Annotated in this window: 58 protein-coding genes (2 of these 58 only partly in view); 16 read left to right on the top strand and 42 right to left on the bottom strand. The window is 73.8% G+C overall.

Annotated elements, in window-relative coordinates:
* From HGAM_RS17200 to HGAM_RS01585, 8 genes are all read right to left on the bottom strand, one after another.
* A partial coding sequence (locus HGAM_RS17200) for an NADH-quinone oxidoreductase subunit G (protein WP_019143708.1) occupies positions 1-1,609 on the bottom strand: 1,609 nt, incomplete at its 3' end.
* A complete protein-coding gene (gene nuoF, locus HGAM_RS01555) occupies positions 1,606-2,928 on the bottom strand; it encodes an NADH-quinone oxidoreductase subunit NuoF (protein ID WP_019143709.1) in 1,323 nt (440 codons plus the stop codon). The genes HGAM_RS17200 and nuoF, both read right to left, overlap by 4 nt.
* Positions 2,918-3,793 carry an NADH-quinone oxidoreductase subunit NuoE gene (nuoE, locus tag HGAM_RS01560; RefSeq protein WP_019143710.1) on the bottom strand — a complete coding sequence of 292 codons (876 nt, stop codon included), beginning with the start codon at positions 3,791-3,793 and terminating at the stop codon, positions 2,918-2,920. The genes nuoF and nuoE overlap by 11 nt, the downstream gene beginning before the upstream one ends.
* On the bottom strand, positions 3,790-5,118 hold the full coding sequence (locus tag HGAM_RS01565; protein ID WP_019143711.1) for an NADH-quinone oxidoreductase subunit D: 1,329 nt from the start codon (positions 5,116-5,118) through the stop codon (positions 3,790-3,792). The genes nuoE and HGAM_RS01565 overlap by 4 nt, the downstream gene beginning before the upstream one ends.
* Positions 5,115-5,834, bottom strand: a complete 720-nt coding sequence (locus HGAM_RS01570) for an NADH-quinone oxidoreductase subunit C (RefSeq protein ID WP_019143712.1) — start codon at positions 5,832-5,834, stop codon at positions 5,115-5,117. Before HGAM_RS01570 ends, HGAM_RS01565 begins: the two co-directional genes overlap by 4 nt.
* Positions 5,831-6,385, bottom strand: a complete 555-nt coding sequence (locus HGAM_RS01575; protein ID WP_019143713.1) for a NuoB/complex I 20 kDa subunit family protein — start codon at positions 6,383-6,385, stop codon at positions 5,831-5,833. Before HGAM_RS01575 ends, HGAM_RS01570 begins: the two co-directional genes overlap by 4 nt.
* Positions 6,376-6,735: an NADH-quinone oxidoreductase subunit A gene (locus HGAM_RS01580; protein WP_019143714.1), complete on the bottom strand. Its 360-nt coding sequence runs from the start codon at positions 6,733-6,735 to the stop codon at positions 6,376-6,378. Before HGAM_RS01580 ends, HGAM_RS01575 begins: the two co-directional genes overlap by 10 nt.
* 228 nt (positions 6,736-6,963) lie before the next feature.
* Positions 6,964-7,656 carry a demethylmenaquinone methyltransferase gene (locus HGAM_RS01585; RefSeq protein WP_019143715.1) on the bottom strand — a complete coding sequence of 231 codons (693 nt, stop codon included), beginning with the start codon at positions 7,654-7,656 and terminating at the stop codon, positions 6,964-6,966.
* A gap of 32 nt (positions 7,657-7,688) precedes the next feature.
* Between HGAM_RS01585 and HGAM_RS01590 the strand changes: the two genes are divergently transcribed.
* Positions 7,689-8,948 (top strand): isochorismate synthase, encoded by a 1,260-nt coding sequence (locus HGAM_RS01590; protein ID WP_019143716.1) that lies wholly within the window; start codon positions 7,689-7,691, stop codon positions 8,946-8,948.
* Positions 8,949-9,015: 67 nt separating this feature from the next.
* Here the strand turns inward: HGAM_RS01590 and HGAM_RS01595 are convergent, their stop codons facing one another.
* Both HGAM_RS01595 and HGAM_RS01600 read right to left on the bottom strand, forming a co-directional pair.
* Positions 9,016-9,576 (bottom strand): GNAT family N-acetyltransferase, encoded by a 561-nt coding sequence (locus tag HGAM_RS01595; RefSeq protein ID WP_019143717.1) that lies wholly within the window; start codon positions 9,574-9,576, stop codon positions 9,016-9,018.
* A gap of 36 nt (positions 9,577-9,612) precedes the next feature.
* Positions 9,613-10,806 carry a 4-hydroxybenzoate 3-monooxygenase gene (locus HGAM_RS01600; protein ID WP_019143718.1) on the bottom strand — a complete coding sequence of 398 codons (1,194 nt, stop codon included), beginning with the start codon at positions 10,804-10,806 and terminating at the stop codon, positions 9,613-9,615.
* A 92-nt stretch (positions 10,807-10,898) separates the two neighbouring features.
* On the opposite strand from HGAM_RS01600, the gene HGAM_RS01605 reads away from it, so the two are divergent.
* Both HGAM_RS01605 and HGAM_RS01610 read left to right on the top strand, forming a co-directional pair.
* Positions 10,899-11,312 (top strand): DMT family transporter, encoded by a 414-nt coding sequence (locus HGAM_RS01605; RefSeq protein WP_019143719.1) that lies wholly within the window; start codon positions 10,899-10,901, stop codon positions 11,310-11,312.
* On the top strand, positions 11,309-11,629 hold the full coding sequence (locus tag HGAM_RS01610) for a DMT family transporter (protein WP_019143720.1): 321 nt from the start codon (positions 11,309-11,311) through the stop codon (positions 11,627-11,629). Before HGAM_RS01605 ends, HGAM_RS01610 begins: the two co-directional genes overlap by 4 nt.
* Positions 11,630-11,639: 10 nt before the next feature.
* Here HGAM_RS01610 and HGAM_RS01615 read toward each other — a convergent pair whose 3' ends face one another.
* Genes HGAM_RS01615 through HGAM_RS01630 form a run of 4 tightly spaced genes read right to left on the bottom strand, consistent with a single transcriptional unit; the run spans position 11,640 to position 18,430 of the window.
* On the bottom strand, positions 11,640-12,401 hold the full coding sequence (locus tag HGAM_RS01615; RefSeq protein ID WP_019143721.1) for an SGNH/GDSL hydrolase family protein: 762 nt from the start codon (positions 12,399-12,401) through the stop codon (positions 11,640-11,642).
* Between the two features lie 42 nt (positions 12,402-12,443).
* Positions 12,444-15,287 carry a helix-turn-helix transcriptional regulator gene (locus tag HGAM_RS20960; RefSeq protein WP_019143722.1) on the bottom strand — a complete coding sequence of 948 codons (2,844 nt, stop codon included), beginning with the start codon at positions 15,285-15,287 and terminating at the stop codon, positions 12,444-12,446.
* Positions 15,288-15,320: 33 nt separating this feature from the next.
* On the bottom strand, positions 15,321-16,850 hold the full coding sequence (locus tag HGAM_RS01625) for an aldehyde dehydrogenase family protein (protein ID WP_019143723.1): 1,530 nt from the start codon (positions 16,848-16,850) through the stop codon (positions 15,321-15,323).
* Positions 16,847-18,430 carry a GMC family oxidoreductase gene (locus HGAM_RS01630; protein WP_019143724.1) on the bottom strand — a complete coding sequence of 528 codons (1,584 nt, stop codon included), beginning with the start codon at positions 18,428-18,430 and terminating at the stop codon, positions 16,847-16,849. The genes HGAM_RS01625 and HGAM_RS01630 overlap by 4 nt, the downstream gene beginning before the upstream one ends.
* A gap of 115 nt (positions 18,431-18,545) precedes the next feature.
* Between HGAM_RS01630 and HGAM_RS01635 the strand changes: the two genes are divergently transcribed.
* Positions 18,546-18,983, top strand: coding sequence for an SRPBCC family protein (locus HGAM_RS01635; RefSeq protein ID WP_019143725.1), 438 nt, complete (start codon positions 18,546-18,548; stop codon positions 18,981-18,983).
* 3 nt (positions 18,984-18,986) lie between these two features.
* Here HGAM_RS01635 and menD read toward each other — a convergent pair whose 3' ends face one another.
* On the bottom strand, positions 18,987-20,573 hold the full coding sequence (gene menD / locus HGAM_RS01640) for a 2-succinyl-5-enolpyruvyl-6-hydroxy-3-cyclohexene-1-carboxylate synthase (protein WP_019143726.1): 1,587 nt from the start codon (positions 20,571-20,573) through the stop codon (positions 18,987-18,989).
* A complete protein-coding gene (locus HGAM_RS01645) occupies positions 20,570-21,487 on the bottom strand; it encodes an o-succinylbenzoate synthase (RefSeq protein ID WP_049798161.1) in 918 nt (305 codons plus the stop codon). Before HGAM_RS01645 ends, menD begins: the two co-directional genes overlap by 4 nt.
* Before the next feature lie 109 nt (positions 21,488-21,596).
* Between HGAM_RS01645 and HGAM_RS01650 the strand changes: the two genes are divergently transcribed.
* On the top strand, positions 21,597-22,262 hold the full coding sequence (locus HGAM_RS01650) for an SDR family oxidoreductase (protein ID WP_019143728.1): 666 nt from the start codon (positions 21,597-21,599) through the stop codon (positions 22,260-22,262).
* Between the two features lie 85 nt (positions 22,263-22,347).
* Here the strand turns inward: HGAM_RS01650 and HGAM_RS17205 are convergent, their stop codons facing one another.
* Positions 22,348-23,394: an AMP-binding protein gene (locus tag HGAM_RS17205; protein WP_019143729.1), complete on the bottom strand. Its 1,047-nt coding sequence runs from the start codon at positions 23,392-23,394 to the stop codon at positions 22,348-22,350.
* Positions 23,395-23,471: 77 nt separating this feature from the next.
* On the opposite strand from HGAM_RS17205, the gene HGAM_RS01660 reads away from it, so the two are divergent.
* Complete coding sequence (locus HGAM_RS01660; protein ID WP_019143730.1) at positions 23,472-24,347, top strand: 1,4-dihydroxy-2-naphthoate polyprenyltransferase; 876 nt, start codon at positions 23,472-23,474, stop codon at positions 24,345-24,347.
* Here the strand turns inward: HGAM_RS01660 and HGAM_RS01665 are convergent, their stop codons facing one another.
* Genes HGAM_RS01665 through HGAM_RS01675 form a run of 3 tightly spaced genes read right to left on the bottom strand, consistent with a single transcriptional unit; the run spans position 24,348 to position 26,318 of the window.
* The gene (locus tag HGAM_RS01665; RefSeq protein WP_019143731.1) at positions 24,348-24,983 is read right to left on the bottom strand and encodes a YitT family protein; all 636 of its coding nucleotides are present in this window, start codon (positions 24,981-24,983) and stop codon (positions 24,348-24,350) included. It abuts the gene before it with no gap.
* Positions 24,983-26,071 carry an L-cysteine desulfhydrase Cds1 gene (gene cds1, locus HGAM_RS01670; RefSeq protein WP_019143732.1) on the bottom strand — a complete coding sequence of 363 codons (1,089 nt, stop codon included), beginning with the start codon at positions 26,069-26,071 and terminating at the stop codon, positions 24,983-24,985. The genes HGAM_RS01665 and cds1 overlap by 1 nt, the downstream gene beginning before the upstream one ends.
* Complete coding sequence (locus HGAM_RS01675; protein WP_019143733.1) at positions 26,052-26,318, bottom strand: DUF4229 domain-containing protein; 267 nt, start codon at positions 26,316-26,318, stop codon at positions 26,052-26,054. Before HGAM_RS01675 ends, cds1 begins: the two co-directional genes overlap by 20 nt.
* A 39-nt stretch (positions 26,319-26,357) precedes the next feature.
* Here HGAM_RS01675 and HGAM_RS01680 point away from each other — a divergent pair, with 39 nt between their 5' ends.
* Positions 26,358-26,621, top strand: a complete 264-nt coding sequence (locus tag HGAM_RS01680; RefSeq protein ID WP_019143734.1) for a PLD nuclease N-terminal domain-containing protein — start codon at positions 26,358-26,360, stop codon at positions 26,619-26,621.
* 104 nt (positions 26,622-26,725) lie between these two features.
* Here HGAM_RS01680 and HGAM_RS01685 read toward each other — a convergent pair whose 3' ends face one another.
* The 8 genes from HGAM_RS01685 to hemL all read right to left on the bottom strand — a co-directional run bounded on the left by HGAM_RS01685 (position 26,726) and on the right by hemL (position 34,808).
* Entirely contained in the window at positions 26,726-27,784 is a 1,059-nt protein-coding gene (locus HGAM_RS01685; protein ID WP_019143735.1) for an ABC transporter permease, read from the bottom strand.
* Positions 27,781-28,683 carry an ABC transporter ATP-binding protein gene (locus tag HGAM_RS01690; RefSeq protein WP_019143736.1) on the bottom strand — a complete coding sequence of 301 codons (903 nt, stop codon included), beginning with the start codon at positions 28,681-28,683 and terminating at the stop codon, positions 27,781-27,783. The genes HGAM_RS01685 and HGAM_RS01690 overlap by 4 nt, the downstream gene beginning before the upstream one ends.
* A 205-nt stretch (positions 28,684-28,888) precedes the next feature.
* Positions 28,889-29,839, bottom strand: a complete 951-nt coding sequence (gene ccsB, locus HGAM_RS01695; RefSeq protein WP_019143737.1) for a c-type cytochrome biogenesis protein CcsB — start codon at positions 29,837-29,839, stop codon at positions 28,889-28,891.
* Positions 29,836-31,413, bottom strand: a complete 1,578-nt coding sequence (gene resB, locus HGAM_RS01700) for a cytochrome c biogenesis protein ResB (protein WP_019143738.1) — start codon at positions 31,411-31,413, stop codon at positions 29,836-29,838. Before resB ends, ccsB begins: the two co-directional genes overlap by 4 nt.
* Positions 31,414-31,489: 76 nt before the next feature.
* Positions 31,490-32,242, bottom strand: a complete 753-nt coding sequence (locus HGAM_RS01705; protein ID WP_019143739.1) for a cytochrome c biogenesis CcdA family protein — start codon at positions 32,240-32,242, stop codon at positions 31,490-31,492.
* The gene (locus tag HGAM_RS01710) at positions 32,239-32,823 is read right to left on the bottom strand and encodes a TlpA family protein disulfide reductase (RefSeq protein WP_019143740.1); all 585 of its coding nucleotides are present in this window, start codon (positions 32,821-32,823) and stop codon (positions 32,239-32,241) included. The genes HGAM_RS01705 and HGAM_RS01710 overlap by 4 nt, the downstream gene beginning before the upstream one ends.
* Before the next feature lie 13 nt (positions 32,824-32,836).
* Positions 32,837-33,487: a histidine phosphatase family protein gene (locus HGAM_RS01715; protein ID WP_019143741.1), complete on the bottom strand. Its 651-nt coding sequence runs from the start codon at positions 33,485-33,487 to the stop codon at positions 32,837-32,839.
* A gap of 4 nt (positions 33,488-33,491) precedes the next feature.
* Positions 33,492-34,808 (bottom strand): glutamate-1-semialdehyde 2,1-aminomutase, encoded by a 1,317-nt coding sequence (hemL, locus tag HGAM_RS01720; RefSeq protein ID WP_019143742.1) that lies wholly within the window; start codon positions 34,806-34,808, stop codon positions 33,492-33,494.
* 159 nt (positions 34,809-34,967) lie between these two features.
* On the opposite strand from hemL, the gene HGAM_RS17210 reads away from it, so the two are divergent.
* Both HGAM_RS17210 and HGAM_RS17215 read left to right on the top strand, forming a co-directional pair.
* Positions 34,968-36,206 (top strand): lytic transglycosylase domain-containing protein, encoded by a 1,239-nt coding sequence (locus tag HGAM_RS17210; protein WP_147543468.1) that lies wholly within the window; start codon positions 34,968-34,970, stop codon positions 36,204-36,206.
* A 117-nt stretch (positions 36,207-36,323) separates the two neighbouring features.
* Positions 36,324-36,905 carry a VanZ family protein gene (locus HGAM_RS17215; protein ID WP_019143743.1) on the top strand — a complete coding sequence of 194 codons (582 nt, stop codon included), beginning with the start codon at positions 36,324-36,326 and terminating at the stop codon, positions 36,903-36,905.
* A 51-nt stretch (positions 36,906-36,956) separates the two neighbouring features.
* Here the strand turns inward: HGAM_RS17215 and hemB are convergent, their stop codons facing one another.
* From hemB to HGAM_RS01765, 7 genes are all read right to left on the bottom strand, one after another.
* A complete protein-coding gene (hemB, locus tag HGAM_RS01735; RefSeq protein WP_019143744.1) occupies positions 36,957-37,940 on the bottom strand; it encodes a porphobilinogen synthase in 984 nt (327 codons plus the stop codon).
* A gap of 1 nt (position 37,941) precedes the next feature.
* Positions 37,942-39,567 carry a bifunctional uroporphyrinogen-III C-methyltransferase/uroporphyrinogen-III synthase gene (locus tag HGAM_RS01740; RefSeq protein ID WP_019143745.1) on the bottom strand — a complete coding sequence of 542 codons (1,626 nt, stop codon included), beginning with the start codon at positions 39,565-39,567 and terminating at the stop codon, positions 37,942-37,944.
* Between the two features lie 27 nt (positions 39,568-39,594).
* Positions 39,595-40,515 (bottom strand): hydroxymethylbilane synthase, encoded by a 921-nt coding sequence (hemC, locus tag HGAM_RS01745; protein ID WP_019143746.1) that lies wholly within the window; start codon positions 40,513-40,515, stop codon positions 39,595-39,597.
* The gene (locus HGAM_RS01750) at positions 40,512-41,828 is read right to left on the bottom strand and encodes a glutamyl-tRNA reductase (RefSeq protein WP_019143747.1); all 1,317 of its coding nucleotides are present in this window, start codon (positions 41,826-41,828) and stop codon (positions 40,512-40,514) included. Before HGAM_RS01750 ends, hemC begins: the two co-directional genes overlap by 4 nt.
* Positions 41,829-41,904: 76 nt before the next feature.
* Positions 41,905-42,600, bottom strand: a complete 696-nt coding sequence (locus HGAM_RS01755) for a redox-sensing transcriptional repressor Rex (RefSeq protein ID WP_049798109.1) — start codon at positions 42,598-42,600, stop codon at positions 41,905-41,907.
* A 132-nt stretch (positions 42,601-42,732) separates the two neighbouring features.
* Positions 42,733-42,972 (bottom strand): glutaredoxin family protein, encoded by a 240-nt coding sequence (locus HGAM_RS01760; RefSeq protein ID WP_019143749.1) that lies wholly within the window; start codon positions 42,970-42,972, stop codon positions 42,733-42,735.
* Positions 42,969-44,522 (bottom strand): class I adenylate-forming enzyme family protein, encoded by a 1,554-nt coding sequence (locus HGAM_RS01765; RefSeq protein WP_019143750.1) that lies wholly within the window; start codon positions 44,520-44,522, stop codon positions 42,969-42,971. The genes HGAM_RS01760 and HGAM_RS01765 overlap by 4 nt, the downstream gene beginning before the upstream one ends.
* Positions 44,523-44,574: 52 nt before the next feature.
* On the opposite strand from HGAM_RS01765, the gene HGAM_RS01770 reads away from it, so the two are divergent.
* The 3 genes from HGAM_RS01770 to HGAM_RS01780 all read left to right on the top strand — a co-directional run bounded on the left by HGAM_RS01770 (position 44,575) and on the right by HGAM_RS01780 (position 47,564).
* Positions 44,575-45,465 carry an HAD family hydrolase gene (locus HGAM_RS01770; protein ID WP_019143751.1) on the top strand — a complete coding sequence of 297 codons (891 nt, stop codon included), beginning with the start codon at positions 44,575-44,577 and terminating at the stop codon, positions 45,463-45,465.
* Between the two features lie 40 nt (positions 45,466-45,505).
* Complete coding sequence (locus HGAM_RS01775) at positions 45,506-46,207, top strand: sigma-70 family RNA polymerase sigma factor (protein WP_019143752.1); 702 nt, start codon at positions 45,506-45,508, stop codon at positions 46,205-46,207.
* Positions 46,208-46,304: 97 nt separating this feature from the next.
* Positions 46,305-47,564, top strand: a complete 1,260-nt coding sequence (locus HGAM_RS01780; protein ID WP_019143753.1) for a DUF5667 domain-containing protein — start codon at positions 46,305-46,307, stop codon at positions 47,562-47,564.
* Positions 47,565-47,576: 12 nt separating this feature from the next.
* On the opposite strand, the gene HGAM_RS01785 is transcribed toward HGAM_RS01780, so the two are convergent.
* The 6 genes from HGAM_RS01785 to proC form a co-directional block, all read right to left on the bottom strand.
* Positions 47,577-48,716: a 1-acyl-sn-glycerol-3-phosphate acyltransferase gene (locus HGAM_RS01785; RefSeq protein ID WP_019143754.1), complete on the bottom strand. Its 1,140-nt coding sequence runs from the start codon at positions 48,714-48,716 to the stop codon at positions 47,577-47,579.
* Positions 48,713-49,684, bottom strand: a complete 972-nt coding sequence (locus tag HGAM_RS01790; RefSeq protein ID WP_019143755.1) for an NAD-dependent epimerase/dehydratase family protein — start codon at positions 49,682-49,684, stop codon at positions 48,713-48,715. The genes HGAM_RS01785 and HGAM_RS01790 overlap by 4 nt, the downstream gene beginning before the upstream one ends.
* Before the next feature lie 20 nt (positions 49,685-49,704).
* Positions 49,705-49,806, bottom strand: coding sequence for a 30S ribosomal protein bS22 (locus HGAM_RS20200; protein ID WP_019143756.1), 102 nt, complete (start codon positions 49,804-49,806; stop codon positions 49,705-49,707).
* Between the two features lie 88 nt (positions 49,807-49,894).
* Entirely contained in the window at positions 49,895-50,080 is a 186-nt protein-coding gene (locus tag HGAM_RS01800) for a helix-turn-helix domain-containing protein (RefSeq protein ID WP_019143757.1), read from the bottom strand.
* Between the two features lie 139 nt (positions 50,081-50,219).
* Entirely contained in the window at positions 50,220-51,425 is a 1,206-nt protein-coding gene (locus HGAM_RS01805; protein ID WP_019143758.1) for an acetoin utilization protein AcuC, read from the bottom strand.
* Positions 51,422-52,231, bottom strand: a complete 810-nt coding sequence (gene proC / locus HGAM_RS01810) for a pyrroline-5-carboxylate reductase (RefSeq protein WP_019143759.1) — start codon at positions 52,229-52,231, stop codon at positions 51,422-51,424. Before proC ends, HGAM_RS01805 begins: the two co-directional genes overlap by 4 nt.
* A gap of 54 nt (positions 52,232-52,285) precedes the next feature.
* Between proC and HGAM_RS01815 the strand changes: the two genes are divergently transcribed.
* Positions 52,286-53,272, top strand: coding sequence for a bile acid:sodium symporter family protein (locus HGAM_RS01815; protein WP_019143760.1), 987 nt, complete (start codon positions 52,286-52,288; stop codon positions 53,270-53,272).
* Between the two features lie 12 nt (positions 53,273-53,284).
* On the opposite strand, the gene HGAM_RS01820 is transcribed toward HGAM_RS01815, so the two are convergent.
* A complete protein-coding gene (locus HGAM_RS01820) occupies positions 53,285-53,632 on the bottom strand; it encodes an ArsR/SmtB family transcription factor (protein ID WP_019143761.1) in 348 nt (115 codons plus the stop codon).
* An 83-nt stretch (positions 53,633-53,715) separates the two neighbouring features.
* Here HGAM_RS01820 and arsB point away from each other — a divergent pair, with 83 nt between their 5' ends.
* Entirely contained in the window at positions 53,716-54,789 is a 1,074-nt protein-coding gene (gene arsB / locus HGAM_RS01825) for an ACR3 family arsenite efflux transporter (RefSeq protein WP_019143762.1), read from the top strand.
* A protein-coding gene (locus HGAM_RS01830; RefSeq protein WP_019143763.1) for an arsenate reductase ArsC crosses the window boundary here: on the top strand, positions 54,782-55,196 show its 5' portion. It continues 2 nt past the right edge of the window; 415 of the gene's 417 nt are visible here — the first part of the coding sequence; its start codon is at positions 54,782-54,784; the stop codon is cut by the window's right edge — 1 of its three bases falls inside, at position 55,196. The genes arsB and HGAM_RS01830 overlap by 8 nt, the downstream gene beginning before the upstream one ends.
* Positions 55,191-55,196, top strand: the beginning of a protein-coding gene (locus HGAM_RS01835) for an FAD-dependent oxidoreductase (protein ID WP_019143764.1). The gene runs 1,302 nt beyond the window's last position; 6 of the gene's 1,308 nt are visible here — the first part of the coding sequence; it begins with the start codon at positions 55,191-55,193; the stop codon falls past the right edge of the window. Before HGAM_RS01830 ends, HGAM_RS01835 begins: the two co-directional genes overlap by 8 nt.

Raw genomic sequence — 55,196 nt, forward strand, 5'->3', positions numbered from 1 at the left:
CGGCGAGGTCGGCGCGGGCAGCGGGGTCGGCCACGGGACGGGCCCCGGGCAGCAGGCCGGGCAGGCAGCCCGTCTCGACCGCGCCCCGGTTGCCGGCCCGGCGCGGCACCCACGCGGTGCGGACGCCCGAGCCGGCCACGGCGGCGGCCGCGGACAGGGCGCCCGGAGCGTCGGCCAGCCGCTCGCCGACCAGCAGCACGTCGTCGGGCCCGAGCTCGAGGGCGGCGATCGCCGCCGCCTCGTCGCCGGGCCGGGTGCGGACGAGCTCGGCGCCGAGCTTGGCCAGCCCGCGCGTGGTGTGCGAGGCGATCGCCACGACGCGCAGGCCGCGGCGGGACGCCTTGCGCAGCCGCAGGAACAACGTCGCGGCCTCGTCCTCGGGCTCGAGCCCGGCCAGCACGACGGTGCGGGCCCGCTCGAGCGCGGCGTACGTGACCGACGGGCCCGTCGCCGCGACCCGCGCGGCCAGGAACTGCTCCTCCTCGCCGCCGGCCAGGGCGGCCCGGGTGCGGAAGTCGACGTCGTTGGTGCCCAGCGCGGTGCGCGCGAGCTTGGCGTACGCGTAGGCGTCCTCGGCGGGCAGGCGGCCGCCGGGCAGCACGCCGACCCCACCGGCGTCGCGGGCGGCGGCCAGGCCGCGGGCGGCCACGGCGAGGGCGCCCGGCCACGACATCGGCACCAGCTCGCCGGACTCGTCGCGCACGAGCGGCGTGCGCAGGCGGTCGGCCTGCTGGCTCCAGCGGAAGGCGAAGCGGTCCTTGTCGCTGATCCACTCCTCGTTGACCTCGGGGTCGTCCCCGGCCAGGCGGCGCATCACGGTGCCGCGACGGTGGTCGACCCGGATCGCCGCGCCGCAGGCGTCGTGCTCGGACACCGACGGCGTCGAGACGAGGTCGAACGGCCGCGCCCGGAAGCGGTAGTCGGCGCTGGTGAGCGCGCCGACCGGGCAGATCTGGATCGTGTTGCCCGAGAAGTAGGAGTGGAACGGGACGTCCGGCGCCGTGCCCACCTGCTGCCAGGCGCCACGCTCGACCAGCGCGATGAACGGGTCGCCGGCGATCTCCTCGGAGAAGCGGGTGCACCGGGCGCACAGCACGCAGCGCTCGCGGTCGAGCAGCACCTGGGCCGAGACCGGCAGCGGCTTGGGGTAGGTGCGCTTGGTCTCGGTGAACCGGGTCTCGCCCTGGCCGTGGCTCATCGCCTGGTTCTGCAGCGGGCACTCGCCGCCCTTGTCGCACACCGGGCAGTCGAGCGGGTGGTTGACCAGCAGCAGCTCCATCGTGCCGCGCTGCGCCTTGTCGGCGACCGCGGACGTCAGCTGGGTGCGCACCACCATGCCGGGCGCGACCTCGATCGTGCAGGACGCCTGCGGCTTCGGCAGCCCGCGGCCGTTGCCGGCGTCCGGCACCTCGACCAGGCACTGGCGGCAGGCCCCGACCGGCTCGAGCAGCGGGTGGTCGCAGAAGCGCGGGATCTCGATGCCGACCAGCTCGGCCGCGCGGATGACGAGCGTCCCCTTCGGCACGCTCACCTCGACGTCGTCGATGGTCAGGGTGACCAGCTCGACCGGCTCGGTGCCGGTGCTGCTGCGCTCGGGCGTCAGGGTCATGCGGGGCTCCCCTCCAGCGGCCGGGCCCAGGCGGTGGAGCGCTCGGGCGGGAACAGCTCGCGGCTCGGCGTGTGCATGCCGGCCTCGAACTCCTCGCGGAAGTGCTTGATCGCCGAGGTGATCGGGGACGTCGCGCCGTCGCCCAGCGCGCAGAACGAGCGGCCGAGGATGTTGTCGCACAGGTCGAGCAGCAGCTCGACGTCGCCGGGGCGGCCCTGGCCGGTGTCCAGCCGCTGCAGCGCCTGCACCAGCCACCAGGTGCCCTCGCGGCACGGGGTGCACTTGCCGCACGACTCGTGCTTGTAGAACTCGGTCCAGCGCAGGACGCAGCGCACCACGGAGGTGGTCTGGTCGAAGACCTGCAGCGCCTTGGTGCCGAGCATCGAGCCGGCCGCCGAGACGCCCTCGTAGTCGAGCGGGACGTCGAGGTGCTCGGCCGTCAGCAGCGGGGTGGACGAGCCACCGGGGGTCCAGAACTTCAGCTCGGCACCGTCGCGCATGCCGCCACCGAGCTCGAGCAGCTGGCGCAGGGTGACGCCCAGCGGCGCCTCGTACTGGCCGGGCCGGCGGACGTGGCCCGACAGCGAGTAGATCGTGAAGCCCTTGGACTTCTCGGTGCCCATCGAGCCGAACCACTCCACGCCGCCGCGCACGATGGCCGGCACGGACGCGATGGACTCGACGTTGTTGATGACCGTCGGGCTGGCGTACAGGCCCTCGACGGCGGGGAACGGCGGACGCAGCCGGGGCTGGCCGCGGCGTCCCTCGAGCGAGTCGAGCAGCGCCGTCTCCTCGCCGCAGATGTAGGCGCCGGCACCCGCGTGCACGACCAGGTCGACGTTGACGCCGGTGCCGAGCACGTCGGCGCCGAGGTAGCCGGCCTCGTACGCCTCGCGCACCGCCGCCCGCAGCCGGCGGACGACGTGCAGCACCTCGCCGCGGACGTAGATGAACGCCCGCTCGGCCCGGATCGCGTGGGCGGCCAGCACGACGCCCTCCACGAGCGTGTGCGGCGAGGCCATCATGAGCGGGATGTCCTTGCAGGTGCCCGGCTCGGACTCGTCGGCGTTGACCACGAGGTACTTCGGCTTGGGGTTGTCCTGCGGGATGAACGACCACTTCATGCCGGTCGGGAAGCCTGCGCCGCCGCGGCCGCGCAGGCCGGCGTCCTTCACCAGCGCGGTGAGGTCGGCCGGGCTCATCGCCAGGCCGGTGCGCAGCGCCTGGTAGCCGCCGCGGCGCTCGTACGCCTCGAGCGTCCAGGCGCGGTCGTCGCCCCAGCCGGCCGTCAGCACCGGTGTCAGCACGTCAGTCGTCATCGGAGCCGCCTCCCTCCACGTCCGCGGGCGACTCGGCGACCTCGGTCTCGGACTCCGCCCGCGCGGTGTCGGCCTGCTCGGCCGCGCCGCGCGGGTCGTCGGCGGTGGCGTCGGTGTCACCGTCGCGCGGGTCGGCGTCCGGGAACGGCGGCGCCTGCCAGCCGCGCTCGGCGGCGATGCGCAGCCCGGCCAGCGACGCCTCGCCCGCGGCGGGGCCCTCGTCGGCGAGACCGTCCTCGAAGCCGGCCAGGACGCGCTCGGCCTCGCGCCAGCTCGTGATCGTCGCCCCGCGGGTCGCCTGCACGGGCTCGCCGCGGCGCAGCCGGTCGACCAGGTCGACCGCCGAGTCGGGGGTCTGCCCGTCGAACAGCTCCCAGTTGACCGTCATCACCGGTGCGAAGTCGCAGGCGGCGTTGCACTCGATGTGCTCCAGCGAGATCGCCCCGTCGGCGCTGGTCTCGTCGTTTCCGACGTCCAGGTGGGAGCAGAGCCGGGCGAAGATCTCGTCACCGCCCATGACCGCGCACAGCGTGTTGGTGCAGACGCCGACGTGGTGCGTGCCCATGGGCCGACGCTTGTACATCGTGTAGAACGTCGCGACGCCGCTGACCTCGGCCGCGCTCAGCCCGAGCAGGTCGGCGCAGGCGCCGATGCCCTCGCTGGTGACGCAGCCCTGCACCGACTGCACGAGGTGCAGCATCGGCAGCAGCGCGCTGCGCGGCTGCGGGTAGCGGGCGGCGAGCTCGCGCAGCTCGGCCAGCGTCGTCTCGGGCAGCGGCGGGGCGTCCGTCGGCGGGGACGCGGCCGGCTCGGCCAGCGTGCGTCCGGGGTCGCTGGGCAGGTTGCCGGTCGTCGGGGTGGTCATCGGTCGACGCCTCCCATCACGGGGTCGATGGACGCGACGGCGACGATGACGTCGCTGAGCATGCCGCCCTCGCTCATCACCGACGTGCCCTGCAGGTTGACGAAGGACGGGTCGCGGAAGTGGGCCCGGTACGGGCGGGTGCCGCCGTCGGAGACCAGGTGGCAGCCGATCTCGCCGCGGGGCGCCTCGATCGCGGTGTAGACCTGCCCGGCCGGCACCCGGAAGCCCTCGGTCACCAGCTTGAAGTGGTGGATGAGCGCCTCCATCGACTCGCCCATGATGTGCGCGATGTGCTCGGGGCTGTTGCCCTGCCCGTCGCCGCCGACGCTGAGCTTGGCCGGCCAGGCGATCTTCTTGTCGGCCACCATCACCGGGGCGCCCTCCATGCGGGCCAGCCGGTCGACGCACTGCTCGACGACGCGCAGCGACTGCCACATCTCGTCCTGGCGCACCCGGAAGCGTCCGTAGGCGTCGGGCTGCTCCCAGGTGGCGACGTCGAACTCGTAGGTCTCGTAGTCCCAGTACGGCTGGGTGCGGCGCAGGTCCCAGGCGTACCCGGTGGAGCGAAGCACGGGGCCGGTGATTCCCAGGGCCAGGCAGCCGGCCAGGTCGAGGTGGCCGACGTCGACCAGCCGGGCCTTGAAGATCGGGTTGGCGTTGCACAGCGCCGCGTACTCGGGGAGCCGCTTCTTGAGCAGCGCGACGGTCTCGCGGACCTTGTCGAGCGTGCCGGGCGGCACGTCCTGGGCGACGCCGCCGGGGCGCAGGTACGCGTGGTTCATGCGCAGCCCGGTGATCATCTCGAAGACGTCCAGGATGAGCTCGCGGTCGCGGAAGCCGCAGGTCATGACCGTGAGCGCGCCGAGCTCCATGCCGCCGGTGGCGATGCAGACCAGGTGGCTGGAGATGCGGTTGAGCTCGAGCAGCAGGACGCGCAGCACCTTGGCCTTCTCCGGCACGTCGTCCTCGATGCCGAGCAGCCGCTCGACCGCCTGCACGTAGACCGCCTCGTTGGAGAACGGGGCGACGTAGTCCATCCGGGTGCAGAACGTGACGCCCTGGGTCCAGGTGCGGTACTCCATGTTCTTCTCGATGCCGGTGTGCAGGTAGCCGATGCCGGCGCGCGCGTCGGTGACCGTCTCGCCGTCGATCTCGAGGATGAGCCGCAGCACGCCGTGGGTCGACGGGTGCTGCGGGCCCATGTTGACCACGAGCCGGTCGCCCTCGACGCCGGCGGCGTCGATCGTGTCCCAGTCCTGCCCGGTGACGGTGAAGACCGGGCCCTCGGCCGTCTCGGTGCTGCTGGCGTACGGGTCGCTGGTCACGAGTAGGACCTCCGCTCGTCCGGCGGGGGCACCGTGGCCCCCTTGTAGTCGACCGGGACGCCGCCCAAGGGGTAGTCCTTGCGCTGGGGGTGTCCGGGCCAGTCGTCGGGCATGAGGATGCGGGTCAGCGCCGGGTGGCCGTCGAAGACGACGCCGAACATGTCCCACGTCTCGCGCTCGTGCCAGTCGGCGGTCGGGTAGACGCTGACGACGCTGGGCACGTGCGGGTCGGCGTCCGGGCACGTGGTCTCGACCCGGACTCGCCGGTTGTGGGTCATCGACAGCAGGTGCAGCGCCACGTGCAGCTCGGCGCCCTCGTCGCCGGGCAGGTGGACGCCCGACAGGCTGCTGAGCACCTCGAAGCGCAGCGACGGCTCGTCGCGCAGGTGCTGCGCGGCCTGGAGCAGGTGCTCGCGGCGCACCTGGAAGGTCAGCTCGCCGCGGTCGACCACGATGCCCGCGAGCGTCCCGCCGTCGACGCCGCGGACGAACGCCTCGGCGACCTCGTCGAACCAGCCGCCGTAGGGCGGCGGGGTCGGCGTCGGGAAGGCGACCGGACGGCGCAGGCCGCCGTAGCCGCTGGTGTCGGCACCGTCGCGCGCGCCGAACATGCCCTCGCGGACCTCGACGACCTTGAGCTCGGTGCGGTCGGCCCGGACGAGCGCCTCGCGGCTGTCGACGCCCTGGTCCTGGGTGCCGCCGGTCGACTCGGTCATCGCAGCAGCCCCTTCTGCAGCTGCGTCGGCAGGGCGGTCAGCGCGACCTTCTCGTCCTCGGCGATCTCGGTGACCCGGTGGGCGCCGAGCTTGGCGTGCTGCACCTTGTCGTGGAGCTTGAAGATCGCGTCGATGAGCATCTCGGGCCGCGGCGGGCAGCCGGGCAGGTACATGTCGACCGGCACGACGTGGTCGACGCCCTGGACGATCGCGTAGTTGTTGAACATGCCGCCCGAGCTGGCGCACACGCCCATCGCCAGGACGTACTTGGGCTCGGCCATCTGGTCGTAGATCTGGCGCAGGACCGGCGCCATCTTCTGGCTCACACGACCGGCCACGATCATCAGGTCGGCCTGACGCGGCGAGGGGCGGAAGACCTCCATGCCGAAGCGCGAGGAGTCGTAGCGCGGGGCGCCGAACGTCATCATCTCGATCGCGCAGCAGGCCAGGCCGAACGTCGCCGGCCAGAACGAGGCCTTGCGCATGTAGCCGGCCAGGCCCTCGACCGTGCTCAGCAGCACGCCGCTGGGCAGCTTCTCCTCTAGTCCCATGCCATGCCTCCCCGACGCCACTCGTAGGCGTACGCGACGGTGATGTTGACCAGGAACAGCAGCACCGCGAGGACCGCGAACCAGCTCAGCGCGTCGAAGGCGACCGCGAACGGGTAGAGGAAGACGATCTCGATGTCGAAGACGATGAACATCATCGCGGTGAAGAAGTACTTGACCGGGATGCGTCCACCGCCCTCGGGCACCGGCGTCGGCTGGATGCCGGACTCGTAGCGGTCGAGCTTGGCGCGGTTGTAGCGGCGCGGCCCGGTCAGCGGGGCGATCGCGACGCTGAAGATCGCGAAGCCGGCCGCGATCGCGCCGAGCACCAGGATCGGTGCGTACTCACCCATCGGGCTGCCTCCGCCGGGTTGCACGTTCGCTTGTGAAACAAATCACATGCGCTGTCGGGACTCACCCTAGGCACGCGAGGGGGTCACCCGTGAGGTAGGTCACACTAACTTCGCGACGGCGCCCGGAGCCGACCTCCCCGGGGCGCCGGGGAGACCGGCAGGACCCCGGGAGTCATCCCGGGGTCCTGATCGATCGGCGAGGTCGTGCGCCTCGTGCGGGCGCCCGCGCTACGGCTTGACGGAGCGGTGCAGGGCGACGATGCCGCCGCTGAGGTTGACCCAGTCGACCCGGCCCCAGCCGGCCTCGACCATGCGCAGCGCCAGGCCGCGCTGGTCGGGCCAGGCCTGGATGGACTCGGCCAGGTAGACGTACGAGTCGGGGTTCGAGCTCACCGCGCGGGCGACCGGCGGCAGCGCGCGCATGAGGTAGTTGGAGTAGATCGTGGCGAACGGCGCCCACGTGGGGCGGCTGAACTCGCAGACCACGACGCGTCCGCCGCGCCGGGTGACACGGCGCAGCTCGCGCAGGGCCTCGAGCGGGTCCTGGACGTTGCGCAGGCCGAACGAGATGGTCACGGCGTCGAACGAGTCGTCGGCGAACGGCAGGCGCATGCCGTCGCCGGCCACGAACGGCAGCGCGGGCTGCTGCTGCTTGCCCACCTCGAGCATGCCGAGCGAGAAGTCGCACGGGACGACCTCGGCGCCGGCGTCGGCGAACGGCTTGCTGGACGTGCCGGTGCCGGCGGCCAGGTCGAGGATGCGCTCGCCCGGCTTCGGGTCGACCAGCTCGACGACGCGCGAGCGCCAGCGACGGTCCTGCCCGAGCGAGAGGACGTCGTTGGTCAGGTCGTAGCGCTTGGCCACCTGGTCGAACATCGCGGCGACCTCGTGCGGCTGCTTCTCCAGGCTGGCTCGGCTCACCCCCCAACCTTCCCACGGGTAGGCTCGCGGCCGTGACGAACCCTGCGCTCGAGGGCGCCAGCGCCCCGCTCGTGGCGCGCACGGTGGCCGTGGACGATCCCGGCTCCCTCGTCGACCTGCTGCCCGACGACCCGCAGCTGCTGGCCTGGGTGCACGGCGACGACGGCCTCGTCGGCTGGGGCCGTGTGGCGTCGTTCGCGTCCGCGGGCCCTAGCCGCTTCGACGACGCGCGCACCTGGTGGCGCGAGCTCGCCCGCACCGCGGTCGTCCGTGACGACGTCGACCGTCCGGGCAGCGGACTGGTGGCGTTCGGCTCGTTCGCGTTCAGCGACCAGGGCAAGGACAGCCTGCTCGTCGTGCCCGAGGTCGTCGTCGGCCGCCGCGACGGCGTCGCCTGGATGACGGTGGTGGGCACCTCGCTGCGCGGCCTGCCCGAGCTGGCCGCCCAGCCCGCTCCCCCGGCTCCGGTCGGGACGACGTTCTCCGACGGGTCCGTCGACGGCGCGACCTGGGAGGGCCTGGTCGCCGACGCCGTCCGCCGCATCGCCGCCGGCGACCTCGACAAGGTGGTGCTGGCCCGCGAGGTCGTCGCCGAGACCGCCGAGCCCTTGGACGTCCGCTGGCCGCTGACCCGCCTGGCCGAGACGTACCCGAGCTGCTGGACGTTCCACGTCGACGGCTTCTTCGGTGCCACCCCCGAGATGCTGGTGCGCCTGGAGCGCGGCCTCGTGACGTCCCGCGTCCTGGCCGGCACCGTGCGCCGCACCGGCGACGACGAGCACGACCTCGCCCTCGCGGCGTCCCTCGCCCGGTCGAGCAAGGACCTCGAGGAGCACGAGTACGCCGTGCGCTCGGTGGCCGAGGCGCTCGCGCCGCACTGCCAGAGCATGAACGTGCCCGAGTCGCCGTTCGTGCTGCACCTGCCGAACGTCATGCACCTGGCCACCGACGTGACCGGGGTCGTCCGCGAGGGCGACGGCGCCCTGTCGCTGGCCGCGGCCCTGCACCCGTCGGCGGCCGTCGGCGGCACCCCGACGCCCACCGCGGTGGCGCTGATCGACGAGATCGAGGGCTTCGACCGGGGGCGCTACGCCGGACCGGTCGGCTGGGTGGACGCGCGCGGCGACGGCGAGTGGGGCATCGGGCTGCGCTCGGCCGTGCTCGACTCCCCCACGTCCGTGCGACTGTTCGCCGGCTGCGGCATCGTGGCCGACTCCGTGCCCGAGTCCGAGCTGGCCGAGACCCAGGCCAAGCTCGTCCCGGTGCGCGACGCGCTCACCCCGCCGGCGTAGTCGTCAGCAGGCTCCCTTCGACAGGCTCAGGGGGCGGAGCCGCGGCTCAGGGGGCGGGACCCGCGGCTCAGGGAGTGGGCGGCCACTCCGACCGGAGCAGCGCGAACTGCAGGCTGTCGGACCAGCCGCCGTCGGCGCGCCAGCAGTCCTGCACGAGGTGCGCCTCGCGCCGCATGCCGATCTTCTGCAGCACCCGCGCGGACGCCGGGTTCTCGGCGAAGCAGACCGCCGTGACGCGGCGCAGGCCCAGGTGCTCGAAGGCGACGGCGAGCAGCTCACGGGCCAGCGCCGTGGCGATGCCGCGACCGGCGTGCGCCGGGTCGACCAGGTAGCCGATGGACGCGTCCGTGCCCGTCGGGGCGCCGGGCTGGCCGCTGCCGTCCTCGACGTCGAGGAACCCCATGGCCACGATCGACCCCTCCAGCTCGACGAGGCAGGAGTACTCCGACTCGTTGGTGGGCACGGCGAGCCACTCGCGGCGCAGCTCGTCCGCCGGCACCTGGGTGCGGACGGTGTAGCGGTTCACGACCGGGTCGTTGCGCAGCTCGAGCATGCGGTCGAGGTCGGCCTCGACCGCGTCGCGCAGGAGCAGGTCACCGACGCGGCGGGGCCAGGGGGACGTCGTCACCGGGACGTTCTAGCACGCCCGCCGGACGGCGAGCGGTCAGCCGCGCTGCGGCCAGCCGGTGTAGGCCTCGGCCAGGAACGTCGAGCCGGCCACCGAGGAGGTGACGGCGGCGAGCTCACCCTCCTGGCGGCGGACGTCGAACGGCGTCGCCTCGGGCAGCGTGTGCAGCATCGTGGTCATCCAGTACGAGAAGTGCTGGGCCTTCCACACGCGAGCCAGCGCCCGGTCGCTGTAGTCGGCGAGCGGAGCCGGGTCGGCCGCGGCGACGGCCCGCTCGAGCTCCTCGGCAAGCACGCGGACGTCGGCCAGCGCGAGGTTGAGCCCCTTGGCCCCGGTCGGGGGCACGGTGTGGGCGGCGTCGCCGGCGAGCACGAGCCGGCCGTGGTGCATCGGCTCCTGCACGAAGCTGCGGAACGGCAGCACCGACCGGGACGTGATCGGGCCCTCCTTGAGCGTGTAGCCGTTGGCACCGACGCGGGCCTGCAGCTCGGACCAGATGCGGTCGTCCGACCACGCGTCCGGGTCCTCGGACGGGCCGCACTGGAAGTACATCCGCTGCAGCGTCTCGGTGCGCTGGCTGATCAGCGCGAAGCCGTGCTCGGAGTGGCTGTAGATCAGCTCGGGGGCGCTCGGCGGAGCCTCGGCGAGGATGCCGAACCAGGCGAACGGGTACTCGCGGAAGTACTGGCGGCGACGGTCCTCGGGCACCTCGCGCCGGCACAGGCTGCGCGAGCCGTCGGCCCCGACCAGGAAGTCGGCACGCAGCTCGTGGGCGGTCCCGTCGGCGTCGGTGAACCGGACGAACGGGGCGCCGGACTCCAGGTCGCCGACGCTGACGTCGCTCACGCCGAAGCGCACGTCGCCGCCGTCGCGCTCGCGGGCGTCGGCGAGGTCGATGAACACGTCGGTCTGCGGGTACAGCTGCGTGGACGCCCCGACCAGACCCTGGAAGTCGATCCGGTGACCGCCGCCGCCGAAGGCCAGCTCGATGCCGTCGTGGCGGTACCCGTCGCGCAGCACCCGGTCGGAGACCCCGGTGTCGACCAGCAGGTCGACGGAGTCCTGCTCGAGGATGCCGGCGCGGTGGGTGTGCTCGATCTCGGTGCGCGTGCGGGTGTCGAGCGCGACGCTGTCGATGCCGGCCTGGGCGAGCAGGTGGGTGAGCATGAGGCCGGCGGGACCGGCCCCGACGACGGCGACCTGGGTGCGGGCGGGCTGGGGCGAGGACATGCCAGCATCCTGCCCGGACGTGCGCCAGGTCACCATGACCGGCTCCCGCCCAGCGGAAGGACGAGTGCCGTCGGCGCGGCTAGGCTGCCGTGGTGCCGAGCCCCGACCGACCCCGTCCCGACGCCCGGGTCCGCGACGACGACGGCCGGGGTGCACGCGCCAGGACGTGGCTGCTGCTGCTCGCCGCGGTGGTCAGCGAGGTCACCGCGTCGCTGTCGCTCAAGGCCGCGCTGGACGCACCGGCGTTCTACGCCGTCGTCGCCGTCGGCTACGTCGGTGCGTTCGCGCTGCTGGCCGTCGTCCTCGCCCGCGGCATGGCGCTCGGCGTCGCCTACGGCGCCTGGGGCGCGCTCGGCGTCGCGTCCACCGCGCTGCTGTCGGCGGCGGTCTTCGACGAGCCGCTGACCCCGGTCATGGGCGCCGGGCTCGCCCTGATCGTCGCCGGCGTGCTCACGATCGAGCTCGGCTCTCAGGCTGCACGGCGCCGGACGGAGACCGCCCGATGACCGCGTGGCTGGCGCTCGCCGCGGCGATCGGCTCCGAGGTCGTGGCCACCCTGTCGCTGCGGACGGCCGCCCACGGCCGGCGCCGCTGGTACGCCGTCGTCGTCACCGGCTACGTGGCGGCGTTCGCGCTGCTCTCGGTGTCGCTCGCGCACGGCATGCCGCTCGGCGTGGCCTACGGCGTCTGGACGGCGACGGGCGTGGCGATCACCGCCGTGGCCTCACGCGTGCTGTTCGACGAGCCGCTCACGCCGGTCATGGCCGCCGGCATCGCGCTGATCGCCGGCGGCGTCCTGCTCGTGGAGCTCGGCGCCCACTAGGCGCCCCGGGTCAGTCGACCGGTGCCAGCTCGGGACGACGCGGGTCGAGGAGGTCGCCCGAGGACCGGCCGGTCAGCCGACGCTTGATCCACGGCGCGACGTGGGCGCGCGTCCAGGCCAGGTTCTCGGCCCGGCGCTCGGCCCGCGTGCGCACCGCGAGCGGCGTCAGCGGCATCGGCTCCAGGTCGTGCTCGACGCCCAGCGCGTCGGCGACGGCGATCGCCATCCGCTGGTGGCCCGCGGCGCTCATGTGCAGGCGGTCGACGTCCCACAACCGCTCGTCCTCGTAGTCGCGCAGGCGCCAGAAGTCGACCAGCGTGACGCCGTGCTCGTCGGCCATCGCGCGGACGAGCTCGTTGTAGAGCGCGAAGCGCCCGCGCATGGCGCCGAAGACGGGCGCGCTGCCGGGGTCAGCCGCGGTGAAGACGGCCACGGTGGCGCCGGTCGCCGCGAGCCGGCCGACCGCCTCGCCGTAGCGGGCGACGAGGCCGTCGATGTCGACCTTCGGTCGCAGCAGGTCGTTGCCGCCGGCGTAGATCGTCACCAGGTCGGGCTTCATGGCGACCGCGGGCTCGATCTGCTCGTCGAGGATGCCGGCGAGCTTGCGGCCGCGGATGGCCAGGTTGGCGTACTGCAGCCCGGGCGAGACGCGGTCGAGCGCGCCGGCGAGCCGGTCGGCCCACCCCCGCACCCCGTTGGGCAGGTTCGGGTCGGGGTCGCCGACCCCCTCGGTGAACGAGTCGCCCAGGGCGACGAAGCGGGAGAACGGCACGTCGCGATGCTACCCGCGGGTCACCAGCGCCCCACGCGGACGTCAGGCGTCGAGCAGGCCGTCGCGGTGGGCGATCGCCGCCGCCTCCGTGCGCGTCGCGGCGCCGAGCTTGGCCAGGATGTTGGACACGTGGACCGAGGCGGTCTTGGCGCTGATGAACAGCTGGGCGGCGATCTCGCCGTTGCTGCGCCCGAGCGAGACGAGCCCGAGCACCTCGCGCTCGCGCGGCGTCAGGTCCGACGACCCGGGCCGCGCGGCGGCCGGACGGTCGAGGTCGGCCAGCTCGGCGAGCAGCGGGCGGGCGCCGAGTTGCCCGGCGATCGCGCGCGCCTCGGCGATCGCCGCGACGGCACCGGGGACGTCACCGGCCGCCCGCAGCGCCGGCGCCTGTCGCGCCCAGCACCGGGCCGCCTCGTGCACCTGGCCCAGGCGGGCGAATCCCTCGGCCGCGGCACCCCAGGCCGCCGCCAGCGCCGTGGGGTCGACCGGTTCGCCGGCCAGCTGGCGCAGCCGGTCGTGCTCGGCCTCGAACCGGCGCACCCACGCCTGCCCCTCGGCCCCGAACGGCGGATTGCGGTCGACGACCTGGCGCACCACGTCGGCGAGCTCGTCGGCCCGGGCCAGGTGGGAGCGCGCCTCCCCGGGGCCGCGGCGGCGGACGTCGGCCGCCAGCTGGCCGAGCAGGAGGGCCCCCGCCCGCACGCGCGAGGGGTGCAGCGGCTCGGACCACGGGCCGGCCAGGTCGTGCGCGACCCGGTCGTGGACGGCGATCGCGTCGCTCGTGCGTCCGGCGTCGCCGTGCAGGTCGATCAGGGCGGCGCCGGCGTGGATCGGCGTGGTGATGTCGTCGCGCCACACCGACTCGACGTGCGCGAGGTCCGTCGCGTCGGGAGTGTCGCCGCGCCCGGCCAGGACGAGCAGCGCCAGCGCGCACATGGCCCCGCGGCACTCGCTCGGGGCGTCGTCGGACAGGACCGCCGCGCGCAGCACGTCGTCCCAGCGGCCCTGCAGGACGGCCACCAGCGCGCCGAAGAAGCGACCGTCGAAGCCGTACGGGGCCCACTGGTGGGCGGTCGCGACGGCCCGCTGGTGCAGCTCGCCGAAGTCGTGCGCGGCCCCGTCGAGGTCGCTGCTGTTGAGCCGCAGGAAGCCGCGGTGGTGCAGCGCCCGCAGCTCGCCCATGACGTCACCCTCGGCTCGGAAGGCCTGCGCGAGGTCAGTGTAGCGGCGGGCGGCGTCGTCGACGCCCAGCGTGCGCCGGGCCAGGACGCGCGTGGCCGCGGCCCGGGCGTCGGCGCTCGTCGCCGGGTCGCCGACCGCGTCGCTGAGGGTGACCGCCCGCTCGGCGTGCTCGAGCGCCTCGTCGTCGCGCCACCGGTCGACGAGCACCCGCGCCCGCAGGACGTGGGCCCGGACCGCGAGCGGCGAGTCGTCGGGCAGCCCGGCCACCAGCTCGGCGCTGAGCAGCTCGGCGTCCTCGTCGCGGCCGGCCGTCTGCGACAGCTCGCCCAGCCCCAGCAGCAGCCGGTCGCGGTCGGCGCCCGGCTCGGGGTGCGCGTCGAGGTACTGGCGGACGAACGAGAGCGACCGCACGAGACGTCCGGCCAGGCTGAGCGCGCGCCCGGCCCGCAGCACCAGGTCGACCACGTCGACGTCGCCGGGTGCGTGGTCGACGAGCCGGAGCGCCTGCTCGAGGTGCTGGGCGGCCTCGTCGTGCCCGGCCACCCGGGTCGCGTCGTCGGCCGCCAGCAGGTGCGCGGCGAAGGCCGCCGGAGCGTCGCCGGCCCCGGCCGCGTGCAGGGCCCGCTCCGCGGCCACGCCGGGACACCCGCCGTCGAGCGCCGTGAGGTAGGCGGCGTGGATGCGCCGCCGCTCGGCGGGCAGCAGGTCGTCGCGGACCGCCTCGGCGAGCAGCGCGTGGCGCAGCACGTAGGTCTCGCCCGCCCGGGCCACGACGCGGTGGTCGATCGCGCGGCGCAGCGCGGGCTCGAGGTCGTCGGGTCCCAGGCCCGCGACCTCGGCCAGCAACACGTCCGGCACCGGCGAGCCGGCGCACGCCAGGGTGCGGACGACCCGCCGGGTGGTGTCGTCGAGCTCGTCGAGGCGCACCAGCACGAGGTCGGCCAGCGACTCGGGCACGGCACCGTCGACCCGGCCGGCGGCCAGCAGCTCCTCGGCGTAGAAGGCGTTGCCCGCGGCCCGGCGGACGATCTCGTCGACGTCGCGCGCGCCGAGCGCCGACGACGCGCGGGTGCGCAGCAGCGCGTCGACGTCGTGGTCGGGCAGCGGCGAGAGGTCGAGCCGGCGGACCCCCGGCAGGCGCACCCACTCGGCGAGCAGCGGCCGCAGCGGGTGGCGCCGGTCGAGGTCGTCGCTGCGGAAGCTCACGACCAGCCGCAGCCGGTCGCTGCGCCGGCGGGCCAGCACGTAGCCGAGCAGGTGACGCGTGGAGGCGTCGGCCCAGTGCGCGTCCTCGACCACGAGCAGCACCGGCGCCTTGTCGGCCAGCGTCTCGAGCCCGTCGACCACAGCACCGAACAGGCGTCCGCGGTCGTCGGCGTCGCCCCCGCCGACCAGCGGCTCGAGCGCCGGGTGCGCCGCCACCAGCTCGTCGCGGCGGACGACGTCGAGCGAGCGCAGCGCCTCGGCGAACGGCTGGTGCGAGATGACCGCGTCGCCGAGGTCGAGGCAGTGCCCGACCAGCACCTGGTGGCCGGTCGCGGACGCGCGCTCGGCGAGCTCGCGCAGCAGCCGGGTCTTGCCGATGCCGGCGTCGCCGCCGAGCAGCACCGCGCCGCCGGAGTCGTCGCCGGACACGCCGGCGACCGCCAGCAGCTCGGCGAGCTCGGCGTGACGGCCGACGAGCGGCGCGACCGGGGACGTCATGGGCTCATCATGGCGCGAGCCACCGACGGCGCGTCAGCGCTTGAGCGTCTTCTTGCCGCCGTGCAGCACGGTGATGATCTGCGCGAGCCGGCCCTCGGTCACCTTGGTGCGGGCGAACGTCACCAGCTCCAGCGGCGAGGAGAACCGCTGCACCGTGACCGCCTTGGCGTACGTGAACTCCTTGAGCCCCTCGGCGCCGTGGATGCGTCCGAAGCCGGAGTCGCCGACGCCGCCGAACGGCAGGGTCGGCACGCCGGCGAAGGAGATGACCGAGTTCACCGACGTCATGCCCGAGCGGACGCGGCGGGCGATCTCCTCGCCGCGCGAGCCGCTGAAGACCGCGCCGGCCAGGCCGTAGGCGGTGGCGTTGGTGCGCTCGATCGCCTCGTCCATGTCGCGCACCTTGTTGACGACCAGCGTGGGGCCGAACGTCTCCTCGGTGACCGCGAGCGAGTCCTCGGGGACGTCGGCCAGGATCGTCGGCTGCACGAACCGCTCGCCGACGGCGTCCGCGCCGCCGAGCAGCGCCCGGCCACCCTTGGCCAGGGCGTCCTCGACGTGGCTGCGGACGACGTCCAGCTGCTTGGGCATGGTCATCGGGCCGTACTTGGCCGCGGCGTCGGCACCGGCGCGGACGTCGAGCTCGCGGGCCCGCGCGGTGATCTCGGTCAGGAACTGGTCGTAGACCTTCTCGTGGACGTAGACGCGCTCGGTGCCGATGCAGGTCTGGCCGGCGTTGGACATGCCCGCCCACAGCGCGGCGTCGGCGGCGGCGCTGACGTCGGCGTCCTCGTCGACGATGAGCGAGTCCTTGCCGCCGGCCTCGATGACGACCGGGGTGAGGTTCTGCGCGCACGCGGCCATGACCTTCTTGCCGGTCGCGGTGGAGCCGGTGAAGGCGAGCTTGTCGATGTCGGCCAGGCACAGCGCGTTGCCGGTCTCGCCCAGGCCGGTGACGACCTGCAGGACGTCCTTGCCGCCGACCACCTCGCGCAGCGTGTCGACCAGCCAGGTGCCGACGCCCGGCGTGTACTCGCTGGGCTTGAACACGACGGTGTTGCCGGCGGCCAGTGCGTACGCGAGCGAGCCGATGGGCGTGAAGACCGGGTAGTTCCACGGGCCGATGACCCCGACGACGCCCAGCGACTTGTGCTCGACGAACGCCTTCTGGTTGGCCATGAGCAGGCCGGGGCTCACCTTGTGCGGGCCGAGCACCTTGCCCGCGTGCTTGGCCGCCCACGCGATGTGGTCAATGGCGATGGAGATCTCCAGCAGCGCGTCGCCGTGCGGCTTGCCCATCTCGCGGTGCACCAGGTCAGCCAGCTGGTGCATGCGCCGGGTGATGACGCTGCGCCACGTCAGCAGGATCTCGGCCCGGTCGTCGAAGCCGAGGCCGCCCCACCAGGCGTACGCGGCGCGGGCGCGCGCGACGGCGTCCTGCACCTCCTCGGCGGAGTGGATCGGGTGGACGCCGACGACGTCGCCGGTCGCGGGGTCGAGCGACTCGAACGTGGGGCGCGGCGCCTGGCCGGCGGTGTCGGGCTGGACGGTCGTGGCGGTCATCGGGACTCCTTGACGAGGTCGGCGGCCTTCTCGCCGACCATGATGGCGGGTGCGTTGGTGTTGCCGCGCGGGACGCGCGGCATGACGGAGGCGTCGGCGACGCGCAGGCCCTCGACGCCGTGGACGCGCAGCTGCGGGTCGACGACGCTGCCCTCGACCGCGCCCATCGCGCAGGTGCCGACCGGGTGGTAGAGCGTCTGGGCCAGGCGACGCAGGTTCTCGACCAGCTGGTCGTCGGTCGGGTTCGCCACGTCGGGCATGAACGGCCCGGCGACGAGGTCGCTCAGCGGGGCGAGGTGGGAGATCTCGACCGCCTGGCGCAGCCCGGCCAGCATCGCGTCCAGGTCGGCCGGGTCGTCGAAGTAGGCCGGGTCGATCTCGGGGTGCCAGTGCGGGTCGGCCGAGCGCAGCCGCAGCGCGCCGCGGCTCTTCGGGTCGACCAGGGTGGGCGCGATGGTCAGCGAGCGCCGGGTGGGCTCGTGGATGCCGTTGTCCCAGAAGCCGGTCGGCGCGAAGTGGATCTGCAGGTCGGGGTGCTCGACCGACGGGTCGGAGGAGAAGAACGCCCCCGCCTCGCCGACGTTGGACGCGAGCATCGTGCGTCCGGTGGCCTTCCAGCGCAGCAGGTTGCCCAGCGTCTGGCCCTCGGCCAGGTCGGTCGTGCCGCGCGAGTGCAGGACGATGCCGGCCGCCGGGTGGTCGTGCAGGTTCTGGCCGACGCCGGGCGAGTCGACGACGACGTCGATGCCGTGCTCGCGCAGGTGGGCGCCGGGGCCGATGCCCGAGAGCATCAGCAGCTGGGGGCTGTTGACCGCGCCGCCGCTGAGGATCACCTCGGCCTCGGCGCGCACGTCGTGGGTCGCGCCGGCGGACTCGTAGCGGACGCCGACGGCCCGGGTGCCCTCGAGCAGCACCTTGGTGACGAACGCGTCGGTGCGGACGGTCAGGTTGCGGCGGGCCATCGCCGGACGCACGTAGGCGTCGGCGACCGACCAGCGTCGGCCCTTCCGGTTCGTCACCTGGTAGAGCCCGGCGCCGCGCTGCTCGGCGCCGTTGAAGTCGTCGGTGCGCTTGTGGCCGGCGGCCACCGCGGCGTCGACGAACGCGTGGCTGAGCTCGTGCGTGTAGGCGCGGTCCTCGACCCGCAGCGGGCCGTCGGTGCCGTGCCAGGGGCCGGTCAGCCGCTGGTTGCCCTCGGCCTTGACGAAGTAGGGCAGGACGTCGTCGAAGCCCCAGCCCTCGGCGCCGTACGCGTCGCGCCACTCGTCGTAGTCGGCCCGGTTGCCGCGGATGTAGATCATCGCGTTCATCGACGAGCAGCCGCCGAGCGCGCGCATGCGCGGCCAGTCGGCCCGGCGTCCGCCGAGCTGCTTCTGCGCGGTGGTCTCGTACTGCCAGTCCCACGACGTGCGGAACAGGGCCGAGAAGGCGAGCGGGATGCGGATCTCGTCGGCGTCGTCGGGCGGACCGGCCTCGAGCAGGAGCACCGAGACGGTCGGGTCCTCGCTCAGCCGGGCGGCGAGCACGCCGCCCGCGCTGCCCGACCCGACGACCACGTAGTCGAACCGTTCCTGGGCCATGGGACCTCCTCGGTGACGTGGCTCACAACGTACTGCCGGGGTCCACCGTGACACAACCACTGTCACGTACGTCTCTCGGACGGCGGACCGCGTCCTGCCGTGCTTGCATGAGGCCATGACGACCACCACCCGGCACATCGACGCCACGCCCGACCAGGTGTGGAAGGTCCTCGAGGACGGCTGGCTCTACCCCCTGTGGGTGGTCGGCGCCTCCCGCATGCGCGCGGTCGACGCGGGCTTCCCCGCCGTCGGCACCCAGCTGCACCACTCGGTGGGCAGCTGGCCGGTCCTCATCGACGACACGACCGAGGTCCTGGCGGTGACGCCCGGCCACAGCATCACGCTCAAGGCGCGCGCATGGCCCGCGGGCACCGCGGACGTCCAGGTCGTGCTGCACGCCGAGGGCGCGGGCACGCTCGTGGAGATGAAGGAGACCGCGTCGGCCGGCCCCGCGAAGCTCATCCCGCCGCCGATCGAGGCGGCGAGCCTGCGCTGGCGCAACACCGAGACGCTGCGCCGCCTGGCCCTGCTCGTCGAGGGTCGCGAGGGCTGAGCCTCAGCCGACGGCGTCACGCACCGCGGCGCTGAGCGCGGCGGTCTGCTCGCGGCGCCGGTCGCGGCGCAGCGGCACCTCGACCACGCGCACCCCGGACGCCGCACGCGCGAGGGCGGTGGCGAGCCCGTCCTCGCTGGTCGCGGTCTCGTGCGCGACGCCGTACGCCGCGCACACCGCCGCGATGCTCACGCCGGTCGGCGTGCCGAAGACCCGCTCGAAGTCCTCGGCGTACTCCGGCGCCCCCTGCTCGAGGGTGTGGAAGATGCTGCCGCCGTCGTCGGAGGCCACCACCAGGGTGAGGTCCGGACGCGGCTCGGCCGGACCGGCCAGCAGCCCGTTCGCGTCGTGCAGGAACGTCAGGTCGCCCAGGTAGGCCAGCGCGGGGCCGGGACGGCCGAGGGCCGCGCCGAGCGCGGTCGAGATCGTGCCGTCGATGCCGGCCAGCCCGCGGTTGGCGAGCACCAGGCGCCGCTCCCCCACCGGGTAGGGCGCCGCCATGACGTCGAGGTCGCGGATCGGGTTCGAGGAGCCGACGACCAGCAGGCCACCCGGCGGCACGGCGGCCGAGACCGCGCGCGCCACCTCGTACGGCGTGAGCCCGGGATCGGCGGCGAGGAAGCCGTCCACGGCGGTGCGGGCGCTCGCGTCGGCCGCCCTCCAGGCGTCGAGCCAGTCGGCGGGGTCGGCCGCCTCCACCTCGACGCCGTCGACCAGACGCACCCGCTCGTCGACGGCGATCGGGAACGTCGCCTCGGTGCCCACGTGCACGACCTCGACGTCGGCCCGGGCCAGCAGCCGGGCCACCGGCCGCGAGAGCGTCGGGTGGCCGAACGACACGGCCCGCTCGATGCGCTCGGCGAGCGGCGAGTGGGCCAGCAGCAGCCGGTACGTGGCCAGGGCGTGGGTGCCGGTGCGGGCGCCCGAGCTGGGCTCGGCGAGCAGCGGCCAGCCACCGGCCTCCGCCGCGACCCGCGCGGCGGGGCCCGCGTCGTCGCCGGCCACCACGACGGTGCGCGGGCCGGAGGCGAGACGGACCGGGGTGGCGGCCCGCACGTGCCGCCGCGGCACGTCGGCGTCCGAGCGGACGTAGCCGCCCTCGGACGGACCTTGGAGCAGCGGCTCGTCCAGCTCCACGTTCAGCTGGACGGGCCCCGGCGAGCCGTCGAGGTCGCGGACGTCCTCGAGGTACCGCACACCGGGGAAGATGTGCCGCTGGTCGGTGGTCTGGTTGGCACCGGTGCCGCGCAGACGGCCGGGCCGGTCGGCGGTGAGCGCGACCAGGCGGACGCCGGTGTGCAGCGCCTCGAGCATCGCCGGATGCAGGTTGGCGACGGCCGTGCCGGAGGTGGTCAGCACCGGCACCGGACGCCGTGACGCCTTCGCCATGCCCAGCGCCAGGAACCCGGCGGTGCGCTCGTCCAGGCGGACGTGCAGCCGCAGCGCACCCTCGCGGTCGGCCTGGGCCAGCGCGAGGGCCAACGGCCCCGAGCGCGAGCCGGGGGCGACGACGGCCTCGCGCACCCCGAGGTCGAGCAGGTGCTGGACGACCGCACGGGCGGTGCCGGCCGCGCTCACGGGCTCGCTCATCGGAGCACCTCACGGACCTCGGCCAGGCGGGCCTGCCAGCGCGCGTCGGTCTCGGCGTCGGCGGCGACCGCAGCCAGGCGCGACGCGTCGACGTCCTGGCGTCCGACGGGCAGGAACCCGTCGACCGGGACGAGCGGCTCGGCGACGACGTCCGCGGTCAGCAGCGAGGTCGTGGCCAGGCCGCACGCGTGCGGCAGCTCGGGCAGGGCGGCGGCCAGCGCGAGCCCGGCGGCGAGCCCGACGGAGGTCTCGAGCGCGCTGGAGACCACGACGGGCAGGCCGATCTGCTCGGCGATGCGCAGGCACGCCTCGACCCCGCCGAGCGGCTGCACCTTGAGCACCGCGACGTCCGCGGCCTCGAGGTCGCGCACGCGGTAGGGGTCGTCGGCCCGGCGGATGGACTCGTCGGCGGCGACCGGCACGTCCACCCGGCGGCGGACGCGGGCGAGGTCCTCGACGTCCATGACCGGCTGCTCGACGTACTCCAGCCCGCCGGCCGCGCGGTCGAGCGCGGCGATCGCGGCGACCGCCTCGTCGACGTCCCAGAGGCCGTTGGCGTCGACCCGGACGTGGCCGTCCGGCCCCAGCGCGTCGCGCACGGCCTCGACCCGCGCGAGGTCGTCGGCCAGCGTCTGGCCACGCTCGGCCACCTTCACCTTGGCGGTGCGGCAGCCACTGGCGCGGACGACCTCGGCCGCGCGGTCGGGGCCGACCGCCGGCACGGTGCAGTTGACCGGCACCCGGTCGCGCAGCGGCGCGGGCCACGGCCGCTCGGCCGAGGCGAGGGCCGCGGCGAGCCATGACGCGCTCTCGCGGGCGTCGTAGTCGAGGAAGGGGCTGAACTCGGTCCACCCGGCCGGTCCGTGCGCGAGCATCCCCTCACGTCGGGTGATGCCCCGGAACCGGGTGCGCATCTCGATCGCGTAGGTGTGGAACCGCACCCGTCGACCCTACCGAGGTGCACCGCTGGGTGCCGCGTGCCACGGTGGAGAGGTCCCCCGAACCCGTCTCCCGAGGAGTCCCATGTCCCGCGTCGCCATCGTCGGAGGCCACGGAAAGATCGCCCTCCAGCTCCACCCGCTGCTCGTCCGGGCCGGCCACACGCCGGTCGCCCTCGTCCGCAAGGACGACTACCGCGACGAGCTCGAGGCCCTGGGCGCCGAGGTGCGCCTGCTCGACATCGAGAACGACGACGTCGCTGCCTACGCGACCGCGTTCGAGGGCTGCGACGCCGTCGTGTTCAGCGCCGGTGCCGGAGCCGACGGCAAGATCGAGCGCAAGCGCACGGTCGACCTCGAGGGCTCGACCAAGTCGGCCGCCGCCGCGCGCGAGGCCGGCATCTCCCGCTTCCTGCAGGTCTCGGCCATCGGCGTCGACGACCCGCAGCCCGACGACATCGAGCCGGTCTGGGCCGCCTACGTCAACGCCAAGCGCGACGCCGACGCGGCGCTGCGCGAGAGCGGCCTGGACTGGACCATCGTGCGTCCGGGCGGCCTCACCGACGACCAGGGCACCGGACGCGTGGAGCTCGCGCCCAAGGTGGCTCGCTCCAGCATCCCCCGGGCCGACGTCGCCGCCGTGCTCGCCGCGTGCCTGGACGACGACCGCACGATCGGCTCGCAGTGGGAGGTCGTCAGCGGCGACACCCCGGTGGCCGACGCGATCAGCGCCGCCGTCCCCCAGGCCTGAGCCCCAGCTTCTCGCTGAGTGTGACGATTCGGGGCCGGATCGCCGGTGGCGAGCCCCGAATCGTCACACCCAGCGGGAACGGGACCTAGGAGCCCGAGGCGAGCTCGCGCAGGCGCACCCGGTCGACCTTGCCGCCGGGCAGCAGCGGCACGGCGTCCAGCCGCAGCACCGAGCGCGGCGCCCACGTGCGCGGCAGCCCCGCCGCCTCGACCGCGTCGCGCATCGCCGGCAGCTTCACGTCGCCGACCAGGCACGCCACGACCTTCTCGCCCCACTCCTCGTCCGGGACGCCGACCAGCTCGAGCTCGTCGACGCCGTCGAGGTCGCGCAGCACCCCGGCCACGGCGGGCAGCGGCACGTTGACGCCTCCGCTGACCACCACGTCGTCCATGCGACCGAGCACCCGCAGGCGTCCGTCGTGGGTCAGCTCGCCGAGGTCGCGCGTGTCGAACCAGCCGTCGCGCAGCACCTGAGCGGTGGCCGCGGCGTCGGCGTAGCCGTCCATGAGCACGGGTCCGGCGATCCGGATGCGGCCGTCGTCGGCGACGTCGACCTCCACGCCGTCGAGCGGCTCGCCGTCGTACACGCAGCCGCCGCAGGTCTCGCTCATGCCGTAGGTGCGGACGACGTGGACGCCCGCGTCGCGCACGTGGTCGACCAGCCGCGGGCTCACCGCCGCGCCACCGACGAGCAGCGCGTCCAGGCCGGCGAGCACGCCGACCTCGCCGGCCTCGACCAGGCGGTACAGCTGGGTGGGGACGAGCGAGGCGTAGCGGCGCTCGCCGCCCATCGCCTCGATCGCGTCGACGAGCGACAGGTGCTCGTCGGCGACCACGGCGGACGTGCCCGCCAGCACCGAGCGGAACAGCACCTGCAGCCCCGCGACGCCGGTGGGCGGCAGCGCGAGCAGCCACTGACCGGGGCCGCCGAGCCGCTCGTGCGTCGCCGTGGCGGACGCCGTCATGGCCGCGTGCGACAGCAGGACGTCCTTGGGCGTGCCGGTGCTGCCGGACGTGCGCACCACGAGAGGGCCCGCGTCGGGCTCCCACGCGCGCAGCAGCGCCTCGACCGCGCGGGGCGGCCCGGAGACAGGGGTCAGGGAGGCGGGGGCGTCGACGTCGTGCGGGCTCATCGGTCCCATCGTGGCACCGCCCTCGCGGACGCGCCGCCCGACGTCTCGCCCGAGGCGTCCTGGCAGACTGACCCCTCGTGACCTCCCTCAGCCTGTGGATCCAGGGCGCCCGTCCGCGCACCCTCCCCGCCGCCGTCGCGCCCGTTCTCGTGGGCACCGGCGCGGCCGTGCTCGTCGACGGGTTCGTGTGGTGGAAGGCGCTGCTGGCGCTCGGGCTGTCGCTCGCGCTTCAGGTGGGCGTCAACTACGCCAACGACTACTCCGACGGCGTCAAGGGCACGGACGCCGACCGGGTCGGCCCGCTGCGCCTCGTGGGCTCGGGCAGCGCGTCGGCGTCCGCCGTGAAGCGCGCCGCGCTGCTGTCGCTGGGTGCCGGCGCGCTGTTCGGCCTCGCCCTGGCCGCGACCACGACGTGGTGGTTCCTGCTCGTGGGCGTCGCCGCCCTCGCCGCCGCGTGGACGTACACCGGCGGCCCGAGCCCGTACGGCTACAAGGCGATGGGCGAGATCAGCGTCTTCGTGTTCTTCGGCCTGGTCGCGGTCACCGGCACGACCTACGCGCAGGCCGAGACGATCCCCGCCGCGTCCTGGGCCGGCGCCGTCGGCATCGGCGCGCTGGCCTGCAACATCCTGGTCGCCAACAACCTGCGCGACATCCCGACCGACACGGTCAGCGGCAAGCGGACGCTCGCGGTCGTGCTCGGCGACGCGGGCACCCGGCGCTTCTTCGTCGTGCTCGCGCTGGTCGCGGCCGCGTGCCTGGTCTGGGCCGCGTTCTCCACGCCGTGGGCGCTGCTGGGCGCGATCGGCCTGCTGCCGCTCGTGACGGCGGCCCGCACCGTGCTCGGCGGCGCGACGGGCCCGGCGCTCGTCCCCGTGCTCGCGGTGACCGGCAAGGCCGAGCTGCTCTACGCGATCGGCCTCGGCGGCGGGCTCGCGCTCGGGGCGCTCTAGCTACATGCCGAGGTAGCGTCCCGGCCGGTGGTTGAGCGCGATGACGATGTTCATCACGACCGCGCCGACCGCCGAGCAGAGCACGAGCGTCGGCGACGCGACGGTGAAGGCACCGATCACGACCGCGACGTCCAGGGTCATCTGCACGTACCCGGCGTTGAGCCCGAGCCGCTCCTGGGCGAGCAGGGCCATGACGTTGAAGCCGCCCAGGCTCGAGCCGTGGCGGAACAGGATGAGCATGCCGATGCCGCACAGCAGGTTGCCGGCGACGGCCGCGTAGAGCGCGCTGCCGGGGTGCAGGTCGGGCAGCGCGTGCGGGTGCAGCGCCGAGAAGGCCGAGACCAGGCCGACGCCCAGCACCGTCTTGGCCGCGAACGTCCAGCCCTTGAGGATGCCGCCGAGCAGGAAGAACGGCGTGTTCACGAGCAGGAACAGCCACGCGAACGGGATCGGGACGACCTGGTCGATGAGCAGCGACAGGCCGGCCGTGCCGCCGGTGACGAGCTCGGCCGAGCGCAGCAGGTGCAGGCCGAGCGACACGACGAACGTGCCGATCAGCAGCGCCAGGGCGTCCTCGACGCGCGTGTGCGGCGCCGCCGTCGTGACTGCGCTCGGCGGCGGGGTGGTGCTGGTCATCAGGCTCCTTGGGGCGAGAAGACGCCGGTGCGGTCGAGGTCGTCCAGCACGGCGCTGTACGGCGTGGGGTCGAGGTCGTGCTCGGCCAGCCACCCGTCGTCGTAGTAGGTGTGGGCGTACCGCTCGCCGCCGTCGCACAGCAGCGTGACGACGCTGCCCTGCTCACCGGCGGCGCGCATGCGCTCGACCACGGTCAGCGCGGCCCACAGGTTGGTGCCGGTCGAGCCGCCGACCGGACGGCCGAGCTTCCCGGACGCCCAGCGCATCGCAGCGATGGAGGCGGCGTCCGGCACCCGCAGCATGTCGTCGACGACGCCGCCGACGAACGAGGGCTCGACCCGCGGACGTCCGATGCCCTCGATGCGCGGACGGCAGCCGGTGACCACGTCGGAGGAGTCCTGCTCCCAGCCGTCGTAGAACGCGGAGCCGTCGGGGTCGGCGACCATCACCCGGGTGGGCAGGCGGCGGTAGCGGACGTAGCGGCCGATCGTCGCCGACGTGCCGCCGGTGCCGGCGCTCACCACGACCCACGACGGGACCGGGTGCGGCTCGGCCGACATCTGCTCGTAGATCGACTCGGCGATGTTGTTGTTGCCGCGCCAGTCGGTCGCCCGCTCGGCGAAGGTGAACTGGTCCATGTAGTGGCCGCCGCACTCGCGGGCGACGCGAGCGGCCTCGGCGTAGACCTCACCGGCCTCGTCGACGAAGTGGCAGCGTCCGCCGTACCACTCGATGAGCGCGACCTTCTCCTCGCTCGTGGTGCGCGGCATGACCGCGACGAACGGCAGGCCGAGGAGCCGGGCGAAGTAGGCCTCGGAGACCGCGGTCGACCCGCTGGAGGCCTCGACGACCGTGCTGCCCGGGCCGATCCAGCCGTTGCACAGGGCGTACAGGAACAGCGAGCGGGCCAGGCGGTGCTTGAGGCTGCCGGTGGGGTGCACCGACTCGTCCTTCAGGTACAGGTGGACGCCCTCGACCGGCAGCTCGAAGGCGTGCAGGTGGGTGTCGGCGCTGCGGTTGGCGTCGGCCTCGACGCGGCGGACGGCCTCGTCGATCCAGGCCCGGGCGTCAGTCGACGTCTTCGGCACGGCGCGACTCCTCGATGCGACGGCTCATGTTCGCCGCGCGGTCGGAGACCTGGCGGGCGAGCTCGTCACGCAGGCCGCGGAGCACGAAGAACGAGAGCAGCGCCGAGGTCAGCAGGCCGCCGAGCGCCGCGAGCAGCACGAGCGTCTCGTCGGTCTTGAAGAACAGCGACAGGACGACGTAGAAGACCGCGAAGCAGGCCACGAACAGCCCGAGCCGGGCGAGGGTGTACTTCCAGAACGCGCTCACGCCCCCGAGCCTACTTCCCCGGCCCCGTACCCTGGCCCCATGGGCAAGGCACTCATCGCCGTCGTCGCGGTGGCACTCGCGGTCTACTCGCTGTTCGACGTGATCGCCACGCCGCGCCAGGACGTGCGGGTGCTGCCCAAGGCGCTGTGGATCATCACCGTGCTCATCATCCCGATCGTCGGCCCGCTCGCCTGGCTGCTGCTCGGCACGCGCCGTCAGGGCCCCGCCTCGCGCGGCCCCGGCCCGCGCCGGCCGCGCCCGCTCGGCCCCGACGACGACCCCGACTACCTGCGCGACCTCTGACCCCGGCCGTCTCGGTCACCCTCACGCTGAGTGTGACGTTCCGGGGGTAGGACGGCCGGTTCCACCCCCGGAACGTCACGCTCAGCGGGAAGCCGAGCGGACGCCTAGCGGTCCCAGCGGAACAGGCGCGACGCCAGCACCGTCAGCACGGCGGTGAACGCGAGCAGCATCCCGACCGGCAGCAGCACGGCTCCGACCCCCTGGCCCCGCACCATGACGTCGAGCATCCCCTCGTTGAGCCACTTGAGCGGCAGCACCTCGGCGATGCCGCGGACCCACGTCGGCGCCGCCTCGAGCGAGAAGAACGAGCCGGACAGGAACGCCATCGGCAGCACCACGAAGTTGGCCATGCCGACCGCACCCTCCTCCGTGCGCGCGACCGCGCCGGCCAGCAGGCCGACCGACAGGAACGCGAGCGTGCCGGCGAGCAGGAGCGGCACCACGAGCCACCAGCTGTCGGTCAGCTGCAGGCCGAAGGCGGCCACGCCCAGGCCGATGAACACCGTCGCCTGCACCGCGGCCACCAGCAGGCTCACCACGACCCGGGCGAGCACCACCGAGGACGTCCGCACCGGTGCGAGCCGCAGGCGGCGCAGCAGGCCGTTGTGCCGCCACACCACGAGGTTCGTCGCCGCGCCGAAGGTGGCGCTCATGGCCACCGCCCAGCCCAGCAGGCCGGGCGTGACGAACTGGATCGTCTCCAGCGATTCGTCCTCGACCCGCTCGGTCGCCAGCTCGTAGGCCGGCGGCTGACCGGTCGCGTCCACGTTGGCCGACTGGACGATCGACTGGAACAGGCCTTGCACGGTGCCGGCCACGATGGTGTCGGCCTGGGAGAAGTACACGACGACGCGGTCGCCGTCCTGCACGACCGCCGCCGCGGCGTCGCCGTCGCGGACGTCGTCGAGGGCGGCTTCCAGGTCACCGGCCGTGCGCAGCTCGAGCGAGGACTCCACGACGGCCCGCTGCTCGGCCGGCACGTCGTCCAGCAGCGGCACCGCGCCGACCTGCACGACCTCGGGCCGCGGGGCGTCGTCGCCGCCGAGCAGCCCGCCGAACAGCACCAGGAACATCAGCGGGAACACGAGCGAGAAGAACACCGCCATGCGGTCGCGCAGGAAGCCGCGGGCCATGGCCAGCGCGAGGCTGCGGAAGGCGGTCACGAGCGGTACTCCCGTCCGGTCAGCGACAGGAAGACGTCCTCGAGGCTCGCCCCGCGCACCGCGAGCCCGGCGAGCGCGTCACGCTCGGCCAGGGCGGCCAGCACGCGCGCCGGCTCGCGGGTGGTCAGCTCCAGGCCCGACGCGGACTCGCGCACGGCGTCCGCCCCGACGAGCGCGTCGGCACTGGCGCGGTCGAGCGTCCCCGGCGCGAGGTTGATGCGGACCGGTGCGTCGAGGTCACGCACCAGCGCGGCAGGGGTGTCGAGCCGCAGCACCCGGCCGGCGTCCATGATCGCGACCCGGTCGCACAGCGCCTCGGCCTCGTCCATGTAGTGCGTGGTGAGCACGACGGTGCGGCCGGACTCGTTGAGCCCGCGCAGCACGTCCCACAGGTTGCGCCGGGCCTGCGGGTCGAGCGCGGCCGTCGGCTCGTCCAGGAACACGACCTCGGGGTCGTGGACGAGCGCGCACGCGATGGAGAGCCGCTGCTTCTGTCCGCCGGAGAGGTCCTCGGTGCGGACGTCGGCCTTGTCGACCAGGCCGACCTGCTCCAGCAGCGCGAGCCCGCGCCCGGCCGGGACGCCGTACAGCGCCCCGAACGTGTCGATCTGCTCGCGCACGGTGAGCCGCTCGAAGAACGACGACGCCTGCAGCTGGACGCCGATGACGCGCTGCAGTCCGGCGTCACGCCGCCGCGGGTCGTGGTCGCCGATGCGGACGCTCCCCGCTCCCGGGACCCGCAGGCCCTCCATCATCTCCAGCGTCGTGGTCTTGCCCGCACCGTTCGGCCCCAGCAGCCCGAAGAACTCGCCCGGCCGGACGGTGAAGCTGACGTCGTCGACGGCGCGCAGGTCGCCGTACGTCATCGTGAGGCCGGCGACCTCGATGCCCAGTCCCATGCGGCGCACCCTAGCGGGACCGCCCGGTGGGTCGCGGGAGGTTCCGTACGTCCTACGAGCGGATCTCGCCGCTCACCTTCGCTGCTGACGATCGAGCGGTTCCCGCTGGGTGTGACGTTTCGGGGCGAGAACCGGCCGGACCACCCCCGGAACGTCACACTCAGCGTGAAGGTGACGGTCAGCAGCGAGGGGACCTGACCGGCTCCTACTTGGCGTAGGAGTGCAGGCCGGGGACGAACAGGTTGACGCCGACGAAGTTGAACACGAACGTGGCGAAGCCGACCAGGCACAGGATGGCCGCGGCCTTGCCCTTCCAGCCGGCGGTGGCGCGGGCGTGCAGGTAGCCGGCGTAGACCACCCACGTGATGAACGCCCAGACCTCCTTGGGGTCCCAGCCCCAGTAGCGACCCCAGGCGTACTGCGCCCAGATCGGGCCGGAGATGAGCGCGGCGAACGTCCAGACCGGGAAGGCGAACGCGTTGACCCGGTAGGCCAGCTGGTCCATGCGCGCGGCCGACGGCATCCGCCAGAGCATGCCCGTGCGGGCGTCCTCCGGCGTGCGCTTCTCGGCCCGCGACTTCACCAGGAACAGGGCGGACGCGGCGGCGCCGATGACGAACGCGGAGCCGGCGATCATGGCGGCCAGGACGTGCATGACCAGCCAGTACGAGTGCAGCGCGGGCACGAGCGGGCCGGCCGGGACGTACACGAGCATCGAGGCACCCAGCACGACCGTGCCGACGCCGGTGATGATGCTGCCGACCCAGTCGATGTCCCAGACCTTGACCAGCACGAGGTAGGCGATCAGCGCGCACATGACGGCGGCGCAGCCGAACTCGTACATGTTGCCCCACGGGACGCGCTCGGCCGCCAGGCCGCGCGTCACCAGGCCGGCGAGCAGGACGAGCGCGGCGAGCGAGGTCAGCGAGTAGCCGATGCTGCCGGCCATCGTGAAGCGCGTCTCGGTCTCGTCGTCGGCGGCTGGCTCCTCGGTCATCACGGCACCGTCGGCGCCGGCGGTCACGAGCCCCGGCTCGGCGGCGACCTTGCGGGCCACGGCCCACTGGACGAGGTAGGCCAGGAACGCCAGGCCCAGGACGACGGTCGCCGAGGCGATCGCGTAGTTCGAGAACTGGGCGTACTGCTCCAGGCTCATGCCTTCTCCGCCTTCTCCTTCGGGGCCTCGAGCGCGAGACGCTCGAGGAGGTCGTCCAGGTCACCGGTGACGTCTCCGCGGGGCACGCGGTCGAGCGCGGCGACCTCCACGATCGTACGGGAGCCCTCACGGCGGGCCCGAATCCACGTGCGACGGGGCTTGATCGCCAGCGACAGGATCAGGCCCAGCACGCCGACGCTCACGCCGACCAGCGGCACGACCTTGCCGGGCGACGCCGCGATCTGCAGACGGGCGAACTGGCGCAGCTCGACGAACTGGATCTTGGTGCCGTCGGGCAGCACCTGCTCCTGGCCCGGGCTCAGCGAGATGCGGAAGTTGCTGCCGTCGGGGTTCTTGACCTGCTCCATCTCGTCCTTGTCCAGGACGTAGACCGACTGCGGCACGCCCGCGTCCAGGCCGAGGTCGCCGGTCCAGGCGAACAGGCCCAGGATCGGGTTGGCCGCGGCCGGGAACACCGAGACGGACGCCTCGTCGTCGCCGGTGGTGACGGCGGTCGGCAGGAAGAAGCCCTGGAAGCCGATCTGGTACGGCTGGGCGTCGGGCACCTTCACGACGCCGCTGGAGGTGTAGGTCGGGTCCTCGGGCAGGAAGGGCACGGGCCCGTCGAAGGCGACGTTGCCCTTCGGGTCGGTCACCTTGACGACCGGCGCGTAGCCCTGGCCGACCAGGAAGACGTCCGTGCCGTCGACGCTGAGCGGGTGGTTGACCTGGATGTCGAAGTCGCCGGTGTCGCCGTCGGGGGCGGTGTACGAGCCCTGCGCGCGGAACTGGCGGGGCGCGCCGCGCTGCTCACCCGTCGTCTGGAACCGCGCCGTGACGTCGTCCATCTGCAGCGAGAACGGGGGCAGGTCGTGCGGCTCGAACAGGGAGCCGGACGAGAACTCGTCGTACTGGGTGAGGCTGTTGGAGAAGCCGGTGCCCTCGACGACGACGGCCGAGCCGCGGTAGCCGAACAGCGTGCCGGCGGCGACGCCCACGAGCACCACGACGAGGCTGACGTGGAAGACCAGGTTGCCGGCCTCGCGCAGGTAGCCCTTCTCGGCCCGCACCTCGGCGGTGCCGTCGTCGGTGACGACGTCGACCCGGTGGCCGCGCAGCGCCGTGCGGGCGGCGGCGACGACCTCGTCGAGCGACGCGTCGGTCTCCAGCGACGTCGACACGGGCAGCCGCAGCAGGTTGCGGGGGGCCTTGGGCGGACGCGCCCGCAGCGCCTTCGCGTAGACGACGGCGCGCGGGATGATGCAGCCCACCAGCGAGACCATCAGCAGCAGGTAGATCGCGCTGAACCACGGCGACGTGTAGACGCTGAAGAAGCCCAGGTCGTCCAGCACCGGGGCCAGCTCGGGGTTGCGCGCGAAGTACGACTGCACCGCCTGGGCGTCCACGCCGCGCTGCGGGATCAGCGACCCCGGCACGGCGGCGATGGCCAGCAGCAGCAGCAGGAACAGCGCCGTCCGCATGGACGTCAGCTGGCGCCACAGCCAGCGGAGCATCTCCCGCCCGCCGAGCTCCGGCGCCGCGGTGGTCCTCTTCTTCGTCTTGGTCTCGTTCACGGTCGCGCCTCCGTGAAGATCGCACGGTACGGACGCACGCCCGTGGAAGTCGTCATGGTTCGCTCGCTTCGCTCGTTCACAGGGGAAGCTCCGTTCCGCCGATCCAGCCGCGCATCTCGTCGACCAGGCCGTCCCACAGCCCGCTGACGAGCAGGACGCCCATGACCACGAGCAGCGCGCCGCCGACCAGGCCGACGAGCCGCTGGTGGCGCTTGAACCAGCGCAGCGCGCGGGTGAAGCGCGAGAACGCCACGGCGGCGAGGACGAACGGGATGCCCAGGCCCAGGCAGTAGACGAACGCCAGCAGGGCGCCGCGTCCGGCCGACGCGTCGTCGGCGCTCACCGCCAGGCCCAGCACCGCGCTGAGCGTCGGGCCGATGCACGGGGTCCAGCCCAGGCCGAACAGCACGCCGAGCAGCGGCGCCACGGCGACGCCGACCGCCGGCACGGTGTGCACGCGCACGTCGCGCTGCAGCCACGAGACGCCACCCATGAAGGCCAGGCCCAGCACGATGACGACGATGCCCATGACGACGCTGATCGGTCGTTGGTAGTCCTTGAGCTCCTGCCCGACCGCGCCGAACAGCGTCCCGAGCGAGACGAAGACGGCGCTGAAGCCGAGCACGAACAGCACGGCGCCGAGCACGAGCCGTGAGCGGCGCGGGCCGTCCAGCTCGGTGACCGCCATGCCCGACACGTACGACAGGTAGCCCGGCAGCAGCGGCACCACGCACGGGGAGAAGAACGACAGCAGGCCGGCCACGACGGCCAGGGGCACGGCCAGGACGAGCGAGCCGTCCACGACGGTCTCGCCGATGCCGGTGATCACGACCGCGACCCCTGGACGTCCTCGATCAGCCCGCGCAGGGTCGACTCGCTCGTGAACGGGCCGAGGTAGCGGACGGCCACCTTGCCGTCGGCATCGATGATCCAGGTCGTCGGCGTCGCCATGGTGGGCAGGCTGTCGGCGAACTGGACGGCGTAGGTGCCGGCGTCGTCGGCGAAGCTCGGGTAGGGCACCTCGCGCGAGCGCTCGAAGGCCCGGGCGCCGGCGACGTCGCGCGTGGCGATGCCGACGAACTGCACGCCGTCGTCGGCCAGCTCGCGGGCCACGGCGCTCAGCACCGGCTCCTCCGCGCGGCACGGCGGGCACCACGAGCCCCAGACGTTCACCACGACGACCTTGCCGGCGAACTGCTCGAGCGACAGCGGCTCGCCCTCGAGGTCCTCGCCCTCGAGGTCGGGAGCGTCCTTGCGGTCGGGGGCGTCGACGACGACGTAGCTGCCGTCACCGGAGATGTAGCCGCCACGGGTGCCGTCGGTGCCGTCCGAGCCGCCGCAGGCGGACAGGACGAGGGAGCACAGCGCCACGGCGAGGACGCCGCGGGCGCGTCGAGGGAGGACGTTCATGGGAGCGGCGCCGTCACGCCCCGCCCACGAACTTGCCCTTGAGCGCCTCGGGCACCAGGTGCCCGGCCGGCTCGGCGTAGGTGAAGCCGACGTAGTCGTCGCCGTCGAAGGTCAGGCTGGTGAGGCTGGCCAGCGAGCACTGGCGGTTGCGCGGGTCGTGGGCGAAGCGGCGCTTCTCGTACGACAGGCGCGCGACCCACACCGGCAGCTGGTGCGACACGATGACCGCCTCGTGGCCGCGGGCGGCCTCGCGGGCGTCGGCGATCGCGGCGCGCATGCGGGCCTCGATCTCGACGTACGGCTCGCCCCACGACGGCGTGAAGGGGTTGCGCAGCAGCGGCCAGTTGCGCGGGCTCATGAACGCCTTGGGGCCGACGCCGACGGTGCGGCCCTCGAACTTGTTGTCGGCCTCGATGACCCGCTCGTCGGTCGTGATGCCGACCTCGAGCAGCTTCGACAGCGGCTCGGCGGTCTGCTGCGCGCGCTCCAGCGGCGACGCGACGAGGTGGACGATCTCGTTCTTGGACAGGAAGTCCGCGGCCGCGGCGGCCATCTGGTGGCCGAGCTCGGAGAGGAAATACTCCGGCAGGCGTCCGTAGAGGACGCCCTGCGGGTTGTGGACCTCGCCGTGACGCATCAGGTGCACGATCGTGCGCTCGCTCATGGGCTCAGTCCTCCGGGGTGGCTCGGGCGGCGGCGCGCGCCGCGACCGGCAGCGCCTCGGCAATCCTAGAGACCGCCTCCTCGTCGTGGGCCGCCGACAGGAACCAGGCCTCGAAGGCGCTGGGCGGCAGGTGCACGCCGGCGTCGAGCATCGCGTGGAAGAACGCGCGGTAGCGCCATCCCTCCTGCGCCTGCGCGCCCGCGTAGTCGTCGACCTGGCCGGTGACGCCCCAGAAGACGCTGAACAGGTTGCCGGCGCCCTGGACGTGGTGGGCGACGCCCTCGGCGGCGAGCGCGTCCGACACGAGCGTCTTGAGCCGCTCGGCGGTGGCGTCGATCGTGGCGTAGACCTCGTCGGTGGCCAGGCGCAGCGTGGTGAGGCCGGCGGTGGCGGCGACGGGGTTCCCCGACAGCGTGCCGGCCTGGTAGACCGGGCCGGTCGGCGACAGCATCTCCATGACCTCGCGGCGTCCGCCGAAGGCCGCGGCCGGGAAGCCGCCGCCCATGACCTTGCCGAACGTCAGCAGGTCCGGGGCCCAGCCCTCGACCGCACCGTCGCGGCCCCACTGGCCGCTGGGGCTCACGCGGAAGCCGGTCATGACCTCGTCGCTGATGAACAGCGCGCCGTGCGCCCGGCAGGTCTCGGACAGGAACTGGTTGAACCCGGGCAGCGGCGGGACGGCGCCCATGTTGCCGGCGGCCGCCTCGGTGATGACGCAGGCGATGCGGTCGCCGTGCTCGGCGAACGCGGCGCTCACGGCCTCGCGGTCGTTGTAGGGCAGCACCAGGGTGTCGGCGGTGACCACTGCGGGGACGCCGGGGGTGCCGGGCACGGCGAACGTGGCCAGGCCGGAGCCCGCCTCGGCGAGCAGCGAGTCGACGTGGCCGTGGTAGCAGCCGGCGAACTTCACGACGACGTCGCGGCCGGTGAAGCCGCGCGCCAGGCGGATGGCCGACATCGTGGCCTCGGTGCCCGAGCTGACCAGGCGCACCATCTCGACCGGCGTCCGGCCGACGATCTCCTCGGCGAGCAGCACCTCGGGCTCGCTGGGGGTGCCGAACGACGTGCCGCGGCCGGCGGCGTCCGCCACGGCCGCGATGACCTCCGGGTGGGCGTGGCCGAGGAGCATCGGCCCCCAGGACGCGACGAGGTCGACGTACTCGTTGCCGTCGACGTCGGTCAGGTACGGGCCGCGGGCCGAGGCCATGAAGCGCGGCTGGCCCCCGACGGCGCGGAAGGCGCGCACCGGGGAGTTGACGCCACCGGGCGACACGGCGCGGGCGCGGGCGAACAGGTCGGCTGATGCTTGCTGCGGGCTCACCCGTCCATTGTCCCCGACGGGCGGTGACGGGCCGACCACGGTCGTACTGGCGCGTAACCTCGACTTGCCCGGCTCGTTCTGCTTTGCGAGTCTGTGTGACGTGGCCCACGTCAGGTACGCGGGTCGGCACGCGCGGGGGGCGCGTGCGGAGAGGGAGCTGTGAACATTCACCACCTGCCCCGATGGCAGCGGACGGCGGCGATCGTGCCGGCCGTCCTGCTCGTCAGCGCGTGGGGCGTCTCGTTGACCGCCGGCGACCTGGCCCGCGCGTCCGACCCGCCCACCGCGCAGGAGCTGCCCGAGGTGCCCACGTCGGCGCTCGACCAGCCGGCCACCGTGCAGGCCACGCCCGGCGGCGTCGACCCGCGGGCCGGCGCCGAGGGCACGCTGTCCACCCTCTCGTCCGCGGGCATCCCCGCTGCCGCCCTCTCGGCCTACCGCCGCGCCGAGTCGCTGCTCGACAAGGCCGACCCGTCCTGCCGGCTCGACTGGACGCTCGTCGCCGCCATCGGCCGGGTCGAGTCCGACCACGGCCGCTCCGGGTCCAACACGCTCGGTGACGACGGCGTCTCGCGCCCGGGCATCCTCGGCGTCCCGCTCACCGGCCGCGGCGGCACCGCCGAGATCCGCGACACCGACGGCGGCAAGCTCGACGACGACGCGGTCTGGGACCGCGCGGTCGGGCCCATGCAGTTCATCCCGTCCACCTGGGAGCTCGTGGCCGTCGACGCCGACGGCGACGACAAGGCCGACCCGCAGGACGTCGACGACGCGGCCACGTCCGCGGGCGTCTACCTGTGCGCCGGGTCCGACGACCTGTCCACGCGACCGGGCGCCTCCGCCGCGGTGAAGCGCTACAACGCCTCCGACTCCTACGTCGACCTCGTGCTCCGCATCGCCGAGCGCTACGCCGCCGGCGAGTACACCGCGGCCCCGAACGGCGTCGGCCCGGGCAGCACGCTCACGTCGCGCTCGCAGGACCAGACGCTCACCGCCGAGCAGCGGCGCGAGGCGCGCCGGGCCGAGCAGGGCAAGCGTCCCTCGCGCAGCGACCGCGGCTCCACGCCCGGCCGCACGAACGAGCCGAGCGCACCGTCGACGTCGAAGCCCGGCACCAGCCCGAAGCCCGACTCCGGCACCCCGTCCAAGCCCGACTCCGGCCAGCGCGAGCCCGGGCCCGGCCTGAGCGACCTGGTCGGCGGCGTCACCGACCCGCTGCTGGGCACCGACCGCAGCACCACCGGCGACGGACGCGCGCCCACCCCGGGCGAGGTCGTCCAGGACGTCGTCGAGAACACGCTCACCTGGGCCGAGGCGAAGGTCCGCTGCCTCGCGCAGGGACTCACCGAGCTCGACCTGCGGGCACTCACCCGCTGCATCACCTCGCTGCTCAGCTGAACCGCGACACCCGAAGGGCACCTCCCGCCGGAGGTGCCCTTCGTCGTTCCCGCCCGGCTAGGCTGACGCGTCCGCGGCACCGACCGGCGCCGTCCCCCGACCTTGGGAGCCTCGACCGTGCCGAGCCCGTACCGCGAGGTGCCCACCCTGCTCGTGGTGACGCCGCTCGCCGCGCTCGTCCTGGCCCTGCTGCTGGCCCAGCTGCGCCGGCGAGGCGCCCTGACCGTCCTGCGCGCGCTGGTCGCGCTCGCGACGTGCGTCTACCTGGCGGGCGTCGTGGCCAACACCGTCCTGCCGATCTACCTCGACAAGCCGGCGAGCGGCCTGCCGTGGCACGCGTACCTGAACCTGCGGCCGCTGACCGGCACGGACGTCGCGGACATGCTGCAGAACGTCCTCGTGTTCGTCCCGCTCGGTGTGCTGCTGCCGCTCGTCACCCGGCTCCGGTCCGTCCCCGCGGTCGCGCTGGGCGGTCTCGCGCTCAGCCTGGCGATGGAGCTGGCCCAGCTGGCGAACTCGGTCAGCGGGCACGGCGGGCACGTCGCCGACGTCAACGACCTGCTGGCCAACACGCTGGGCGCCCCGCTCGGCTACCTGCTGCTGCGGCTGGTCGAGCGGGCTCCGGGCGGCCGTCGCCTGGTGCGTGCCGCCACGTGGCCCCCGCCCGCCGATCGACGCCCGGCCACCACCGTCCGCTGACACGACGAAGGGCACCTCCCGCGGGAGGTGCCCTTCGTCGGGCCGTGGCGGTCAGCGCAGCCGGCGCGCGACCTCGGTGGCCCAGTAGGTGAGGATGATGTCCGACCCGGCGCGGCGCATCGACAGCAGCACCTCGTCGATCGTCCGCTCCCGGTCGATCCAGCCGTTCTGAGCGGCCGCCTCGACCATCGCCATCTCGCCCGAGACGTTGTACGCGGCGACCGGCAGGTCGACCGCGGCGCGGACGTCGGCGATCAGGTCCAGGTACGACAGCGCCGGCTTCACCATGACGATGTCGGCGCCCTCGGCGACGTCGAGCAGGGTCTCGCGCAGCGCCTCGCGGGCGTTGGCCGGGTCCTGCTGGTACGTCTTGCGGTCGCCGGTCAACGACGAGTCCACCGCCTCGCGGAACGGCCCGTAGAAGGCTGAGGCGTACTTCGCCGCGTAGGCCATGATCACGGTCTCGTCGTGCCCGGCCTCATCAAGAGCCGCGCGAATAGCACCGACTTGACCATCCATCATGCCGCTCGGACCGACCACGTGAGCGCCGGCCTCGGCCTGCGCCACGCCCATGCGGGCGTAGATCTCGACCGTGGCGTCGTTGTCGACCCGGCCCTTCGCGTCGAGCACGCCGCAGTGGCCGTGGTCGGTGAACTCGTCCAGGCACAGGTCGCTCATGACCAGCAGGTCGTCGCCGACCTCGGCCCGCGCGTCGGCGATGGCGACGTTGAGGATGCCCTGCGGGTCCAGCGCGCCGGAGCCCTCGGCGTCCTTGTGCTCGGGCACGCCGAACAGCATGACGCCGCCGAGGCCGAGCTCGGCCGCCTCGGCGTAGACCGCCTTGGCCGACTCACGGGTGTGCTGGACGACGCCGGGCATGCTCGCGATCGGACGCGGCTCGGACAGCCCCTCCGCCACGAACATGGGCAGCAGGAGCTGGCTGGGCTGCAGGTACGTCTCGCGCACCAGCCGCCGCATCGCCGGCGACTGGCGCAGGCGACGCGGACGGACGACGGGCGGCTCCCAGTCGCTCATGTCAGGCCTTGCGGCGCGACGACGGGCGGCGGTAGGAGGGCTTGGTGACCGGCTCGCCCGCGGCGACCTGGGCGTCGCGACGCTCGGCGCCGAAGGTGGCCAGCGCGTCGGCCAGCACCTCCACCGAGGGCGACTCGGCGACGACGTCGACGCGCAGGCCGTGCTCCTCGGCGGTCTTCGCCGTGGCCGGGCCGATGCACGCGATGATCGTCGACGTGTGCGGCTTGCCGGCGATGCCGACGAGGTTGCGCACGGTCGAGGACGACGTGAACATCACCGCGTCGAACTTGCCGGTCTTGATCGCCTCACGGGTCGGCGCCGGCGGCGGCGAGGCGCGCACGGTGCGGTAGGCCGTGACGTCGTCGACCTCCCAGCCGAGCTCGACCAGGCCCGCGACGAGCGTCTCGGTCGCGATGTCGGCGCGCGGCAGGAAGACCCGGTTGATCGGGTCGAGCATCTCGTCGTACGGCGGCCAGTCCTCGAGCAGGCCGGCGGCCGACTGCTCGCCGCTGGGGATGAGGTCGGGACGGATGCCCCACTCGGCGATCGCCTGGGCGGTCTTGTCACCGACGGCGGCGATCTTCAGGCCCGAGAACGAGCGGGCGTCCAGGCCGTACTCGTCGAACTTCTCGCGCACGGCCTTGACCGCGTTGACGCTGGTGAAGGCGACCCACTCGTAGCGGCCCTCGACCAGGCCACGGATGGCCTTGTCGACCTGCTGCGGGTTGCGCGGCGGCTCGACCGAGATGGTGGGGACCTCCTCGGAGACCGCGCCGTACATGCGCAGACGGCTCGACAGGCCCGCGGCCTGCTCCTTGGTGCGCGGCACCAGGATGCGCCAGCCGTACAGCGGCTTGGTCTCGAACCAGGACAGCACCTCGCGCATCTCGACGACCTCGCCGACCACGACGACGGCCGGGCCGGTGACGGCCTTGGCGTCGGCGGCGACGTCGGCCAGGGTCGACACGACGGTCGACTGCTCGGTCGTGGTGCCCACGCAGGTCACCGCGACCGGGGTCGTGGCCGGGCGGCCGGACTCGATCAGCGCCGCCGAGACCTCGCCGAGGCGGCCGAGCGCGTCCAGCAGGACGATCGTGTCGGCCCCCTGGTGCGCGCTGAGGTCGATCGCGTTGTCGGCGACGTCGACGACGGCCACGCCACGCTGGGACTTGGTCGTCAGCGGCACGCCCGCGTACGTCGGCACGGCCGTGGCCGAGGAGACGCCGGGGACGACCTCGAACGCGATGCCGGCCTTGGCGCAGGCCGCGGCCTCCTCGGGCCCGGTGCCGTAGGTGAACGGGTCACCGGTGAGCAGCCGGACGACGCGCGCGCCGGTCTTGGCGTGCTTGACGACGAGCTTGGCCCGGGCCGCGTGCGGCATCGGGGCACCGTCGGCGGTGGTGCCGCCCTCGACGACCTCGGCGCCGTTGGTCACCAGGGCGGCCTGCTCGGGCGCCTCGATGATCACGACCTCGGCGGCCTCGAGCAGCTCGGCCGCACGGACCGTCAGCAGGCTGACGTCGCCGGGGCCCGCACCGACGAAGCTCACCTGGCCCTGCGGAGCAGGACGCGAGGCGGGAGCGGCGGTCGGCACCGCGGGCTCGGGCGTGGCGATGGTGCTAGTCACAGTCTTCTCTTCCTGGTCTGCCGGGTATCAGGAGACGGCCACGAGCGTGGCGGCGCCTTCGGCGAGCAGCTCGGCAGCGAGCCGCTCCCCGACCTCGGCGGGATCGGCGAGCGATCCCGTCGTGGACATGCGGATGGTTCGGGCTCCGGTGAGGTCCCCGACGACGGCCCGGAGCCACAGCTCCTCGCCGTCGTCGCCGGAGACCACCTCGGCGAGTGCGCCCACGGGGGCGCTGCAGCCGGCCTCGAGCACCGCCAGCAGGCGGCGCTCGGCGGTGACGGCTGCCCGGGTGTCGGCGTGGTCGAGCTGCCCGAGCAGCTCCGCCGTCTTCTGGTCGTCGACGCGGCACTCGACCGCGAGCGCGCCCTGCCCGGGGGCGGGGAGCACCTGGATCGGGTCGAGCACCTCGGTCGCCTCGTCCTCGCGGCCCAGGCGCAGCAGCCCGGCCCGGGCGAGGACGACCGCGTCGAGGTCACCGTCGGTGACCTTGGCGATGCGCGTGTCGACGTTGCCGCGCACCCCCACGAGCTCGATGCCCAGCCCGAGCGCGGACAGCTGCGCGACCCGGCGCGGGGCGCCGGTGCCCACGCGGGAGCCGGCCGGCAGCTCGCCGAGCGTGAGTCCGTCACGGGCGACGATGACGTCGCGGACGTCCTCGCGCTCGGGGATGGCCGCCAGCGTCAGGCGCTCGTCGGGGTAGGTCGGGATGTCCTTGAGCGAGTGCACGGCGAAGTCGACCTCGCCGGAGGCGAGCACCTCGCGCAGCTCGGCGACGAAGACGCCCGCGCCACCGGCCTCGACGAGGGGCGTGCGCGTGCGGTCACCCTCGGTGGAGACCGGCACGACCTCGACGTCGACGCCGGTGACCTCGGTGAGTCGGGCGGCGAAGGCGCCGGACTGGGCCAGCGCCAGGCGGCTCGCCCGGGTGCCCATGCGCAGGGTCGTCACGCGCCCTCACCCGCCTTGTCGGCCTTGTCGCCCGAGCGCTTCGTGACCGCGGCGATGGCTGCCGGGTCGAGCGCGAACAGGTCGGCCAGGGCGTCGGCGTAGGTCAGGCCGCCGTCGCCGTCGACGAGCTGCTGCACCCGGACGGTCGGGGCGTGCAGGATCTTGTCGGCGACCCGGTTGACGGTGTGCCGCACCTCGGCGAGCACCTCGTCGCTCACGTCGTTGCGGCGGGCGAAGCGCTCCATCTCGGCGCTCACGATCTCGGTGGCCATCGTGCGCAGCGCGACGACGGTCGGCGTGACGCGCGCGGCGGCCTTGGCGGCCAGGAAGGCCTCGACCTCGGCGTCGACGATCGACCGCACCGCGGTGACGTCCTGCGCCGCGGCCGTGTCGGAGCCGCGCTCGGCGAGCAGCGCGATGTCGACGAGCGTGACGCCGGCCATGTCGGCGACCGTGGCGTCGACGTCGCGCGGCAGCGCCATGTCGATGAGCGTCATCGGCCGTCCGTCGTGCTGGGCGCGCTCGATCCGCTCGCGGTCGAGCACCAGCCCGCTGGCGCCGGTGCACGTGATGACGACGTCGGCGTGGTGCAGCTCGTTGTCGAGCGAGCCCCAGCGCACGGCGCCGACGCCGTAGGTCTCGACGAGCTCATAGGCGCGCTGGTACGTGCGGTTGGCGACCATGATGCGGGCGTTGCTGACGCCGGACTCGACCAGCGTCTTGACCGCCAGGCTCGACATCGTGCCCGCGCCGATGACCAGGAAACGGGTCTCGGGGTCGTGCACGACGTGGCCCGCAGCGTCCAGCGACGCGGTGACGATCGAGGGGCCGAGCAGGTCGATGCCGGTCTCGGCGTGGCCCCGCTTGCCGATGCGCAGCGCCTGCTGGAACAGCGTGTTGAGCGCCGAGCCGACCGTGGACTCGTCCTGGCCGAGCTGCAGCGCGTCGCGCACCTGGCCCAGGATCTGGCTCTCGCCGATGATCATCGAGTCCAGGCCGGCGGCCACCTCGAACAGGTGGGCCACGGCGGCGTCGTCGTAGTGGACGTAGGCGTGCCGGACGAACGCGTCACGGTCGAGGCCGGCGTGCTCGGCGAGCAGCGTCGAGACCTCCTCGACGGCGCCGTGGAAGCGCTCGGCCTCCACGTAGACCTCGACCCGGTTGCACGTCGACACGACCGCGGCCTCGGAGACGTACGGGGTCTCCAGCGCGCGGTGCGACAGCTTGACGACGGACTCCGTGTCGAGCGAGACCCGCTCCAGCAGCTCGATCGGCGCGGTCTTGTGGGACAGCCCCACGACCAGCACGCTCATCGGCGCACCTCCGTGAAGATCGAACGGTACGGACGTCCGCCGATGACAGCGCTGATCGTTCGCTCGCTGCGCTCGCTCATACCTGCACCTCCAGCACGGGGTCGAGGGACGAGCCGGCCTTGCGCTGCTCGTGGTACGCCAGGATCTGCAGCTCGATCGACAGGTCGACCTTGCGCACGTCGACGTTGTCCGGGACGTCGAGCACGACCGGCGCGAAGTTGAGGATGCTCGTGACGCCGGCGGCGACCAGCGCGTCGGCCACGTCCTGGGCGGCCTCGGCCGGCGTCGCGATGATGCCGATCGAGATGCCGCGCTCGGCCACGACGGCGGGCAGGTCGGCCATGGCGCTGACGGTCAGGCCGGCGACCGTGGTGCCCACGCGGGCCGGGTCGGCGTCCACGAGCGCGGCGACGTGGATGCCGCGCGGCGTGAAGCCCTGGTAGTTCGACAGCGCCTGGCCCAGGTTGCCGACGCCGACGAGCACGACGGCCCACTCCTGGGTCTGGCCGATCTCGCGGGCGATCTGGTAGCGCAGGTACTCGACCTCGTAGCCGACGCCGCGGGTGCCGTAGGAGCCCAGGTACGACAGGTCCTTGCGCAGCTTCGCGGGGTTGACCCCGGCCGCGGACGAGAGGTCCTGCGACGAGCAGGTGGCGACGCCCTGGTCGGAGAGCTCGGTGAGGGCACGCAGGTACAGCGGGAGCCGAGCGACCGTCGCGTCGGGGACGCCGCGGTCGGACGCACCTCCGCGGGGGGTTCTCAAGACTGTCACGCTGCTCCTGCTCCGCCTGGTCAAGGGGGGCGGCCCGGGGATCGTCCGGGTCGGACCGGCGGTGTGCCGAGGTCCAGTTTAAGAGCTTGTGAACGCGGGAACAAAATTGACGGATCCCGCCGAGCAGCCTACTCAGGCGCGCAGGGCGGCCTGCAGGCGGGCGGGGTCGACCCGCCAGAAGTCGTGCTGACGGCCGTCGACGAACGTCACGGGGATGTGCTCGCCGTGCTCGGCCATGAGGCGAGCGTCACCGGTGATGTCGACCACCTCGTAGCCGTCGCCGGTCTCGGCGCACACCGCGGCGATCGTCTCCTCGGCCAGCTCGCACAGGTGGCAGCCGGGCTTGCCGTACATGAGGACGCGCGCCGTCACGAGGCGTCACCGCTCGTCTCCTGACGGGCGAGGCTGCGCAGGCGGGCCTTGAGCACCTTGCCGTCCGGGCCGGTCGGCAGCTCGTCGACGACCAGCACCCGCGCCGGGTGCTTGAACCGGGCGAGGTTCTGCTCGCAGTGAGCCGCGACCCGCTGAGCCAGGCCGTCCGCGGCACCGGTCCTGGGCACGACGAACACGACGACCGCCTCGGTCGTGCGCGCGTCGGGCACGCCGACGACGGCGGCCTGGGCGACACCGTCGACCTCGGCGGCGACGATCTCGACCTCCACCGGGTAGACGCTGAAGCCGGAGACCATGACGACCTCGCGGACGCGGTCCAGCACGGTGAGCCGGCCGTCGGCGTCGAGCATCCCGACGTCGCCGGTGCGGAGCCAGCCGTCGGCGTCCGGGCCGTCGGCGCCGTCGGGCCAGTAGCCGGTGAAGAGGTTGTCCCCGCGGACGCGGATCTCGCCGGGGTCGTCCGGTCCGGCGTCCTGGCCGGTCACGTCGACGACCCTGAGCTCGACTCCGGGCAGCGCGGGTCCGGCGTCACCGGGACGCGGCGTCGCGGGCTGCTCCCCGGTGACGGCGGTGAGCACCGGCCCGGCCTCGGTCAGGCCGTAGCCCAGCCCGACAGGGTGACCGCTCGCGCGGACGAACTCCTCGGCGACCTCGGGGTCGAGCAGGGCTCCGCCGCACATGACGGTGCGCACGGTCGCGAGCGACTCGCGCAGCTGCGGACGTCCGGACCAGTCGGCCACCAGCCGCGGCGAGAGCGGCACGAGCGTCACGCCCTGCTCGCGCACCGCCTCCAAGGCGCGCGCGGGGTCGGCGTGGTCGACGAGCACGCAGCGCGTCCCCTGACGCAGCGCCTGTCCGAGCACGGCGTTCAGCGCGTAGACGTGGAACAGCGGCAGGACGACCAGGCAGGTGTCGCCGTGGGTCATCACCGGCGGCTCGATCGCGGCCACCTGCTCGAGGTTGGCCACGAGGGCGCGGTGCGGCAGCATCGCCAGGCGCGGACGGCCGGTGCTGCCACCGGTCGCGAGCAGCACGGCGAGCATCTCGGGGTCGCGCGGCGCGACGGGAGCGGGACCGTCGGCGGTGCGCAGCGAGTCCCAGGACGTCTCGCCGCGCCGGGCCCGGGCGCCGACGACCACGAGGCCGCACTCGCGCTCGAGCTCGCGGTCGCGGGAGAGGGCGTCGCGCGCGGTGCGCAGCGCGGTGTCGTCGGCGACCACGAGGGACGCCGAGGAGTCGGCTAGCGCCTGCCGCAGGACCGCCGCCTCGGCGCGAGGCGCCAGCGGCACGGCCACCATGCCGACGCGCAGGACGGCCAGGTAGGCGGCGACGAGCTCGATCCGGTTCGTCATGGCCAGGGCGACGCGCTGGCCGGCGACGAGGCCGCGGGCACCGAGACCACGCGCGACCTCGTCGACGAGCGCGTCGAGCTCGGCCCACGTCAGGCGCTCGTCCGCATGCACCATCGCGACGTCGTCGGGCCAGGCGCGGGAGGCCTCCCGGAGGTGGTCGCTGACGTTCACGGGCACGCCGCCAGTGTTCCACAGCCGCTGAGCCGGACCCCCCGGTACGGTCGTCGCCATGGGGCGTGAACCTGCGGCACCGCGCGACCTGCGCGCCCGGTCCGTGCTGGCCGGGTCCGCGTCCGCGGCCGCCGCCGAGGTCGAGGCCGCGCTCGCCCCGGCCGACCCCACCGCAGCCGCCTTCTTCGACGTCGACAACACCCTCATGCAGGGCGCGTCGATCTACCACCTCGCCCGCGGCCTGCACGAGCGCGACCTGTTCACCACGCGGCAGATCGTCAGCGCGGCCTGGCAGCAGACCTGGTTCCGCGTCGCCGGCTCCGAGGACCCTGACCACGTGGCCCAGGCGCGTGCCTCCGCGCTCGCGTTCATCACCGGCCACCGCGCCACCGAGCTGGAGCAGATCGTCGAGGACGTCTTCGACGAGCACATGGCGCACCGCATCTGGCCGGGCACCCGCGCCCTCGCGCAACAGCACCTCGACCACGGCCAACGGGTCTGGCTGGTCACGGCGGCGCCGGTCGAGATCGCCCGGGTCGTGGCCGCACGGCTCGGCCTGACCGGCGCGCTGGGCACCGTGGCCGAGCAGCGCGACGGCGTCTACACCGGCCGGCTCGTCGGCGAGATGCTGCACGGCGAGAGCAAGGCCGCGGCGATCCGCGAGCTGGCGCGCACCGAGGGGCTCGACCTCGCGCGCTGCTCGGCGTACTCGGACTCGTCCAACGACCTGCCCATGCTGTCGCTCGTCGGGCAGCCGTGCGCCATCAACCCCGACCGGCGCCTGCGTCGGCACGCACGGGCCCACGGGTGGCTCGTCCGCGACTACCGCACGGGCCGCAAGCTGGCCGGCACCGGCGTCAAGGTCGCGCTGGTCGGCGCCGCGGGTGGAGCGGCCTACCGGCTGGTCCGTGACCGGGTGCGGTCGAACCAGCGTCCGGGCGCTTCCTGACCCGTACACTGGAACGCGGTCCGAGGGGGAGGGAACGCCCGTGAGTGGGTCCGCGCTGCGCTGGGCGCTCGCGCTCGCAGCACAGCTGCCGCGCGACGCCGTGCTGGCGCCTGCCCTGGTGGCCATGGCCACCGGCCCCGCGGCGCCTGCGCCCGAGGGTGGCGGCACCGCCGCTCCCCCGGACGCCGATCCCGAGCGCGACCGGCTGCGGGCGCTCGTCGACCTCGCCACCGGCGGTGACGCCGAGGCGTTCGGCCAGCTCTACGACCACTACTCCCCCGGGGTCTACCGCTTCGTGCTCTACCGCGTCGGCTCGCGCGCGCTCGCCGAGGACCTCACCAGCGAGACGTTCATGCGCGCCCTGCGCTCGATCCAGAAGTTCACCTGGCAGGGCAAGGACTTCGGGGCGTGGCTCACCACGATCGCGCGCAACCTGGTCACCGACCACTTCAAGTCCGGCCGCTCCCGCCTGGAGATCGTCTCCGACGACGTCCCGGACCGACGCTCGGTGCTGGCCCAGCCGGAGACGGACGTCCTGGCGCACCTGACCAACGAGGCGCTCTACGCCGCGGTCGCGCGGCTCAGCGACGAGCAGCGCGACTGCATCCTCATGCGCTTCATCCAGGGCCTGTCGATCGCCGAGACGGCGGCCGCGCTCGACCGCTCCGAGGGCGCCATCAAGCAGCTGCAGCTGCGCGCCGTCCGCGCCCTGGCGAAGCTCATCGACCCGGAGGTGCGGTGATGTGCGACACGCCGCGTAACCAGGGCACCCCTCGCGTCGTTGAGCCCCCTGAGACGCCACGATGGCGTCCGTCACCTGCGCACCGAGAGAACCGCCGATGAACCCGTTCCGCCGCTCGGCCGAGGCCGAGGCCTTCGACGCCGCACTGCGCGGCGCGGCGCCGGCGTCCGGCCACGAGCAGCTGCTCCGCACGGTCGAGACGCTGCAGGCCGGTGCGGTCGAGTCCCCGCGGCCCGCGTTCGCCGACGACCTGCGCAGCCGGCTCATGGCCGAGGCGCAGGAGGTCCTTCAGCCCCGTCCGGCCGTCCCGGTCACGACCACCCCGCGCGGCACCCGGCGACGTCTGGCGGGCGTCGTCGCGGCCGCCGTGACGGTCGCCGGCGGTGCCGGCCTGGTCGCGTCGAGCGCGTCCGCCCTTCCCGGCGAGGCGCTCTACCCGGTCAAGCGCGGCACCGAGCAGGTGCAGAAGTCGCTGCGGCTGTCCGACAGCGCCCGCGGCACCTTCGAGCTGCGCCAGGCCACCAAGCGCCTGGCCGAGGTCGAGGCGCTGGCCGAGCGCGACGACACCCCGCAGAAGGTCGTCGACGACGCGCTGGTCGACTTCGAGAAGGTCGCCCGCTCCGGCACCGGACGCCTGCTCGACGCCTACGAGGACGACCACGACAAGGCCACGCTGCAGCAGGTCGACCGCTTCGTCGCCGACACCGCACCGACCCTGCAGGACCTCGCCGCGGGCGCCCCGGCGCAGGACACCGTCGTCGACCGCGTGCAGCGCCTGGTCGACGAGCTGACCGGCACCGTCGACAGCACCTGCCCCACCTGCCTCTCGCGCGAGTCGCGCCGTCTGGCCGACGAGGTGCAACGCACCGTCGGCGGCGGCAGCGACGCCCGGTCCGACGCCCCGCGCGAGCGGGTCGTGTCCCGCACGCCCGGCGAGCGCCGGTCCTCCGACCGGCACAGACCGGGTGCTCGCGTCGCGATCCCGACGACGAAGGTCCCCAGTGACGGCACGGCCCGCGACGGCCGTGCCGACGCACGTCCGCGCCCGTCCGCGCGGCCCGCGCCGTCGACGTCCACCAGCCCCACCCCCACGCCCGGTCCGCGCGAGCGTGCCCGCCAGCGCGGCGAGGAGCGCCGCGCCGAGCGCGAGCGCCGTCGCGAGGAGGCCCGCACCGAGCGGGAGCAGCGCGCCGAGGACCGTCAGGCCGACCGCGAGCGCCGCCAGGCCGAGCGCGAGGCCCGAGCCGAGGAGCGTCGTGAGCGCGCCCGCGAGCGGGGCGAGGAGCGTCGCCGTCGCGAGGACGACCGCCGCCGCGAGCGCCAGCAGCGCTGGAACGTCTGGGTCCCGCGCGGCTAGAGCCTCCGGCGCCTAGAAGAAGGCGCCGCCCCGGTCGACGAGCAGGCCGTACAGCGTCTGCTGGATCGTCTCGCGCACCTGGTCGGTGACGTTGAACAGCAGCATCGGGTCGTCGGCCGCCTCGGGCGCGTAGGCGTCCGTGCGCACCGGCTCGCCGAACTCGATGATCCACTTGCTGGGCAGCGGCACGAGACCGAGCAGCCCCAGCCACGGGAAGAACGGCGTGATCGGCAGGTAGGGCAGGCCGAGCAGGCGCGCGAGCGACGGCAAGTTGCCCACGAGCGGGTAGATCTCCTCGGCGCCGACGATCGACACCGGGACGATCGGCACCTGGGCGCGCATCGCCGACGACACGAACCCACCGCGGCCGAACCGCTGCAGCTTGTAGCGCTCGCTGAACGGCTTCCCGACGCCCTTGAAGCCCTCGGGCCACACGGCGGCCAGCTCGCCGCGGCCGAGCAGCCGCTCGGCGTCCTCGGTGCAGGCCAGCGTGGCGCCGAACTTGCGCGCGGTCTCGCCGACGAACGGCAGCGCGAACACGAGGTCGGCAGCGAGCGGACGCAGGGTGCGCTGCGCGTAGCGGTGGACGGCGTAGCTGGTGATGAGCCCGTCGATCGGGACGGTGCCGGAGTGGTTGCCGACCAGCAGGGCGCCGCCCTCGGCCGGGATGTTGTGCACTCCGCGCACCTCGAGCCGGAACCACTTCTCGGCCAGCGGCTCGAGGACCTGCACCAGCAGCTCGGCGACCTCGGGGTCGTGGCCGAAGTCGTCGACCTCGTAGTCGCCCGAGAGACGACGGCGCAGCGTGGCCAGCATGCGCGCGAGGCGGGACTCCCAGTCGTCGCCGAGCACGCGCTGGGCGGCGGCGACAACCGCGGTCAGGACCTCGTCGAGCGGGAGCCCCGTCGGGGGCGGCTCCTGCGGACCGTCGTGCGCGGACGGGGGCGGCTCGGCGGAGGCGTCGTCGGGCACGGCGTGCAGGCGTGGACGCCCGGGGCCGGAGGCGCCCGCGGGGTCGCTCGGGCGACGCGGCGGGCGGGCGGCACCGCCGGCCAGCGACCGGGCGGCGGTGGACGGCGTGGTGCCGCGCTGCGAGCCGCGTCCGGCTCGGCCCGAGGTGCCCAGTGGCACGTCGCGGTGGTCGTCGGTCACGAGGCTCCCCTCCCGCTGAGCAGACCGGGCTGGAGCCCGGCCGCGAACATCGAGAACGCCTCGGCGCTGGTGTACGCCGGGGCGTACCCCAGGATCGTGCGCAGCGCCGTCGTGTCGACGACGCGGCCGTGCATGAGCAGCCGGTGCAGGTCGGGCGTGATGTCGGAGCCCATGGCCCGCAGCATGGTGCGCGCCGCCGTGCCGAACCCGACCGGCGGGAACGGCACGGTCGGACGCCCGAGCCGGCGCACGGCCTGCGACAGCATCACGACGCCGTCGCCGGCCACGTTGAACGTGCCCTGGACGCCCTCGTCGACGACGGCGCGGCGCAGCACCTCGAGCGCGTCGTGGACGTGCAGGAACTGCAGCCGCGGGTCGTAGCCCGCGACCGTCGGCAGGACCGGGTTGGCGAAGTAGGACGCCAGCGGGGCGCCGGCGTCGAGCACCTGGGCCGAGCGCAGCGTCACGATGCGGACGTCGGGCCGGCGGCGGGCGAAGCCGCGCACGTAGCCCTCGACCTCGCAGACGTCCTTCGGGAAGCCCGAGCCGGTGCCGCCGCGGGCCACCGAGGACTCGGTGAACAGCGCGGGGCTGCGCGCGGACGTGCCGTAGACGGCCGTCGAGGAGCCCAGCACGAACGTCGTGACGTGCGAGACGCGCTGGCAGGCGGCCAGCAGCTGCATCGTCCCGATGACGTTGAGCTCCTTGGCCGCGCCGCGGCCGTGCGCGGGACCGAGGTCGAGGTGGACGACGGTGTCGACGTCCTCGACCGCGATGACCTTCGCGATGACCGGCGTGCGGATGTCGGCGCGGACGAACTTCACGCCGCCGAGGTCCTCCCTCGGCGGCGTGACGTCGACACCGACGACCTTGTCGATCCCGAGCGCGTCCCCCTGGTCAGCGAGCAGCCGCGCGCATCGCAGAGCGATGTCGCGCGAGAGCCCGGTCACCAGGACGACGCGGCCCATGGTCTACAGGCCCGTCCGGCTCACTTGCCCAGACGGCGGCGCTGCACGCGCGTGCGCTTGAGCATCTTGCGGTGCTTCTTCTTCGACATCCGCTTGCGACGCTTCTTGATGACAGAACCCACGGTCCACCTTCTGACGACTGAGTCAATTGCGAGTCCCCAGCCTACGGGCAGCAGGCCAGGAACGACCAGCCAGGCCGCGTCGGAGCGCTCAGCCCGCCTGGAAGTAGGAGTTCTTGAGGTAGGTCTCGACCGCGTGCTCGGGCACCCGGAAGGAACGTCCCACGCGGACGGCCTCGAGCTCGCCGGCGTGGACGAGGCGGTACACGGTCATCTTGGACACGCGCATCTGGGAGGCGACCTCCGCCACGGTCATGAAACGCACGGACGAGACCATGGCGCTTCCTCCCTGGAAAGTGAACGGCACGCGCGCACTCCGGCTTCCCCACCGGAGAAGAGCGCGCGTGCCTGAGCAGAGAGTAGTGGTTCGCAGCGCGGCGCGGTAGCCGAACGGACGAACAATTTCACCGCTCGGTTCAGGGCTGCGGATCCAGGCCCAGCAGCGGGAACGCGGCGGTGCGCGTGGCCATGATCGAGCGGTCCAGCCAGCTGGCCGGGTCGTACCCCTCGCGCCAGTCGCGGAAGGTGGGCAGGCGCCCGTCGGTCATGCGCGTGGGGGCGTCGCCACCACGCAGCTCGGCCACCCGGGCGCGCCAGCGCTCCGGCGTCGGCGTGGTCACGTCGAGCGGCGTGCCGCCGACGACGGCGATGAGGTGGCTCCAGGCGCGCGGGACGACGTCCAGCACGGCGTAGCCGCCCCCGCCGGTCGACACCCACCGCCCGCCGCACAGCTCGTCGGCCAGGTCGCGCAGGGCCAGGTAGGACGCTCGCTGGCCGTCGACGCTGAGCATGAGGTTGGTGAGCGGGTCGTCCATGTGCGAGTCGCAGCCGTGCTGGGTGACCAGCACGTCGGGGGCGAACTCGCGCAGCGCCTGCGGCACGACGGCGTGGAACGCGCGCATCCAGCCGGCGTCCGAGGTGGCCGGCGGCAGCGCGACGTTGATCGCGGACCCCTCGGCCCCCTCGCCGCCCGTCTCGGTGGCGTAGCCGGTGCCGGGGAACAGCGTCTGCGGGCCCTCGTGGACCGAGATCGTGAGCACGCGCGGGTCGCCCCAGAACATCGTCTGGACGCCGTCGCCGTGGTGCGCGTCGACGTCGACGTAGGCGACCCGCTCGGCACCGTGGTCGAGCAGCCAGGCGATGGCCAGCGCGACGTCGTTGTAGATGCAGAAGCCGCTGGCCTTGCCCGGCATCGCGTGGTGCAGGCCGCCGCAGACGCTGACCGCGTGCCGGGCCTGGCCGGTCCAGACCTGGCGGGCGGCCTCGATGCTGGCGCCGGCGATGAGCGCGCTGGCCTCGTGCATGTGGGCGAAGACGGGGTTGTCCTCGGTGCCCAGACCGAAGCCGGGCTCGGTGTAGTGCGGGTGGCTGCTGAGCTTCTGCACGCGCTCGACGTAGGCCGGCGTGTGCAGCCGCACCAGGTCGTCGTCGGTGGCCGCGGGGGCGCCCACGACGTCGACCTGCTCCAGGACGCCGAGCTCCTCGGCGAGCATCATCGTCAGCTCGACCCGCACCGGCGCCATGGGGTGGTGGGCGCCGAAGTCGTACTGGGTCATCTGGTCGTCGAAGACGACGACCGAGCGCTGCGGGGCCGACTCCTGCGGCGCGACGTCCTCGCTCATTCGCCCGGGCCGGACAGCTGGGCGGAGCGGGCGGCGGCGGCGCGGACGCCTTCGGCCACGGCCTGCCTGACGCCGCGGGAGTCGAACGTCTCGATGGCCGCGGCGGTGGTGCCGTTCGGCGAGGTGACCCGGCGGCGCAGCTCGGCCGGCTCGTCGTCGCTGCCGGCCAGGAGCGCGGCCGAGCCCTGGATGGTGGCCACGGCCAGGCGGTGGGCCGTGGCCGGGTCGAGGCCGGCCTCGACGCCGCCGGCGATCATCGCCTCGGCGAGGTAGAAGACGTAGGCGGGGCCGGAGCCGGAGACGGCGGTGAGCGCGTCCTGGTCGTCCTCGTCGACGACCACGACCGTGCCGCCGGGCTCCAGCAGGCGCTGGACCGCGGCCACCCGGTCGGGCCCGCACGAGGCGCCGGGCGAGACGCCGAAGACGCCCTGGCCCACGAGCGCGGGGGTGTTGGGCATGACCCGCAGCACCTCCACGCCGTCGGCCACCGCGGCCTCGATCGTGGCGGTGCGGACACCGGCGGCGAACGAGACGACCGCGGCCCCCGGGGCGACCAGCGCCCCGACCTGCTCCAGCACGCCCGGGACGTCCTGCGGCTTGGTCACGAGCAGCACCAGGTCGGCGCCGCGCACCGCGTCGTCGAGCGCGGCGACGTCGATGCCGTGGCGCTCGCGCAGCTCGGCGGCCCGCTCGGCGCGCTTCTCGACGGCGACGACGCGGCTCGGCTCGACGCCGGAGGCCAGGAGCGTGGACACGAGGGTCTCACCCATCACGCCGACGCCGATGACGGCTATGCGATCGGTCACACCGCCAGCCTAGGACGTCGGACCCCGTCGCGCGGACTCCCCTAGGGTTCCCGTGTGCGGCTGCGTCTCGATCCCTTCCTGCTGGCCCTGCTCGGCGTCGCGCTGCTGGGGACGTTCCTGCCGGTCACCGGCGAGGGGCTCGACGTGCTCGACGTCGTCGTGAAGGCCGCCGTCGCGCTGCTGTTCTTCCTCTACGGCGTGCGGCTCTCCCCCGCCGAGACCTGGCACGGGCTGCGCGGCTGGCGGCTGCACGTGGCGATCCTGGCCATGACCTACGTGGCGTTCCCGCTCATGGGGCTGCTCGCCCAGGCGGCGACGGAGCCGGTGCTGCCCGCCGGCCTGGCGACCGGCGTGCTGCTGCTGACCCTCGTGCCGTCAACGGTGCAGTCGTCCGTCGCGTTCACCGCCATCGCCCGCGGCAACGTGGCCGGCGCGGTGGTGGGGGCGTCGCTGTCGAACCTGCTGGGTGTCGCGCTGACCCCGCTGCTCGTCGGCCTGCTGCTCGCCGGCAGCGGCGAGGTGACGGTGAGCGGGTCGACGGTGCTGTCGATCGTCCTGCAGCTGCTCGTGCCGTTCGCGCTGGGCACCCTGAGCCGTCCGCTGACCGCGGCCACGGTCAAGCGCTGGCACCCGGTGCTCAGCCGCTACGACCGGCTGACCATCCTGCTCGTCGTCTACGCGGCGTTCAGCAAGGGCGCTGAGGCGGACGTCTGGAGCCACGTCGACGTGGCGTCGGCGCTGGTCGTCGTGGCGGTGTGCGCGGCGCTGCTGGCGGCGGCACTCGGCCTGTGCGTGCTGCTCGGCCGCGCGATCCGTCTGGCGCCGGCCGACCGCGCGCCGCTGCTGTTCTGCGGCAGCCACAAGAGCCTGGCCGCCGGCCTGCCGATGCTGTCGGTGCTGTTCGCGTCGGACGACTTCGCGCTCGCGGTGCTGCCGCTCATGCTGTTCCACCAGCTGCAGCTCGTGGTGTGCGCGTGGCTGGCCGGACGCATGGGGCGCCGGGCCGAGGCCGCCGAGGGTGCGGAGACCCAGGACGCCTGACGCCGCGGCGGGCTAGGCGGGGGCGACGGCGCCGGAGCGCAGCACGTCGGCGAGGTCGTCCAGTGCACCCGGCACGAGGGCGTAGTACGACCACACGCCGCGCTTGGTCCGGGTGAGGAGCCCGGCGTCGACCAGCACCTTCAGGTGGTGCGAGACAGTCGGCTGCGACAGCCCGACCGGCGCGGTCAGGTCGCACACGCACGCCTCCGCGCCGTCGTGGGCGGCGACGAGCGAGAGGAGCCGCAGCCGCGTGGGCTCGCCGATCGCCTTGAACCGGGCGGCCAGGCGCCGGGCGGCGTCGTCGGGCAGCGCCTCGGCGGTGATCGGGACGCAGCAGGCGTCCGGCTCGGCGGTCGTCATGACGTCATCCTACTCCAGACATTGACATCCATCGATGTCTTGCTATCGTCCAGGCATCGACGTCCATCGATGGAAGGGTCTCCGTGAGCACCACCACCGCACCGCCCGGGCGACTGTCCGCCCTCGACCGGTACCTGCCGGTCTGGATCGGCGCGGCCATGATCGCCGGCCTCGCCCTCGGCTCGGCCTGGCCGGGCGTCGCGGACGTGCTGGACGCGGTGACCGTCGGCTCCGTCTCCGTCCCGATCGCGCTCGGGCTGCTCGTGATGATGTACCCGGTGCTGGCCAAGGTCCGCTACGACGAGCTGGGCGCCGTCACCACCGACCGGCGCCTGCTCGGCGCCTCGCTCGTCCTCAACTGGCTCGTCGGGCCGGCGCTCATGTTCGCCCTGGCCTGGCTGCTGCTGCCCGACCTGCCCGAGTACCGCACGGGCCTGGTCGTCGTCGGGCTCGCCCGCTGCATCGCGATGGTCCTCGTCTGGAACGACCTGGCCTGCGGCGACCGCGAGGCCGCCGCCGTGCTGGTGGCGCTCAACTCGGTGTTCCAGGTCGTCGCGTTCGGCGCGCTCGGCTGGTTCTACCTGGAGGCGCTGCCCGGCTGGCTCGGCCTGGAGACGGTGAGCGCGCAGTTCAGCGTCACAGCCGTCACCGTGAGCGTCCTCGTCTTCCTCGGCGTCCCGTTGCTGGCCGGCTACCTGACCCGACGCGTGGGCGAGCGGGTCCGCGGCCGGGCCTGGTACGAGGAGCGGCTGCTCCCCCGGCTGGGCCCATGGGCGCTCTACGGCCTGCTGTTCACGATCGTGATGCTGTTCGCGCTGCAGGGCGACAGGGTCACCGCGAACCCCGCGGACGTCGCGCGCATCGCGCTGCCCCTGCTCGCCTACTTCGCCCTGATGTTCGCCGCGGGCATGGTCGCCGGGCACCGGCTCGGGCTCGGCTACGACCGCACCGCGACGCTGGCCTTCACCGCGTCCGGCAACAACTTCGAGCTGGCGATCGCCGTGGCGATCGGGACGTTCGGGATCGCGTCGGGCGAGGCCCTGGCCGGCGTGGTCGGGCCGCTCATCGAGGTGCCGGTGCTCGTCGGCCTCGTCCACGTCGCGCTGCGGACGCGGCGCCTCTTCCCCACACCCGACCCGAGGAGCTCTCGTGGCTGACCGACCGTCCGTCCTGTTCGTGTGCGTCCACAACGCCGGACGCTCGCAGATGGCTGCCGCCTGGCTGACCCACCTGGCCGGCGACCGGGTGGAGGTGCGCTCGGCCGGCTCCCAGCCCGCCGACGCCGTCAACCCGGTCGCCGTCGAGGCGATGGCCGAGCTCGGCATCGACATCGCCGCCGCGACACCGCGCGTGCTCACCGACGACGCGGTGCAGACGTCCGACGTCGTGATCACGATGGGGTGCGGCGACGCCTGCCCCTTCTTCCCCGGCACCCGCTACGAGGACTGGGTGCTCACCGACCCGGCCGGGCAGGGCCTGGACGTCGTGCGCGAGGTGCGCGACGAGATCCGCCGCCGGGTCGAGGACCTGGTCGTCTCCCTGGACCTGGAGGTCCGCCATGACT

Source organism: Aeromicrobium massiliense JC14 (genome assembly GCF_000312105.1).
GTDB lineage: Bacteria > Actinomycetota > Actinomycetes > Propionibacteriales > Nocardioidaceae > Aeromicrobium > Aeromicrobium massiliense.

Bases quoted from the DNA above. Each gene is read 5' to 3' on its own strand.
- nuoF (WP_019143709.1), bottom strand. From the start codon at position 2,928: ATGACGACTGACGTGCTGACACCGGTGCTGACGGCCGGCTGGGGCGAC.
- nuoE (WP_019143710.1), bottom strand. From the start codon at position 3,793: ATGACCACCCCGACGACCGGCAACCTGCCCAGCGACCCCGGACGCACG.
- HGAM_RS01570 (WP_019143712.1), bottom strand. From the start codon at position 5,834: ATGACCGAGTCGACCGGCGGCACCCAGGACCAGGGCGTCGACAGCCGC.
- HGAM_RS01575 (WP_019143713.1), bottom strand. From the start codon at position 6,385: ATGGGACTAGAGGAGAAGCTGCCCAGCGGCGTGCTGCTGAGCACGGTC.
- HGAM_RS01580 (WP_019143714.1), bottom strand. From the start codon at position 6,735: ATGGGTGAGTACGCACCGATCCTGGTGCTCGGCGCGATCGCGGCCGGC.
- HGAM_RS01600 (WP_019143718.1), bottom strand. From the start codon at position 10,806: ATGTCCTCGCCCCAGCCCGCCCGCACCCAGGTCGCCGTCGTCGGGGCC.
- HGAM_RS01610 (WP_019143720.1), top strand. From the start codon at position 11,309: ATGACCGCGTGGCTGGCGCTCGCCGCGGCGATCGGCTCCGAGGTCGTG.
- HGAM_RS20960 (WP_019143722.1), bottom strand. From the start codon at position 15,287: ATGACGTCCCCGGTCGCGCCGCTCGTCGGCCGTCACGCCGAGCTCGCC.
- HGAM_RS01625 (WP_019143723.1), bottom strand. From the start codon at position 16,850: ATGACCGCCACGACCGTCCAGCCCGACACCGCCGGCCAGGCGCCGCGC.
- HGAM_RS01630 (WP_019143724.1), bottom strand. From the start codon at position 18,430: ATGGCCCAGGAACGGTTCGACTACGTGGTCGTCGGGTCGGGCAGCGCG.
- HGAM_RS01635 (WP_019143725.1), top strand. From the start codon at position 18,546: ATGACGACCACCACCCGGCACATCGACGCCACGCCCGACCAGGTGTGG.
- menD (WP_019143726.1), bottom strand. From the start codon at position 20,573: ATGAGCGAGCCCGTGAGCGCGGCCGGCACCGCCCGTGCGGTCGTCCAG.
- HGAM_RS01645 (WP_049798161.1), bottom strand. From the start codon at position 21,487: ATGCGCACCCGGTTCCGGGGCATCACCCGACGTGAGGGGATGCTCGCG.
- HGAM_RS01650 (WP_019143728.1), top strand. From the start codon at position 21,597: ATGTCCCGCGTCGCCATCGTCGGAGGCCACGGAAAGATCGCCCTCCAG.
- HGAM_RS17205 (WP_019143729.1), bottom strand. From the start codon at position 23,394: ATGAGCCCGCACGACGTCGACGCCCCCGCCTCCCTGACCCCTGTCTCC.
- HGAM_RS01665 (WP_019143731.1), bottom strand. From the start codon at position 24,983: ATGACCAGCACCACCCCGCCGCCGAGCGCAGTCACGACGGCGGCGCCG.
- HGAM_RS01680 (WP_019143734.1), top strand. From the start codon at position 26,358: ATGGGCAAGGCACTCATCGCCGTCGTCGCGGTGGCACTCGCGGTCTAC.
- HGAM_RS01690 (WP_019143736.1), bottom strand. From the start codon at position 28,683: ATGGGACTGGGCATCGAGGTCGCCGGCCTCACGATGACGTACGGCGAC.
- ccsB (WP_019143737.1), bottom strand. From the start codon at position 29,839: ATGAGCCTGGAGCAGTACGCCCAGTTCTCGAACTACGCGATCGCCTCG.
- HGAM_RS01710 (WP_019143740.1), bottom strand. From the start codon at position 32,823: ATGAACGTCCTCCCTCGACGCGCCCGCGGCGTCCTCGCCGTGGCGCTG.
- HGAM_RS01715 (WP_019143741.1), bottom strand. From the start codon at position 33,487: ATGAGCGAGCGCACGATCGTGCACCTGATGCGTCACGGCGAGGTCCAC.
- hemB (WP_019143744.1), bottom strand. From the start codon at position 37,940: ATGAGCGACTGGGAGCCGCCCGTCGTCCGTCCGCGTCGCCTGCGCCAG.
- HGAM_RS01750 (WP_019143747.1), bottom strand. From the start codon at position 41,828: ATGAGCGTGCTGGTCGTGGGGCTGTCCCACAAGACCGCGCCGATCGAG.
- HGAM_RS01770 (WP_019143751.1), top strand. From the start codon at position 44,575: ATGGGGCGTGAACCTGCGGCACCGCGCGACCTGCGCGCCCGGTCCGTG.
- HGAM_RS01780 (WP_019143753.1), top strand. From the start codon at position 46,305: ATGAACCCGTTCCGCCGCTCGGCCGAGGCCGAGGCCTTCGACGCCGCA.
- HGAM_RS01790 (WP_019143755.1), bottom strand. From the start codon at position 49,684: ATGGGCCGCGTCGTCCTGGTGACCGGGCTCTCGCGCGACATCGCTCTG.
- HGAM_RS01800 (WP_019143757.1), bottom strand. From the start codon at position 50,080: ATGGTCTCGTCCGTGCGTTTCATGACCGTGGCGGAGGTCGCCTCCCAG.
- HGAM_RS01805 (WP_019143758.1), bottom strand. From the start codon at position 51,425: ATGAGCGAGGACGTCGCGCCGCAGGAGTCGGCCCCGCAGCGCTCGGTC.
- HGAM_RS01820 (WP_019143761.1), bottom strand. From the start codon at position 53,632: ATGACGACCGCCGAGCCGGACGCCTGCTGCGTCCCGATCACCGCCGAG.